We start from the raw sequence: 56,903 nt of genomic DNA, 5'->3' as shown, positions 1-56,903 counted from the left end.
TCGCTGCGCCTTGAAGCGGGTTTGTGCCTGTATGGGCATGACATGGACGCTAACCTCAGCCCGGTTGAAGCGAGCCTGGTATGGGCGATTTCCAAGGTCCGCCGTGAAGGCGGTGAGCGTGCTGGCGGTTTCCCGGGGGCTGCGCAGGTGCAATTGCAGATGCAGCAAGGGGTCGCCAGCAAGCGGGTAGGGCTGTTGCCATTGGAGCGCATACCGGTGCGCGAAGGGGTCGAAATTCATGACCACGACGGTCGTCTGATCGGGCGTGTTACTAGCGGTGGTTTCGGGCCTACCCTGGGTGGCCCGCTGGCGATGGGGTATGTGGCTGCGCCCTTCGCTGCACTGGATGGCGTGGTCTACTGCCAGGTACGGGGCAAGTCGGTGCCGATGCGCATTTGCCGGACACCTTTCGTGCCTCAGCGTTACTACCGCGGTTGAGGGTGGCGTGATGAACCCGACATCTATCGCGCCCGCGCGACCAGCACCGATCGAGACCGGCGTGAAGCTACGCGGTGCCGACAAGGTGGCGCGCATACCGGTGAAGATCCTGCCCACCGATGAGGTTGCGCGCAAACCTGAGTGGATTCGCGTCGAGATTGCCGCATCGCCGGAAGTGGCACGTATCAAGGCATTGCTCAGGAAACACCGGTTACACAGTGTCTGCGAGGAGGCCGCGTGCCCGAACCTTGGCGAGTGTTTCTCGGGCGGGACGGCAACCTTCATGATCATGGGCGACATCTGTACGCGTCGTTGCCCATTCTGCGATGTGGGCCATGGCCGACCCAAGCCGCTGGATCCCGACGAGCCTCGCAACCTGGCGGTAGCGATTGCCGAACTGGGCTTGAAGTATGTGGTGATCACCTCGGTCGATCGCGATGATCTGCGCGATGGAGGCGCTGCGCACTTCGCCGCTTGCTTGCGCGAGATCCGCGCCCGCTCGCCAGGCATCAAGCTGGAAACCCTGGTGCCGGACTACCGTGGGCGCATGGATGTCGCGCTGGCATTGACCGCCGTGGAGCCGCCCGATGTGTTCAACCATAACCTCGAAACCGTTCCGCGCTTGTACCGGGCGGTGCGCCCGGGATCGGATTTCGAGTGGTCGTTGGACTTGCTGGCCGGTTTCAAGGCCCGGGTGCCAGGCGTGCCGACCAAGTCTGGCCTGATGCTGGGTTTGGGCGAAACCGATGACGAGGTGATCGAGGTGATGGCGCGGATGCGTGAGCATGAAGTAGACATGCTCACGCTCGGGCAGTACCTGCAGCCCAGTCGCAGTCATTTGCCGGTGCAGCGTTTCGTGCATCCGGACCAGTTCGCCCGGTTCGCTGAAATCGGTCTGGAAATGGGCTTTGGCAATGTGGCGGCCGGGCCACTGGTGCGCTCGTCCTATCACGCCGACGAACAGGCAAGAGGCGTGTAGGCGTTCGGTGGCCATCTGCAGTGCTCTTTCAATCCCGCCCTCACCGGCGGGATTTTTTTGATTTCTCAGCAATGAAATTGGACCACTCGCAGCGTTGAGAAATGGCCGCTTCAATTCGCCAAATCTTTATAAAAAATCAATAATTTCAATTAGATATAAAATATTCAAAAGCTGGCATCGGTCTTGCTCCTTGTAGTTTGGCCGCCACGGACTCCATGAGAAGAGCGCCGGCGCCACCCGCGTGACGAATAGCTTCAATCCTGCCTATTTCAACAACAACGCCTCAGGATAGGAATGCGCCAATGTCAGCAGATCGCAAAGACCCATCGCGCTTTTCAGATGCGTCACCTTTCAACCCGCACTTGAGTCGACGCATGCTGATGCTCGGTGCAGCCGCCGCCACAGCGGGTGCAACGCTGGGGCGTTGGATACCGCAGGCACAGGCAGCGGTGAGTGGCCAGCTCGACATCATGACCTGGGAAGGCTACACGCTGCAGAGCGAAGCCGCCGACTGGATCAAGCAGCACAACTTGCGCGTGAACGCCAGCATCATGGGCAGCCAGGACGATGTGACGGCCAAGCTGATGGGAGGTGGGGTGCGCCTTGACCTCTCCGAGTACTCGAACGGCTACAACGAGCTGTACAAGGGGCTAAATTTGCTCAAGCCAATCGATGTCAGACAAATCCCCAACTACAACCCGACCGACATCATCACCCGTTTCTACGATGGCGACATGTGGTTCTGGGACGGTCAACGTTTCGGCATTCCCTGGACCTGGGGAATCGACACCATCGTCTACGACCCGCAGTCGGTATCCGCCCCAGTGACCAGCTTCAAAGACTTGCTGCGTCCGGAGTTCAAGGGCCGCCTGACGTTCCTCGATAACCCCCTGACCGTGTGGCCGCTGGCGGCCAAAGTGACCGGTTATGGCGATAGATTCCCCAATGTCACACGCCAGGAACTGGCCGAGATCTGGGACCAGATGCTGCCCTATCGAGAGCAGTGCCGAACCTTCGCCTCGAGCAACGGCGATGTCGCCTCGCTGTTCGTGGCGCGTGAAATCTCGGCGTGCTTCTGCACCTGGACCGCCGCGACGCTACAGACGGCCAAGCAAGGCGTGAAGACCGAGTACGTCTTCCCGTCCGAGGGAGGCGCGGTGTGGGCCGATGCCTGGTTCATCCCGGCGACCTCGGTCAATACCGAGGCCGCCCAGGCCTTCATCAATCAGGCCCTCGATCCGCGTGTTCAAGCCGAGATGAGCCGTTCGGTGAGCTCCGCGGTGGTCAACCGCAAAGCGGTCCAGTACATGGACGAGGCTACCCGGTCGCTGTTCGATTACCCGCGAATCGATGAGGTGTTGCAGAAATCCCCGCTCAAGGGGCAACCGCCTCGCGAGTCGGAGGTGTACGCGACCTACGATGACTGGCTGCAGGCTTGGGCCTCGTTCAGAGCCGGTTTCTGAAACCAACCACAGCCAGTCTCCGACCAGTGGCTGGCTGCCCGACGGAATGCATGAGTCCTGAGCGAGCGACTGATGCCATTCTGCAATCTGCAGTGCGTGTGAGTGAGAATAAAAATGAACGACCTGACTACCCCCGCGGTGCTTGCGCCAAGAAATATTTCACGAGCGTTTCTGGTGTGCTGGATCGCGCTGTTCGCGGCGGGATTCGCGATGATGTTGAAGCTCTCGTTTTCCGGAACCCTGAAAGCGGTATTTTTCGACACGACATCACCCCTTACCTCGGCGGCGCTGGTAGGTGGGATTCTGGGTGTCACCTACCTGGGATTCACCATCTGCAACACGGTGCTGCCGCCCTTTATCGATGCGCTGAAAATCAAGCGCGTACTGTTCGCAGGGCTGGTGATCTTCAACGCAGGTTTCGTCGTGATGATCATGGCTGAGCCTGGCAGTGCCAGCGCCTATGACACTCTTTGGCTTGGGGCCTTGCTTCATGGGATTGGTTGGGGCTGCATCGAGTCGGTGGTCAATCCAGTCGTACCGTCGCTGTATCCGAATAACAAAGCGGCGATGCTCAACCGGCTGCACACTAGCTGGCCATTGGGCTGGATGCTGGCGGGGCTGCTGGCGGTGACGCTTGAGTCATCCAGCTTCGACTGGCGCTACATGTTCTCGTTGTCGTTGCTGCCGGCCTGTGTGGCGCTGATCATGTTGTGCTTCGTGGATTTTCCGCCGACTGAACGGGTTGCCAATGGCGTGAGCTTCAAAGGGATGTGTAAGGAGATTTTCGTCAAACCAGGGATTCTGGTGCTGGTCGGGGTGATGTTCTTCGCGCTGGCCTGTGAAACCGTTCCGCAGAACTGGCTGGACATCGTGGTCGGGCAGATCTCGGGAATCAAAGGCACTTGGTTGCTGATCTATGTGGCGATTGCCTATCTGTTTGCGCGTGGTCTCGCCGAGATCGCGCTCAAGCGGGTACATGCGGTCACGATCCTGATCTTTGCCTGCCTGGCGATCTTCGTATCGGTGCTGGGACTGGCCTATGCCAAGAACCCCTACATCACCATGGGGGCAACTGCGCTACTGGGTATCGGTGCTGCGTTGCTTTGGCCGAACATGCTGGCCATCGCCTCCGAGCGCTATCCAAATACAGGGTCCTTGGGTATTGGCTTGATGTGTGCCGCCGGCATGGCTTCGGGTTATGTGGTGGTACCGTGGATGGGCGGGCTGTATGACGGCTTCAAGGTAGCGGCCGCCGGCGGGGGCCAGGCATTCGAAGCGTTGGCCGCAGAGTCGCCGGCCTGGATCGAAGCCAATGCTTACGCTGCCATGCGCTCCTTCGAGTTGTTCTCTGTACTGCCGTTGGCGTTGGCCGGGTATTTCCTGATCGACTACATGCTCAAGGTCCGCAGGAAAAAGCGTAGCGGTGTCAACTCGACGGTCAGTTACGCCAAGTAAATCGAACGCACAAAAAACCCGGAGTCGCTCCGGGTTTTTTGTGCGCTGCGTCAGCGAACGCCCACCCTCAAACCCAGCAACTTGGGCAAGGCGGCTAGCCCTTGAGCAGCCAGGTTGCCACGGCGCATCTGTTGTTCCGCTTCTTCGCAATTGAGCATGCCCCAGCGAATGCTGTTGGCGCCCAGGTACTTCAATGGTTCCAACGGGAGTAGCGGGAGCTTGCGCCGGCAGAACGGCGATTGGCTCCATACGTCGTTGCTTCCCAGCACCAGTGATGCCAGGCATTGGCCTGCAATCCAAGTGGCCTGGACGCCGTGTCCGGAAAAACCGCTGGCGCAATGGATACCTGGGCGCAGCGTTCTAAAAAACGGCAGACGGTCTACGGACACATCGATAGGCCAGCCCCAGCTGCTGGCCAGACCCGCCGCGTGCATGTGCGGCAGCAGGCGGGCCATGCCAGTGCGAGCGCGATGATGACTGTCCGGGTCGTTTCTCAAGCGTGGATGCTCAGGGGCGCTGGTCAAACCGATCGGCCCTGAGCCTGAGCCCATCAATACACGGTGGTCCTTGGTCTTGCGGAAGTAGTGCAGGAACATCCTGGCATCGTTTACGCCAACTGGCCGATGCCAATGATGTTGGTTCAGGGCCGCTGCACTCGGGTTAGACATGCTCGCAAAGCTTGAAAAAATACTCAGGTGGCGAGCTAGGTTCGCCATTTGTGCAAGGCCGACATTGGTTGCCAGTACCACATCCTTGGCGAGGACGAGACCGTTCTTGACACGCAGGCTATGCCAGGAGCCCGACTCGTCGATGCGCTCTACGGGTGAGTTCTCGAAAACGTTGACCCCGGCTGCAAGAACGGCTTTCCTCAAGGCTAGAACCAGTTTACCCGGGTGAACATTGCCGGCTTCGGGGAAGTACAGCCCGCTTCCGAACAATGGGTTGTCGACGATTTCACGAACCTTCTGCGCGGGCAGTAGCTGGATGTACTGGTCTGCGCCGAGATCCTTGCAGGCTATGTGGAACGCAGCAAGCGTCTTCTCCTGGCGAGGGCAGGTCGCCACACGCAAGTTGCCTGCCTCTTGCCAGTCCACATCACGACCCGGGGCGCTGGCGAAATCGCGGAACGCACTTTGTGCTTTGCTGCCTAGCAGCGCTATATCCAGTGCTGTATCGACTCCCAGTGCCTGAATGTTGGCTGCAAGCGATTGCCAGTAACCATGAACGATACCGCCGTTGCGACTGCTGGCGCCATCGCCCACTCGGTACGCTTCCAGTATCGACACCCGTAAGGATGGATTACGCTGTTTGAGCGTCAGCGCAGTCCACATACCGGTGAACCCTCCACCGATGATGGCCACGTCATACTGACGTCCACCAACAAAGGTTGGCTCAATTTCCGGTAGAAGGGAGGTAATGTCCTGACGCCACCAGGACCATTCTGCTTTGATGTCGGCGGGCACCGCTTTGGGAATATGCATGTTGATCCTTCATTTCGACGAACGACTTTGGTTTACATGGAGTTACAAGCTCGTGCGCGCAGTGCTGATTAGGGCTAGGCTGCAATCCAAATGCCACAAAAGCAGGGCACGTAGTCTGTACGTTCCAGGCTCCAAGTCTCATTCTCGAGATGAGTTAATCTCTTTTCTGCGAATCTCAAAGACGTGATGGCTCAAGTGCGTATCTAGTTGCAAACTGCATAGGTTTACAACCTGATAGTGCATAGCAAGCCCATTCCTCCATAAACTGTTTCCGTTTTTCCAGCAGATCGCCCCTTCGATATGCTGCTTCAGTCGCAGTACTGATCTTATGCGCCAAGGCCATCTCAGGGACGATGTGGCGATGTTATTCGTCTCGGCAGCCCAATCTCTGAGTCTTGATCGAAAACCATGCATGGTGGTGACTTCAACAGCTTTATTGCGCCAGCCGGATCCGTTCTTGACTAAAGACTTTTCATTCGTGGCGCGTAGTTTTTGTAGCATCGCTATGTTCGAGAGGGGTCGATCAATGCTTCGGCCCGGGGGAAATCCATCCGCTTTTGCGTTCTGCCTTCAGGCACTTGAGTGTATGGATGGCGGCTTTAGATAACGGTACTCGATGCTGGCGCCCCGCTTTCATTCGAGGCGCCGGAAAAGTCCAAATCACTTCGGCCAGATCAATTTCTTCCCAGTACCCAAAAAAACATCTGGACAGGCCTCTAGACCGGATGTTTTGGTTCGGGAAATCAAAAATGTACCCCAAAAAATACCCCCTGATACCCTCAGATGGATGCGAACGCGAATCGCGATTTCTGACAGTTGTTGAGGTGGTGCACGCTGGGGTTCAGTGTACTCCATGGCGGGATGGCCGGAAGGCGGTCGGGCCGTGTCGGTATCGGGGCGTTTTTCACGCACGGCAGCTACCAATCCAAATCAGTTGGTCGAACTCCCAGACTGAACGGCCCCCATCACCACGTCATCCTGAGGTGACAGTCTGAAGATGCAAACCCTATCAACAATGAACGGGTGCACACACTTGAATCGCAGGCGCATTGATCCCTGATCACTGCGCGCAATAAATTCCTTGCCATTCCCATAGTCTTTCGCAAAAAATGTAGAGAAGCATTCTCATATGCAGGTCGCCATGTCCGCTCTCGATTCGACCCCTCTTCATCAGCTGTATCAGGCGCACAGCGGCTGGCTGAAAACCTGGTTGCGCACGCGGCTGGGCAATACCGCTGATGCCGCGGACCTCGCTCAGGATACTTTCCTGCGGGTGCTGGCAGCGCGTAATGTCGAGTCGATTCGTGAGCCGCGGACCTACCTTAGCTCCATCGCTCGAGCGCTGATGATCGACCGCTTTCGCCGCCAGGCGGTAGAGCAGGCCTATCTGGATGTGCTGGCGGTGCGCCCGGAGCCGATGGACATTTCGCCGGAAACCCGCCTGTTGATCATTGAAACTCTGACTGAAGTTGACGCTATGCTCGACAATCTCGGCGAACGTACCCGCACGATCTTTCTTGCCGTGCAACTGGAAGGTCTGAGTTACGTAGCGGCGGGCGAGCGCTTCGGCGTGTCGGTGACGACCGTTAAAAAACACATGATTCGCGCCATCACCAACTGCCTGTTGTTGGCTCTGGGTTGACGCTGTGCCAGATCGAAAAATTCTTGAAGCGGCGGCCACTTGGTATGTGCAACTCAGCGCCGCGCCGGGTGATCAGCACGAATGGGGGGCCTGGCAGGCTTGGTTGGCGAAGGATGCCCGGCATGCCGAGGCATGGAGTCAAGTGGAAAAGCTGCAGCGCCAGTTCGCAATACTTTCACCAGAGATGGCCTTGCCTGCATTGGCTGGTGTTCGCGCCCGGCGCCGGGCGGTTTCGAAGATGCTCGCCGTACTTCTCACCGCCGGGGGGGCGGGCGTCGGTTTTTATGCGGTGGAGCCCTTTAATTCGCGTATGGCGCAGTATCGCACCGGCAAGGGCGAGCGCCGCGATGTACGGTTGAGTGACGGCACCCGGATGTTGGTCAACACCGACAGTGCAATTGATGCGTACTTCAACCACAGACTGAGGGAAATCTGCGTCTACCGGGGTGAAGTGTTGTTAGAGAGCGCCAAAGACGCTTCTCGACGCCCGTTGGTAGTCCACACCCCTGAAGGTAGCGTGCGCGCCCTCGGTACTCGGTTCAGTGTATACAGCCACGATGGTCGCAGCGACGTGCGGGTGTTCGAGCATGCCGTGGAGTTACGCCCGGCGCAGGCGCTCAGCGCCATGCTGCGCCTGGAGGCCGAGCAGCAATCGGGCTTCGATCAATCTCGATTCGACCCCGTCAGCCCGTTGCCCCCGGCCAGCGATTCCTGGACGCAAGGCATGCTCATGGCGCTGGACTGGCGTTTGGGGGACGTGGTGCGTGAAATCAGTCGCTACCGCCCTGGTTATCTGACCTGTAGCGATGCGGTCTTCGGTTTGCGAGTGACGGGATCGTTCCGCCTGGATGACATCGATACCGTGCTGGAAAACCTCGCACACGCCTTGCCAATCCGCGTGCGTTATCTGACCCGTTACTGGGTGCGTATCGACGGCGTTTAAAAAAATCCGCCCCAGGGGTTACCGATTTGCATTCTCATACGGCCAAGCATTGAAGCGGCGATCACTGCCGCGCTTTTGCCACGCCAACCGAAGGAAATCTGTATGTCCCGTCGTCTGCTGCAAGCGGCGAGCCCCCTGGCTCGCGCAATCCACTTGGCTTTGGGGTTCGCCGCCATCCCTTGTGTGGTCCTGCCAGGGGTCGCTATTGCCCAGCAACAGGTCGTGCGCTTCGACATCGCACCGGGACCACTGGGGTTGGTGCTGGGGCAATTCGCCAATCGCGCCGGTATCACGCTGTCGTTCGCCAGCGAACAGACCGAGGGTTTGACTTCACCAGGTCTGCGCGGTGAGTACACCCTGGAGGAAGGCCTGTCACGCTTGCTGGCAGATAGCGACTTGCAGGTGCGCCGCGAAAGCAACGGCGGCTACCTGCTGATGCCCAAGGCCGCAGTAGGAGACACCGCGGTAGAACTGACCGCACTGAGCATTTCCGGTAAGGCGCCTGGGTCCACCACCGAAGGTTCGGGGTCCTACACCACTGAGTCATCCAGTAGCTCGACGCGGCTGAACCTGTCGCTGAAGGAAACCCCCCAGTCGATCACCGTGTTGACGCGTCAGCGACTGGAAGACCAAAAGCTCGATAACCTCACCGACGCCCTCGATGCCACTCCGGGTGTGACGGTGATTCGTGAGAGCCTGGGTGCCGACAGCACAACCTACATGTCCCGAGGTTTCGCCATCCGCAACTTCGAGATCGACGGGGTACCAACCTCGGCAAACATGGACAACTACACCCAGAACACTGCCATGTATGACCGGGTGGAAGTGGTGCGCGGCGCCACAGGTCTGATCAGCGGACTGGGCAACCCGTCGGCGACCATCAACCTTATCCGCAAGCGGCCGACCACTGAACCGCAGGTGCTGCTGTCGGCCGAGGCAGGCAATTGGGATCGCTATGGCTTGAGTGTGGATGTGGGCGGTGCGTTGAACGATGCAGGCAATATCCGCGGGCGCTTCGTCGCAGACCACAAGGACCAGCATGCCTGGATCGACCGATTCAGCCAGGAACTGTCCACGCTCTACGGTATTACCGAACTGGACCTGAGTGATTCGACCTTGCTCACCGTGGGCTTCAGCCACCAGGTAACCCACAGCAATGCTCCGATGCGCACGGGTTTTCCGCTGTTCACCACGACGGGTGAAAGGACTGACTTCAAGCGCTCGTTCAATACCTCCCCGGACTGGAGCTACTATGATCGCGAACAGAGCACCCTGTTCGCCTCTATCGAGCAACACTTTGCCAATGGCTGGAGCGGCAAGGTCGAGTACAGTCTTTCGCGCAACGACTATGACTCAGTGATCGCTTACGTGGATGGCGAGATCGACCCCGTGACAGGTGGTGGCGCTACCATCATGCCGACACGTTGGCAGGCCGCGCCGACTCAAGACAACCTCGATGCTTACGCCACCGGCTCGTTCTCGTTGCTGGGCAGGGAGCATGAGTTGATCACCGGCGCCACTCTGTCTCGCATCGAAGAGCGCGGTACGCCAAACTACGGTGGCTGGCAGGGTTCGTGGACAGGGTACGACGATGCCATCGACAACATATTCACGTGGAACGGTCATTCACCCAAACCGGTGTTCAACAAGGTAGGCGCTAGCGACATGACCGAAACTCAGTACGGCGCTTACCTCACATCACGCTGGCACCTTACCGATGCAGCCAGCTTGATCCTGGGGACGCGGGTGGTGGACTGGAAGCGTGAGAACAAAAGCTGGTTGTACAGCACTGACGCGACCACGAAGGTCGAGCGCACGGAGAGCGGTATTGTCATTCCCTACGCTGGTTTCGTTTACGACCTGGATGACACCTGGACCGCTTACGCCAGTTACACCCAGATATTCAACCCGCAAGGTGATCGAATCCGCGACGTCAACGGCTCGCCGCTTGATCCATTGGAAGGTACCGGTTATGAAGTCGGCCTTAAAGCGGCCTTTCTCGACAGCCGCTTGAACGCCAGCTTGGCGCTGTTCCGCGTCGAGCAGGACAACCTGGCCGTGGCCGACGGTAACCGCCTGCAGCCCAACGGTTTTCAGGCTTACCGGGCCGAGAGCGGCACCACCAGTGAAGGCGTCGAGTTGGAAGTCAATGGCGAGCTTGCCGAAGGCTGGCAGGTCACAGGTGGATACTCCTACAACGTAAGTTTCAATGACGACGACCAGCGCATCGTCACTGAAATCCCACGTAACAGTGTCAAACTTTTCACCACCTACCGCCTGCCAGGCGAACTGGACAAGTGGACCGTGGGTGGCGGAGTAAACTGGCAGAGCGAGTCGGGTTATGCCTTGAGCTACGCCACCACCCAGAGCAGCTATGCCGTGACCAGCCTGATGGCGCGCTATCAGATTTTGCCAACGCTGTCGGCGACAGTGAACGTCAACAACCTGTTCGACAAGGAATACCTGACGACCACTGCGGGAGGGTTGTACGGGGCGCCACGTAACTTCATGACAACATTGCGTTACGCGTATTGATCTATCTGGCTGCGTACTGCTCGGGCTCGTTTCCACCACTCGATCATGTTGAGCATGGTCTGCGTCGCGTTGGGGAAGTCGGCGAGGATCTGTATTGGCAGCCAGAACCAGGCCCGAGCTTGCGCCACAGTTACGTACCCTGGATCACAAAGGGGGCGAGCAGCGGGTCCTTGGTGTCATGTGGCCCTCCTCGGTGACCGTGATGGTCGGCCGTCCGAGGTAGTGCGCATCGTCGGCGCCGCCGGCGAGGGGGCCCTATAGTGGCCCCTGTATGCAAGTGTTCGGCGTGCTCGCTGTGGAGACGCTCAGTACGTGTACTGGGCATGGAATCGCACTGGGATATCACCAAGTACGTGTCCACCCACAACGTCGGTGGCGCAATCATGGGTGACTCGCCGGAAACCAGCGCACTCAACCGCTACTTGCAGTGCTGGAAGGTGCACAGCGGGCGGTAAGTGCGGCGATGAATGGCGGTGATGCCCAGATCAGCCGTAGTACTTATCTTGTGCAAGACTTGGGGTACTGCGGCTCGAGCCAGAGCCCACCGGCCCAGCCCCATGAAAAAGCGCAACGCTATCGCTGGGCTTTTTCATAAGGCTTCTGCTAGCTTTTCAGCTATTGCTCTCGGTGAATTTCTCCAAGTACAACCGGCAGTGTTCGAGGCCTTGTGTTTGGCGCCAGGTTTTGATCGACTCAACCATCGGCGGCGGGCCGCATAGGTAGAGGTCGAAGGGCACTTCCATGAGGCTTGCCACTTCCAGATGCTCGGCGATGAAGCCGGTCTTGCCCGACCACGCGGTGACGGGTTCACTGACTACCGGGGTGAAACGGAACTCTGGTATCCGCAAGGCGTAGGCCTGGATCCGCTCGATCTCGCACAGATCCGCTGCATCGCGTACGCCGTAGTACAGGTGCACGGGATGACCGCATCCACCCTGTTCGGCAATTAGGTCGAGCATGCCCAAGAAAGCCGACAGGCCTGTGCCCCCTGCAACCATAACCAACGGCCGCTCTACATGGCGCAGGTAAAATGCACCCAGCGGTGCTTCCATGTGGATCACATCGCCTACCTGGCAGCGGTCACGCACGTAATCGGTCATCACGCCGCTCGGCAACAGGCGGATCAGGAACTGCAGGGTGCTGCTACCCGGTGCGCAGGCGAACGAGTAAGAGCGGCGTTCCTCGGTACCGGGTACCAACAGGCGTGCGTATTGGCCGGGCAGATAGTCCAGCGCCTTGCCGGCATCGCCGACAGCTACATGCAAGATGGCGGTGCTTGGTGACACCAGCTGCACTCGGCTCACAACGCCTTGTACATTACTCGGGCCGCTGGCGCCGCACAGGCTGGAGTCGAAGTCAAAATAGAATGCGGCATCCGACTGCACCCGGGTCTGGCAGGTCAGCACCTTGCGCTCGGCCAGGTCGCTAGCAGAGAGTGCTTCGTCGTCGACATAATCTTGGGTGTATTGCCCTGATTCGCAGCGCCCTTGGCATGTCGCGCAAACACCTTCACGGCAGTCCAGGGGGATCTTGATGCCACTGCGCAACGCCCCATCGAGCAGGATTTCATTCGCCTGCACAGCGCAGAATAACGTTTTGCCATCGGCGAAACTGAAAGCAACCTTGTACGTCATGAGACTTTTTCCGCCGTATCAGAGATGGTAGAAATCGAGTACCGAATTGATCTGGTCGTTGAGCAGCACCACGTGCTTGCGAGCGATCTTCCAGCTCTGGCCGTCGGGGCGTAGACGATACGTGGCACGACCGAAGAACTGTTCGGCAGTCTGCATGCGGTAGTACAAGGTGTGCCAGTTGACTTGAACCTCTAGTTCGTCCCTATCCCGCGATGAGATGCGCACATTGCTGATCAGGTGCAGCGTGCGCGGCATCGGAATGGTTGAGGCGGCCTTGCCGGTGCGGATGCGGAAGACTCGGTCTTCAAGGCCACCACGGGTGCGGTAGTAGATCAGTGACATGCCTTTAGTCGGGTCGGTGGTGTAGACGTGTTCCGAGTCCCATTGAGGCAAGTGGAATTCGCTGTCCTCGGTGAACATGTCGAGATACGAGTCCCAGTCCTGGGCGTCGCAGGCCTCGGCGTTGCGGTAGAAAAACTGTTCGACCCGGTATTGCAGTTGCGAATCCATAGTCACACCTCACGCAGTTTCAGCGATTGTTGTTCTGCACTCTTGCGCGCCAGGCCTTCTAGCAAAAAGCGCTGCCAATTGGCGTGTTGGTTGACGTACAGCCCTTCGTGGGTGAACTCGGTGCCGGTTATGGCAGGACTGATACCGATGGTTACGCTGTTGGGAGTCGCGCCTTCGACCCACTTGCCTTCGCCACGGGAGATGTCGCTCCAGCGCTCCAAGCGTGCCTGGAAGCCTCTCTGCGCCTCGCGAAATTCCACCAGGTCATCGGGTGTGCCCATGCCGGAGACGTTGAAGAAATCTTCGAACTGACGAATGCGGTTTTCGCGGTCGGCATCCGACTCGCCGACGACGCCCAGGCAAAAACTGTTGATCTCTGTCTTGTTCCACGCCACAGGGCGGATAATGCGCAGCTGCGAGCTGATCTGGTCGAGGAAGAACATGCTTGGGTAGATGTTGAGGTTGCGCAGCCGGTGCATCATCCACTCGGCCTTGCCTTGGCTGTACTCTTGCACCAGACGAGGCATGATGGTTGCGTAGCCGGGGCGCACGGCCGGGTTGGGCATGTCGCTGAACAACAGGCTATGGCCGTTATGGAAGGCAAACCAGCCGTCGTCTGTTTCCTTGTCGCCCGCGCCCAGCTTGCTGTAGTCCAGTGTACTGCCGCCGGCGAGGCCCTTTTCGGCATTGACCTGCTGGCGGTGCTGAACGGTAGCCACATAATTGTAATGCACCGTACTGACGTGATAACCGTCAAGGCCGTTCTCGTTCTGCAGCTTCCAGTTGCCGTCATAGGTGTAGGACGACTTGCCGGGAAGCACCTCAAGTTGCCCCGTTGCAGACTGGGCAACCATCATGTCGAAGAACACCTTGGCATCGCCGAGGAAGTCCTCAAGCGAATCCCTGCCGTGCACGTCCAAGCTGATGAAGACAAAGCCCTTGTAGCTGTCGATACGGGCCTTCTTCAGGCCGCGGGTGGCCTTGTCGAAGCCTTCCGAATACTCACCAGGGGCCTTGACCTTGACCAGGCGGCCGTCGCTTTTGTAGCACCATGCATGGAACGGGCAGGTGAAAGTTGACTGGTTGCCCTTGCCCACCCGCGTCAGCGTGGTGCCGCGGTGCTGACAGGCATTGATCAAGGCGTTGAGCCGACCTTCGCCATCGCGGGTAATGATCATCGGCTGGCGCCCGGCGCGCATGGTCATGAAATCGTGATTGTTGGCGATTTCGCTTTCATGGCAGGCGTAAATCCAGTTCTTTTCGAAGATCAGCTCCATTTCCAGATCGAACAGGTCGGGTTCGGTGAACATGGCGCGATCAATACGGAAAACGCCCTCGGCGGGGCGAAAATCCAGGCAGCTTTCAATGAAGCTTTTCCACTGCTCAACACTTCTGGTGCTTGTCATTATCAGTCCTCGGCAATCGGGCTCATTTATGCCTCCATTAAATGAGTTGGCACACTGCCAAGTCTATCCAGTTAATAATGGATACTGGTCCAGTAAATGCAAAATGCGTGGCATCTCGTCGTTGGGCTTTATGCACCTTGATCGGGCGGGTGCCGCCCGCGTATGTGTTACCGGGTGCGCAGGTTGGGAAAATAAGTAGCGCACGGCGCGTCCAGCCGTTGCACGGCGTAAGTGGGCCACCATGATCCAGAATACCTCCCACATGATCCAGGTAATGCGCTATGTCTTGCCTGGTATGAAACATGCTATATATTGTCTTTGCGCTGTAAGGCGCAAGCCTGATGAGTGGCTGGAGTATAGGTATGCGTCCCCTTAATCGTACGAGCTTTCAGGATATACGGGTCTGTCGAAATGATTTGGATGGCGCACGTGCTTGGATGTCGCAAGTCTGCGGCCCCCATCATCTCGAGGCGCGATCGCCAAACAAAATTCGCTTCAACCATACTGGTAATATGTTTCATGCTATGCACACGATGGTCGGAAGAATCGCATATGGCACTGATGTCAGTATTCATGTCGAGGATGTAGACAGGTTCAATAGCTACAGCATCAGCCTACCCCTCAGTGGCGAGCAGGAGCTGAAGAAAGGTGGTAGGCGTATCGCCTCCAACCCCCATCAAGGACTGATAATTGCCCCCAATGAACTACAAGTTCTTGATATTTCTGGAGATTGTCAGAAAATCCAAATCGCGATCACTTGTTTTGCCATGCGGCAGACGCTTGAGTCGATGCTCGGTCGGCCGATCACCACCCAGCTGGCATTCGAACCTGCGATCAATGCCGAGTCCGGCGCAACCGGGTCGTGGTGGCGGTTAGCCAGGTACTACCTGATGGAGATTGAAACGAGCAAAGACCTGTTTGGGCAAAGTATGTTTGCGCAGGATATCGAAGGCTCGCTGATCAAGGGCCTCATCCTTGCGCAGGAAAATAATTACAGTAATGAATTACACTCGGTCGCTACAGTGCAATGGCCACAATACCTCATCAAGGCCAAGGCGTTCATAAATGAACATGCGCGCGAGGATATCTGCCTTGAGGATGTCGAGCGTGCCTGTGGCGTGGCGCGGGTTAAGTTGTTCGAGGTGTTTCGAAAGTATGTTGGGGTTCCTCCCATGGCCTATTTGAAACGGCTCAGGTTTGACGGTGCGCGGCAAGAGTTGATGCGCGAACGTTCAGGTGGCAACGTGTCGGTAATTGCAATGGCTTGGGGGTTTAAGCACGTGGGGCGATTTTCTATCGAATACAAAAAAATCTTCGGCGAATCGCCAAGTGCGACTCTGTCACGTCAATGAGTGTTCGCAGTTTAAAGCAGACTTTTCGATAACGCTTGTTCCAGCTGATAGAAGCGTGGGGGATGGTAGCCTTCATCCCCACGGCCACGCAGATCACATTCATAAATTTTGGCCCCGTTGGGAGGTATGAGTTCCCACCGGGGCCAGTAACGTTTAAGGGCTGGCGAACAGGGTGCATGCCAGACAGTGCGCTCGGGATCAAAGCGTGGAGCGAAGGCTCCACAACTCCGGGAAGAGTTCGGTATCGAGCATTTTTCGCAAGTAGCCAACGCCTTCGGTACCACCGGAACCCTTTTTGAATCCAATGATTCGCTCAACCGTCGTGACATGGCGGAATCGCCACTGTCGGAACGAGTCTTCAAGGTCGATGAATTTTTCGGCTAACTGGTACAGGTCCCAAAAACGCTTTGGATCCTGATAGACCGCTTTCCAAGCCGCTTCAACAGAGGCGTTGTGAATCGTACGGGAGTGCGACACCTCCTTCAGCCGTTCTGGATCGATCGCCAGTCCTGCTGCTGCCAGCAAGCGGATAGACTCATCATACAGCGAGGGGGTCGCAAGCGCTTCTTCCAGCTCCGCGAGCAGTTCTGGACGATGAGCATGCGGCTGCAACAGTGGCAAGCTCTTGTTGCCCAGAATGAATTCGATTTCACGGTACTGGAACGACTGGAATCCGGACGACGCGCCAAGCGATGGGCGAAACGCGATGTACTCACTTGGCGTCATGGTTCCCAGTACTGTCCAGGCGTGCACCAGTTGATCGAAGATTCGAGACACTCGGGCCAGCATCTTGAACGCCGGTGGCAGTTCGCCGCATTTTACGTGCTCACGGGCAGCCTTGAGTTCGTGAAGCATCAGCTTCATCCACAACTCGGACGTCTGGTGCTGAATAATGAACAGCATCTCATTGTGATCGGTTGACAGCGGATGTTGCGCGCTGAGCGTGCGCTTGAGATCCAGGTAGTCGCCATAACTCATTGAGTCGGAGAAGTTCAGCTGTGCGTCATGCCACTGTTCAGGGCTCTGGTTTTGCGAAAAAGGACATTGGCTCATAGTGTGCTCCTCAGGTCACGGCGCGACGGGTTTGGTACTGCGGATTACGCCAGGTTTCGTTGTCGAGCACGTCGAGAAGAGCCTTCACGGCAGTGCCTACATCTTGGAATGAGGTGTACAGCGGCGTAAATCCGAAGCGCATGATCATCGGTTCCCGGTAATCACCGATGACGCCCTTGGCAATCAGTGCCTGCACAATCGCGTAGCCATGCGGGTGCTCGAAGCTTACGTGGCTGCCACGCTCGGCGTGGTTGCGCGGCGTGACAAGGGTGAGCGGATGATGGGCGCACTGCGACTCGACCAGTTCGATGAAAAGGTCCGTCAGCGCCAGTGATTTGCGGCGCAGTGCCGGAATATCGGTTTTTGCGAAGATATCCAGCCCGCACTCGACCATGCCCAAGGACACTAGGGGTTGAGTGCCGCACAGGTAACGGGCGATGCCTGATGCCGGCTCATAATTGGGAGCCATTGCAAATTGACGGGCATGCCCCCACCAACCCGACAGCGGCTGCCAGGTGGCATCGCAAAGTTCTGGTGACACCCACACGAATGCCGGGGCCCCAGGGCCGCCGTTGAGGTACTTGTAGGTGCACCCAATGGCGTAGTCAGCCTTAGCAGCTTTCAGCTCGACGGGTACTGCACCGGCAGAGTGCGCCAGATCCCACAAGGCCAAGGCCCCGTTCTGGTGTATTAGCTCAGTGGTCGCAGCCATGTCGTACATATGGCCGGACTTGTAGTTGACGTGGGTCAACAGTACCAACGCGACCTGATCGTTCAGCTTGGCGTTCAGATCCTCTGGTTTTTCGATCAGTTGCAATTCATAGCCTTGCTGCAGCAAGTCCGTCAGCCCTTCGATGATGTACAGGTCCGCCGGGAAATTATGCAGCTCCGACAGAATCACTTTGCGTTGTGGCGCGCGCTTGGCCTGAACGCGCAGCCCTGCCGCGAGAGTCTTGAACAGGTTGACCGTCGTGGTATCGGTGACTGCCACTTCGCCTTGATCGGCACCAATCAGCTTGGCGAGCTTGTCGCCCAGGCGAGTTGACAAGGTGCTCCACTGTGCAGTGTTCCAGCTGCAAATCAGGCCCTCCCCCCATTCTTGCTCGATCATCTGGGTCGCCCTGGCCAACGAAGCGCGCGGGCGGGCGCCCAGTGAATTACCGTCCAGGTAAACAATGCCTTCCGGCAGTGCGAATTCTTCGCGCAAAGCGGCCAACGGATCAGCCAGATCCAGTTCGCGTAGTTTTTCTTCAAGTTGCATGCTCATTTTCCTGTCAGGGGTCGTAACACAGCACGTACCGGACTCGCGTCCAGGTGAGAAAAGCGGAGGGGCAAGGCGATTAATTCGTAGTCACCCTCTGGAATCTGGTCCAGGACGATCCCTTCAAGAATTGCCATTTGAAACTTCGCGATGGTGCCGTGGGCGTCCATCGTTTTAGATCTCTGAGGGTCAAGCGAGGGTGTATCGATGCCCAGCAGCCGAACGCCTCGACTGGCCAGCAAGGCCACGGTCGCCGGTGCAACAGCTGTGAAGTCAGGGTCCCAGTTGGCCAGAGGCGCGGCTTGATAGGTTCGCAACAGGACGCGCGGTGGGATGTCCTCAAGGTGCTTTTCAATATCTTCGGGCTCCACCAGCGAGCCGCTCTGCAGGCAGTGAATGACTCGGCACGGCCCCATGTAGATGTCCAGTGAGACTTGGCCAATGGGCAGGCCGTCGGCGCTGTAGTGCAGCGGCGCATCGACGTGAGCGCCGGTATGTGGTGAAAGCGTGATTCGCCCCACATTAACCGGACATTGCGGGCCTATCTGCCAGACACGTTCCTCCTGGAAAGGCGTATCCCCGGGCCATGTCGGTGTCGCGGGGCTCAAGGGTGGGCTGAGATCCCACCAGGCCGGATCGCTGGATTTCATTGTTGTTATCACTCTCAAGTTGACCTGGGAGAATGATAGAAGCGTTCCATCAGAATTAAATTGCGAAATCAATTGCAGAACGACTGAGTATTCGCAGATTATTCGAATAATACAAATTTACGAGGCATATTCTTCAATGGTCAAACTCGATAGCATTGATCTGCGCATTCTCGCCTGCCTGAACCTCGACGGGCGCATGAGCAACCAAGACCTGGCGGAAAAGGTTTCCCTATCGCCGTCAGCCTGTCTGAGGCGCCTGCGAACCCTGGAAAGCGAGGGAATCATCGCAGGCTATGGCGTGCGTTTTGATGCAGAGCGCCTGGGCATCGAAGTTCACGCAATGGTCAGTATCAATGTTCGCCAGGACGTCGAGGGTTGGCACGAACGCTTCATCGAGGTGTTGCAAGGCTGGCCGGAAGTGGCGGATGCCTACATTGTCACCGGCGCCAGCAGCTATTTGTTGCGCGTGCGCGCCCGCAGCCTGAAGCACTACACCGATTTCATCGTCAATCATTTGCACCGCACTCCCGGTGTAACAGACATCCGCTCGGACATCATTTTGCAAAGCATCAAGTCCCGGGACAACATACTTGATCTGGTGCGCCCGCAGACCGTCAGTGAAGGCTGACGCATCCGCACTTGCGGAGCGCAGGTCACACAGGCAGCTGCCGGGGGGCGTTGACTGATGAATCGCACCTTTTATGGGCGCTTTTCCACTCTCGAGCTGCCATTTCCTTTGCGCCTGGGGCAAGGATATGTTCTGAAATGCATAATTGTGTAAAGGGTAGGGTGGCCATACCATCGATTGGCCTTGTCGGCACTTTCCTACAAAAAAGAGTGTAGGCAATTCCTACTACGCGGTGGAGCCTAATAAAAATGACGATAGCGCCTACTATGACCGGGGCTGTGCCACGGCCAATGTCTAACCGGAAACTCTATAAACTGGTGATTGCCTCTTCCATAGGCAATGCACTGGAATGGTTTGACCTGATCGTCTACGGCTTCTTTGCCATGACTATCTCCAAGTTGTTTTTCCCCAACACGGACGAAACAGTTTCGCTGCTGCTCGCGCTGGGTACGTTTGCGGTTTCCTACCTTATTCGTCCGCTGGGTGCCATGGTACTTGGCTCCTACGCCGACCGAGTGGGCCGCAAGGCCGCTATGCTGGCGTCGATCTGGCTGATGATGCTGGGGACCTTTCTGATTGCAGTGATGCCCACCTACGCTGCCATTGGCATTTTCGCGCCGATGGGGATCTTCTTAGCGCGCTTGATCCAGGGCTTTTCGGCCGGAGGCGAGTTCGGTAGCGCAACAGCCTTGCTGGTTGAGCATGCGCCAGAGCGCAAAGGGTTGATTTCCAGCTTCATGTTCGCCAGCCAGGGGGTGAGCGGCTTGCTGGGCTCAGGGTTCGGCCTGCTGCTGACTACTACGTTGACCACGGCTGAACTTGAGAGCTGGGGCTGGCGTATTCCATTTTTCTTCGGCCTGCTGATTGGCCCGATCGGCCTTTATATCCGTCGGCACATCGAGGAGGCGGGTGAGTTCAAGGCCAGTGAACGCAGCCATGCACCGGTCAGCACATTGTTTGTTTCGCACAAGCTGCCGATGCTGTTGGCGGTGGGCGCCCTAGTATTGTCCACGTCGGTAAGTTACCTGATTATTTTCATGCCCACCTACGCGGTCAAACAACTGGGTCTCACAGCGTCGATCGGCTACACCGGCACGTTGGTCAGCGGGTTGATATTAACCGTAATGACGCCGTTCATCGGGCATCTTTCCGATGTCTTCGGACGTACGCGCATTATGTTGGGGGCCTCTGCCGTCTTTGTATTGACTATCTGGCCAGCTTTCTCCTGGCTCGCGGCCAATCCGACATTGTTCGCGTTGTTAGCAGTGCTGTTCTGGATGAGCTTCTTGAAGGCATTATATTTCGGTGGTTTGCCCGCCCTGATGTCGGAACTATTTCCCACCCAAGTCCGTGCCACCGGCATGGCACTGAGCTACAACATTGGCACTACGGTTTTTGGCAGCTTTACACCCTTTGTCGTGGCCTGGCTGATCAGTGCCAGTGGCGACAATCTGGCGCCGAGTTATTACCTGTTCATCACCGGCGTCCTGAGCGTGATTGCACTGCTGGGTATCCGTCGTCATATCAAGCTGAACTGATGCGCTATCCGGTCGGCGATATCCCTCGCCGGCCATTCTACTTGCCTAACAAGGATTACCCGACCTGTTTGGGTGGCGTAAGTGTGCGCCCATGTCTGTATTGCAGGTCCATTTGCCGCCAATTCAAAGCCCTTCAGGGCTGCCAACAAAAACAATCAAGAGTATGGCGATGTCAAACTTCAATTTTAAACGCAGAAAAATGGTGCTGGTGATCGCACTGGCGAGCGGTTCGGTGCGTGCCGACCTGATCGATGACAGCCACCTGTCGCTGGGGATACGTAACGTCTGGATCGATCGCGATTACAGGCATGAGAACGCGCCCAAGTCTCGCATCGGCAGTTGGTCCCAAGGTTTCGACCTGCAATTCAGATCCGGTTACACCGATGGGCCGCTGCAGTTCGGTCTCGACATAGGTGGGCAGCTTGCTTATCGCCTCGATGGCACCCAGGCGCGTTCTCCCGACGGTATTCTGCCGCTGCAAAGTGACGGCAGCCCGGTGCTTGACTATGGCAGAGCCAGCGCCACCGCCAAGATTCTCTACTCGAAGACCGAGCTGCGCATCGGTGAACAACGTCCTTTCCTTCCCGTGGCGTCCTATGACCCGTCGCGCCAGTTGGCCACTACTTACCAAGGGCTGTTGCTGGAGTCCAAGGAGGTCAAGGATCTGACCCTTACCGCCGGACGTTTCTGGAGCATCGCTGGACGTGAGTCGTCGAATACAGAAAATATCTATCTGTGGGGTGATAAAACTTCACAGAGTAGTGATGGTTTGAGCTTCGTGGGTGCCAGTTACAATGTTACCCCTAATTTCTCGGGTACTTATTTCTACGCGCAATTGGAAGATATTTACCGCCAGCATTATCTGGGCATCAGTTATAGAAGGCCACTGGGTGGCGGCTACTCTCTGAAGAGTGACGTGCGTTACTACAACAATAAGGAAGAAGGCCAGGCGTTGTCGGGCCGCGTCGACAACCGCACCTACGGTAGTATGTTGAGCGTCTCCAAAAGTGGACATACGCTGGGTGCGGGGTATCAGCGTATGCTGGGCCAGGATATTTTCCCAACCTTCAACAGCTACGCGCCGGCGCCATACCTGATCAACTGGTCGTCCCTGGCTTTCGTCAAACCGGGTGAGCGGTCCTGGCAGGTGCGTTATGACTATGACTTTGCTGCGATGGGTGTGCCGGGGCTGACATGGATGGCGCGCTGGATGGAAGGTAACGACATTCACCTTGGCAATCAAAGTCATGAAACCGAGCGTACCTCGATCCTCTCCTATGTGGTGCAGGACGGCTTCTTCAAGGGTGTGGGGGCAAGCTGGATGAATATTGGCGTGAACACTCGCAACAGCAACAAATACGAAGAAAACCGTCTGATCATTACCTACAACTATAACTTTTGGTGATGGCTGAGCAGTAATTGGTTCTCGAGAAAAGTGAGGAAATGGCGAACCAGCATCGGCAGTTTGCGCCCCGCCATGATTTGTACTTGGAGGCTGCGCTGGCTGAGTTGCTGGTCGCTCATGGGTACTAATACCAAGTTGTCACGGGCAGTGACCCCGCGCACCGTGATTGCGCCACACAGTGCGATGATATCCTGGGAATGGCACACCACCGTGTAGATCACCCCGAGTGACTGGCTGGTATACGTAGGCACAACTTTGATGCCCTTGAGGTGGCAGGCGATGTCGAACAGATAGCGAATGGTCGAGCCGGCATACGGCAGCGCCAGGCGTGTGTCACGCAGGTCCTCGACACTGAGTACCGACCGCGTGGCCAAGGGGTGTTGGGCGGACATCAGCGCGCTGATCGGTGCTTCATGGCTCAGCGCCACTTCCACACCCTGACTTGGAGTCAGGTTGTAGGTTAGGGCAATATCGGCCAAGCCATCCTTGACCAGTTGCGAGGCGCGGGCTGCATCCACTACCTGAAGGTCATAGCTGGCACCCGGATGGATAGTGCGAAACTCGCTGGTGACCCGTGGCAGGAAATCCCATGCCATGCCTTCCGGGCAGGCGATGGTGATCTTGTGTTGCTGGACCGCACTGAGCCCGTGCATTTCAGCGAGCACGTTTTTCATGTCCAAGGCATTGCGGTTGGCGTATGTCAGCAGAAGCTCGCCGGGCTCGGTGAGCTTCATGCCGCGCGGCCTGCGTTCGAACAGCTGCAAGCCCAGCGATTCCTCCAGGTTACTGATTTGCCGGCTAACCGCCGACACGGCGACGTGCAGTTCTTCGGCAGCGGCGGATAACGAGCCGGTCTGGGCAACGCTGTGGAAATAACGCAGGGGAAGGTCTTGCATGACGGTGCCTCAGGACTGGGCAGCAGACACTTGCCATAAAGGCAAGGTTGCATTGATTACATTGTAATTGTTGCAAGTCAGATAGCAATTTAACCTTTGTTCCCATAACCAGCAAGTGTGTAACGCTTGCGTTCAAGGTGCTTTCCATTCAGATATTTTATGGACGATAACTTCATGCTTTCCCCAGAACGCGTCACCGATTCAGAACGCCGCCAGCAGGCCTTGAACCTGGCTCGCCAACATTTCACGAGCGGTGGCTACTTACGTACGCTGGAGCGTCGGGTAGCCCAGCGCACTGAAAGCCAGAACCCTGATTGTGCGCCGTACCTACGTATTTACCTGAGTGAAGACATAGCACCGCAACTGGAGGAGATGGGCTTTGAGCACCGTATCATCGAAAATCCCCAGCCGGGCAAGCCATCGTTGTTGCTGGCCGAGCGTATAGAGTCCGCTGAGCTGCTGACCTTGCTCACCTACGGGCACGGCGATGTCACCAGCGGTCAGGACGAACTGTGGCAGGAAGGCACCGGCCCCTGGCAGGTCAGCATTAAGGAAGGGCGCCTCTATGGTCGAGGCACCGCCGATAACAAAGGCCAGCACTGTATAAATTTAGGTGCGTTGCAGGCCGTTCTGCAGGCGCGCCAAGGGCGGCTTGGCTATAACCTCAAGGTCATCTTCGAGATGAGCGAGGAGGTGGGTTCGCCGGGCCTGGAGCAGGCATGCCGTGACCACGCCGACGTGCTCAAGGCCGACCTATTTCTGGCATCCGATGGGCCTCGCGTACGGCATGATCTGCCGACATTGTTTCTGGGCTCGCGGGGTGTTTGTCAGTTTCGCCTGGCCTTGGACACAGGTAATGGCGCGCGACATTCCGGTAACTGGGGCGGGATCATCACCAACCCTGCGGTCGTGCTCAGCCATGCCGTGAGTAGTCTGGTCAGTGCCGAAGGTCGATTATTGCAAGACTTCCTGCGCCCTCCTAGCATGCCTGAACATGTGGCCAAGCTGGTGCGCGACTTGCCCGTAGGTGGTGAAAGCTTCGACCCGCAGTTGAACCCCGGGTGGGGCGAGCCAGGCTTGAGCACTGGCGAGAAATTGTTCGGTTACAACACTTTGGAAATTGTTGGCCTGTCAGCCGGTAGCACTGTCAAGCCGGTCGGTGCGATTCCGGGGCGCGCCGAAGCCATCTGCCAGTTGCGCTTTGTCGAAGGCACAGACTGGCAAGCGCTGGAAGGCAACCTGCGTGCGCATCTGGATCGCCTGGGTCTTGCAGACGTGCAGGTGCAGATCGATGGTGGATACGCGGCCACTCGACTGGATCCCCGCCACCCCTGGGTTGGTTTCGTACAAAAGTCGGTCAGCCAGAGCCTTGGGCAGGCCGTCAGCATCCTGCCGAACCTGGGTGGCACGATCCCCAATCACTGCTTTGCCGATGTACTGGGACTACCCACCGTCTGGTTGCCGCACTCCTACCCGTCCTGCAAACAGCATGCGCCAGATGAACACTTGCTGGCAGAGGTGGTCGAACAGGGCCTGATCGCAGCCGCTGGAGTGTTCTGGGACCTTGGCGATCAGGCAGAAGACCTACGCCTGCAATTGCAAGGGGGCTGAGCTTCAGCCGAGCAAACCGGCGCATCGAAGTGATCTCGTACCACGTTTCTTCCATCGCCGGATCGCTCAGCGAAAACCAGTTCTGTAGCAAGTGAATGCGCAGCATCGTTTCCAAGGGATACGCCTTACGACCGCCACCGGCATTTGGATAGTGCGGTTTGATCAACGCGACCAATCCGCTCCACGGCCTGAGACAACATGCGGGCCTTACGAACAGGAAACGGATAGAACCGGCACAGCGGGGTAAGAAGGCCTTAATCTTCAAAGCCACATACTTGCACGGAACGCTGTGACGTAAATCTGACAGGCATTAGCAGGAAGGTCATGCGAACTACCCTAGGAGAGCTGTACGCTTGCCTTTGTGCTACCGAGCGGCGGGTGCCGATGGCATGAGGGTCGCTGACTTAGCGGGCTACATGAAACGCGGTAGCCGGTCCACAAGGCCCAGGTGCACCAGAGCAATGCGAGCACCGGCACCGATTAGCTCGACCGGGTCCGCTGGCTGCGCGAGCGAGGGCGATAGAAGTTTGCGGATGCCTTGAGGCACACTTTCGAGGTCCGCAGCTAACTTCAGGTGGTCAGAGCGATAGCGTGATCCCGCAGCATCGCGTGAGCCGCTTCGCGCAGTCCGTTAAGTAGGTGCAGGCTGTTTCTCTGAGTTATTTCTTGTCAACCCGGACGGGTCATGAGCGAGCGTCGATACACTTGCAATCGAAAGCATGCCAGCCGGGTAAAGTGATGCGATTTGGGATGGTGGATTGTGTGTGACAATGGTGGTTGTATAAACCCTGTATGGAAGATAATAATGAGAAGAAATATCATTAGCGCGGTGTCGTCGTGGCAGATTACCAACCCGTCAAAGATGCGTTCTCCGAGTTCTACGGCACCAACCATCGCTGGCTAAGGGCTTGGCTCTTTCGTCGGCTGCAATGTCCACACGACGCCGCCGATCTGGCCCAAGACACCTTCCTGAGGGTTATGCGAGCGCCGCAGCCGGTCGCCATTGAGGAGCCGCGCGCCTTTCTTGCCACTGTCGCACGGCGCCTGATCAGCAACCTGTTTCGTCGTCGATCGCTGGAAAGGGCGTATCTGGAAGAATTGGCCAACTTCATGGAGGCCTATGCGCCCTCCGAGGAAGAGCTCGCGCTGGTGCACGAGGCGCTGATTCAGATCGACCAAATGCTGCACGGTCTGCCACTTCGGGTGCGCCATGTGTTCATTCTCAGTCGCCTGGATGGCCTGCCGCAGCCGCAGATCGCCCGGCAACTGGACATTTCCATCGCCACTGTTGAGCGCGACCTGCGCCAGGCATTCCTGCACTGCCTGAGCGTCGCTGACGCATGACCTTCCAACCCCTTGAGCAAGCCCTGCACGAGGCCATCGACTGGATGCTGCGCTTGGAGCACCTACCCGCCAGCGACCCCGCGCATCTGGCGTTCGAGCATTGGCACGCTCACTGCGCGGAAAATCGGCTGGCGTGGCAGCGGGTGAACGGTGTGCTGGATAGCGCGCTTGCCAACCTTCAGGGGTTGCCCGGCCAGGCGCAGGTAGCCAGTCGCGCCTTGCGCGCGCTGGCCAACCCTCCGCGACGCCAGCTACTGGGCAAGGGCTTGGCACTGTTACTGCTGGGGGCCGGTAGCGTCAGCGTGCTCAACCGGCTGGCCCCGGTGGCCGACCTGCTGGCCGACGCCCGTACCGCCACTGGCGAGCGCAAGACCCTGCAGCTCGCCGATGGTAGCCGTCTGAGTCTAAACGCGCGGAGTGCGGCCGATATCCGGTTCGACACGCAGCAACGCCGGGTAGTGCTGCGCGCGGGTGATCTTCAGGTGCAGGTGGAGCCTGATCTCGCGCGGCCGCTGATCGTTGCCACGGCCCATGGCGAGGTGCGTGCGTTGGGTACCCGTTTCATGGTGCGCCAGGAGTCTGAGCGCTGCCTGGTATCGGTTCAGCAGCACAGCGTGCTGCTCAGCACCGCCGATGGTAGCGCCCGGCGGGTGGAGGCGGGCCAGGCGTTCGCCTTCGACCGGCGTGGCAGCATGGCAGTGGCGCCGTCGATGCGTACTCGCGATGACTGGGTACACGGACGGATCGAAGCCCGGGACGAACCCTTGGGCGAGTTGGTGGAGGCCTTGCGCCCGTATTACGGAGGCCTGCTGCGCATCAGCCCGCAAGCTGCTCAGGTCCGGGTGTTCGGCACCTTCCTGGTGGACGACATCGAGCGCACCCTGGCGTCGCTGGGTGAGACGCTGCCGATCCGGGTCGACACCCTGGGCTTCTGGCTGACGCGGATAGATGTGAAATAACATTTTTTTGCAAGGCGATGAGGGGGTTCCAGATCTCGGGTGTCCTGACTATGAACGATCACTCATACGAGCCGACACCCCATGCCCCATCCTTCGCTCCGCCCCCATGCCCTGGCTGCTGCCATTGCCCTTGCCTGCCTGTCCTGGCAAGCCGTCGCCCAGAACGAACAGGTCAGCCACACCTTCGACCTGCCCGCAGCGCCATTGGGCAGCACCCTGACCCGTATCGCCCGAGAGACCGGCAACGTGCTCTCGGTATCGCCCGCGCTTATCGAGGGCAAGACTGCCCAGCCGGTACGCGGCCAGATGACCACGCAGCAGGCGATGGATCAGGCGCTGCTGGGGAGTGGGCTGCGTTTGGAGGTCACGCCGAGCGGTAGTTGGAACCTGCTGCCGGTGGCGCAAGACGGCGCGCAGCTCGAGCTGCCAGCGATGTCGATCGTCGGCATGCAGACCAGCGCGCCGACCTTTTCAGTGGGTACCAAGGTTGCGCTGCACCTGCGGGAAGTACCGCAGACGATCAATGTGATCGGCCAGGAGCGGATCCAGAAACAGAACCTCTATACCCTCGAGGATGCGCTGGGTGAAGTGGGCGGGGTGACTGTGCAACGGATCGATGCCAGTCGCCTGAGCTTCTTCTCACGCGGCTTCGAGGTCACCTCGCTGCAGCTGGATGGCACACCGACCACCATGGACAACCGGATCTTCCTGTCGCCGGACCTGACCATGTACGACCGCGTCGAGGTGCTCAAGGGGCCATCCGGCAGCCTGACCGGTGCCGGCGGTGCGGGCGGTAGCATCAACCTGATACGCAAACGTCCGTTGGCCGACGCGGCGGTATCGGCCGAAGTCAGTGCCGGCTCCTGGGACAACTACCGCGGCATGCTCGATGTCACCGGTCCGCTGACCGAGGCCGGCAACATCCATGGCCGCTTGGTGCTCAGCCAGCACAACCAGGCCTTCCCCTACGATGGCAGCGGCAAGCGTGAGTCGAACCAGGCCTATGGCATCGTCGACATCGACCTGACCCCGGACACCGTCTGGACCATTGGTGCCAGCAACCAAAACACCGACATCCGCGGCGCCCAGCGCTCGCTGCCGGCGTTTCGCTACACCAACGCCGCCGGCGAGGCGGCCATGTCGCTGCCGGACGTCTCGCGCAAGAACTTCTACGGCGCCAACTGGAACCGCGACTACTTCTGGAGCACTTCGGTGTTCACCGAGCTCGAGCATCAGCTCGGTGGCGGCTGGAAGACCAAGCTGGCGGTGCGCCACGCCGACAACAACTACGACCTGACCCAGGCCTACGCCCGTAATGGCGGTGGCATCGACCCGGCCGACAACCAGGTGTCGATGAACTCGATTATGTTCGACTACCGCGAGAAACAGGACGAAGTCGATCTTTACGCCGACGGCCCGTTCAGCCTGTTCGGTCGTGAACACAAGCTGCTGGTGGGGACCAATTACTCGCGTTCGGAGTTCTCCTCCAACGGAGGCTACTTCTCGAGCTTCCTTGGTGATGTGGACCTTTACGATCCGCAGCCGAACTTTGGCTACCCGGCGTTCCCCGATGAGGACCGCCTGCCGACCAACGTCGCCAACACCCGCTCCAAGGCGGTCTACGGCAACATGCGCATCAGCCTGGCCGACCCGTTGACCCTGGTCCTGGGCGGCCGTGTCACCTGGCTCGATATGCACCGCAGCCAGCACCAGCCAGAGGCCGGCTCGCCGTCGGAAAAGGCCAGCCAGAGCGAGTCGCAGAAGTTCACCCCGTTCTATGGGCTGATCTACGAGCTGAACGAACACTATTCGCTGTACGCCAACTACGCCGAGGTGTTCAACCCGCAGCCGGTCAGCAACCTGGACATTAACAACAACATCATCGAGCCGATCGAAGGCAAGCAGCATGAGCTCGGCATCAAGGGTGAGTTCCTCGACGGCGCGGTGAACGCCTCGCTGGCGGCCTTCCAGATAGAGGAAGAGAACCGCGCCATCCCCGACATGAACGACCCGAACTCGCGGGCCGTGGTGGCCGGTGGCAAGGCGCGTACCCGTGGCTACGAGGTGGAAGTGAGCGGGCAGATGACGCCTGACTGGTTCATCACCGCTAACTTCACCCACACCTACAAGCGTTACGACAGCCCCAACGAGCAGTTGCAGACCTACCTGCCGAAAAACATGCTGCGGGTCTGGTCCCTGTACAAGCTGCCCGGCGAGCTTGAGAGGTGGAGTGTGCAGGGCGGTGTGAGCGTTGTCAGCGAAACCTACAACAAACTGTACGTTCCCGGCATCGACATGGACGGCACCAAGCTGCAGCAGAGCGGCTACGCGTTGTACGACGCAGGTATCGGCTACCAGATCAACGAGAACCTGTCGGCGGACCTGCTCGGCACCAACCTGACCAACAAGAAATACTACCAGCGCATCAATACCTTCCAGGACGGGAACATCTTCGGTGATCCTCGCGCGGTATCGCTGACCTTGCGCGCCAGGTTCTGACCCGCGACAGCAGCGGCGCCGTGTTTGTTGGAGCGTCGAAACACCGTGAAGCAACGAGGACAACAGGGTGAAACGACCGGCGTCACACAAGGCAAGCGTCCGGCGCCGACGGCGCGGGTTGTGGCTGCTGCTGGCCTTGCTGCTGGCCTACCTGTTCATCTGGCCACTCAGTGCCCTGGCCGCGTTGACCCTGGCCTGGCTTGGGCAAGCGCCCAGCGAGGCGGTGCTGAGTAGCTCTATCGCCGCCTTCGTGCTCTATCCGCCACTGATGCTTTGGTTGTTGTGCGCGCGACGGCTCGTGCGCAACTGCCTGTGCCTGACCGCTGTGTCGCTGGTGATGCTGGCGACGCTGCGCGCGCTGGCGGGGGCGAGCTGATGTTTGACAATGTCCGCCAGGCCATGCTGTGGGCGCACCGGGTACTGGGCCTGGGGTTTTCCGCGCTGCTGCTGGTTGCGTTTTTCATGGGCAGCCTGGCGTTGTATGACCGCGAGTTGGACTGCTGGATGCTGCCGGCGCTGCGGGTGGCACCTGCGCCGCTGTCGCTGGACGAGCAGGTGCTGCCACGGGTGGCTGCCCTGAGCGAGGGCAAGGCGCTGCTGCAGTGGTACGTCGAATTGCCCGACGCGCGCCGCCCGCTGCTGCGCTTCCAGGCCTGGAGCGTCGAGCGGGAAGGCTTCAGCCGCTTCCTGCTGCCTGGCAGCGACGGCGTTCTGGCCGCCCCCGGTAGCCGTGGCGGCGACTTTTTCTACCGTCTTCATTACACCTTGAACATCCATGCCTGGAACCTCGGTGCCCGGCTGTTGGGCTTGGCCGCGATGGTCGGGCTGATCGCCCTGATCGCTGGCGTGTGCATCCATGCGCGGCTGTTCCAGGACTTGTTCACCTTGCGTGTCGACAAGACCCCTCGCCGGTTGCTCGACCTGCACAACCTGTCCGGTGTGTTCGCGTTGCCGTTTCATGCGCTGATCCTGCTAAGCGGCCTGCTGATCCTGTTCCCGCTGTGCCTGCCGGCGGCCATCGATGCGCTGTATCCAGGCCAGGCCGGGCAGTTCGCTGTGCAGGCCAACTCCGCCTACAGCCGCCCGGCGGCGGGCACCCCAGGGGCAATGGCCTCGCTTGACGGCATGCTGGCCCAGGCCCGTCAGTATTGGGGCAGCGGTGTGCCAGCGTTCCTCAGGGTATGGCATCCCGGTGACGCCAATGCCTATGTCGAGGTCAGCCGCAGTCTGGCTGACCGCCTGAGCCTGGATGGCCAGACCCTGTACTTCGACGGCGCCAACGCACGGCTACTGCATGAATCGCGGCTGCCGCCAGCGGCCGCAACCCTGGATGTGCTGGCCGGGCTGCACGTAGCACACTTCCATCAGCCCGTCTTGCGCGCCCTGTACTTCTTTGCAGGCCTTAGCGGTTGCGTGATGCTCGCCAGCGGCCTGCTTTACTGGCTGGCCAAGCGCCGCCTGCAGCAGCCTGCCCGGGAGCAGGGCGGGATGTCGGTGACGCTGTTGTGCAGTGTGCTGATAACTGGTATGCCCCTGGCCACCTTGGCCATGCTGGTGGCCAACCGCTGGCTGCCGTCGGCCTTGAGCGGACGTGCCGAGTGGGAGGTGCGGGTGTTCTTTGCTGCCTGGCTGCTGGCCGGGCTGCACGCGCTGTGGGTGATTAGCCGTTGTACGCAGGCCCGTGCGCCGTGGGCGGCGCAGTGCATGGCGATCAGCGTGCTGGCGCTGCTGGCCGTGCTGTCGAACGCCTGGAGTACGGGCGATCATCTGTGGAGAGCGCTTAGCCAGGGCTTGTGGGCGGTGGCCGGTGTCGATCTGGCACTGCTGGCCTGCACCCTGGTTGCCGGCGGAGTGGGCTGGCGCCTGCGCAGGCGCGCCGCAGCTGTGCGCAAGGTGGAGGTCAAGGATGCCTGAGTGGTTGGCGAGCGGGGTGGGGCTGAGCCTGCAGGTGCTGGGCCTGGCGTTGCTGGCCCTGAGTCAGGCCGGCCATTGGCGGCAGGTGATGCAGCCGCATGCGTTCCCCGGTACACGGGCGCTTCGCCTGTCAGCGCTGATGGCATCGGGCCTGGCATGGCTGGTGGGACAGGCCGGCCTGGGGCTGGCGATGGGGACGTTGTTCTGGGTGCTGGCCCTGGCTCCTTGTGGCTTGGGCGTGAGCCTGTTGCTGTGCTGGCGCATATCTTGGTTGCAGCGGCTGGGGCGGTGTTTTTGAAGCTGAGCCTGCCCGTAGACCTTGATATGGCCAGATCCACAAGCAGAACCGATGGCGTTTAGCTGTTCAATGACTGAGTGCGGCTTGAAAACAGTGCCCATGCATGGCCACCGATAGTTACTTGAGCAAGGCAGAAGGTGAGCAAGGATCCGGAAACAGGACAGTTCTTGCGCAATAGGTACACGATCCTGCTCCATTGGCGGTGAGGAGGTTTACTCTCACCTCAAGCGAACCCAAAGTCACCGCACCTCTTACATCAACAACAAGAAGTGGGGATGCGGTTTATGAACGGAAAACTCGCCGTACAGCTCGTTGAAAGTCTGGCACACCAGCGCGTTACGTTGCCTTACCCAAAATTCGAAAATCTTGAGCATAGGCCTTGGAGGCCTTGGGTCATGGAGGGTGTCGAGTACAAGCTGCTCAGCGTCAACAATCGTAGTGGGGGCTTCACCTGCCTGTTGCGTGTGGCACCGGGCACAGTGGCACCTGTCCACCATCACCTGGGCGCGATCGAGCTCATCGTCCTCTCAGGCGACATCTACTACGACAAGTCGAATGTCGGCACCACCGGCGACTACATGTTCGAGCCAGCAGGTGACATCCATCAGCCCAAAACCGAAGTCGGTTGTGTGCTCCTCTGCGTGTTTGAAGGCCCAATTGCTGGTCTTGGGGAAGACGGTTCAGTTGCCGGTATCGTGGACGGGCGCAGTATGCTGTCGCTCGCTGAAGCCCATGGCGTAGCTGAATACGTTCACTGCTGAGGGGACAAGCATGCACAGATATGCTGACAAAGTAGTCTTGGTGACAGGGGCCGCTGGTGGCCTGGGTAAAGCCATCACGTTGCGACTGGCGAGCGAAGGTGCCCTGGTGGTGGCGACGGACCTCGATGATGAAAGGCTTGCGGCGGCGTTTCCGGCAACAGCCGATAGCAATTTGAAGATTCATTGCCTCCCGCTTGATGTCGGGGATCGCCTGGCGTTTGCACAGTTGGTAGCAGAGGTGGCTGAACAGTTCGGCCGACTTGATGTGGCTGTGAATAACGCCGGTGTGGGCGGGGAAATGGCGCCGCTGGCCACCTGTTCCCTGCAGAGCTGGGAGCAGGTACAGCGATTGAACGTCGACAGCGTGTTTTATGGCATGCAGGCGCAAATCACTCAGATGCTGCGCCAAGGCGGCGGGTCGATCATCAATATCGCGTCGATCATGGGCGCGGTCGCGATGCCCGGTATCGCACCTTATGTCGCGAGCAAGCACGCCGTCGTCGGGCTGACCAAGGGCGCAGCTCTGGACTACGGTAGCCAAGGCATCCGGGTCAATGCCATTGGTCCGTCGTTCGTGCGGACCGGCTTCACCGCTGCTGCCATTCCCGATGATGACAGTTGGAGTCACCTCGCCAGTCGTCACGCCCTGGCTGGTACCGCATCTCCAGAGGATATTGCTGCCAATGTTGCATTCCTGGGCAGCGACGATGCGCGATTTATTACCGGGTCACTGCACCTGGTCGACGGCGGCTACACCATCGCCTGAACGCTACTTTCCTCACCCCGCCGTCTGTATCGTTTGCTAAACGGACAGCGGCTGCCTGAAAAACCGTTCTGGAGAGCCATTCCCTATGGACAGTACGACCCAAAACCCACCGCCTGATGCGACTGCGTCGTTGCGCGGCCCGACCTACTGGATGAATAGCCCCGGCAATACTCCCAAGGAGGGTAGGCGCGAGTTCCACGCGCCCGCTGACATCCCTTGGACCGACTGGCTGATGCCGGGTACCCGCTTCAAGTTGCTCTACTGCAATTTGGCGACTGGCAGCTTCACCCTGCTGCTTCAGGTCGACCCGAATGTCATGGCGACCTCACACTGGCACATCGGCAACTTGCAGGTTTACATCCTGGAGGGTGGCTTCTACTACGGCGACGGCCATGTAGTTATCAATGGTGAGCGCCTGCCGGATTTTGGCCTACCCAATACCTTCACCGTGGAAACCGCGGGGACGGTGCACCAACCCTTCACCACAGATACCGGCTGCCTGATGTTAGCAATGTTCGACGGACCGATCGGGGGCTACATGCCGGACGGGCAACTTGCAGTAGTCGCTGACGCTCGCCTGCATTACTACCTGGCACGAGACAACAATGCCGCTAGGGATGTGCAACTAATCGATTACGCCCACGGCTCGACTGACCTACAACTGCCTGCGGGCGAACGAGGAGTGCAGCATGGATAAAAATCTGAATCCTGGCCAAGACGTTGCCATTGTCACCGGTGCGGCCCAGGGTATCGGCGCCGCCACCGTTCGCAAGCTGGCCTCTCGGGGAATCTTGGTGGTGGCCGTGGATGTTGATGCGGATAAAGTGCACGCCCTGGCGGAGGAGATCGGGGATGGGTGCGTGGCTGTGCATGCCGATGTTGCAAACCCTGAGGGTGTCGAGAGTTACGTTCAAGCGGCCTTGAACGCCTTTGGGCGCATTGACTATTTGCACAACAATGCCGGGATCGAGGGCCGTGCAGAACTGTTGAATGAGAGTGACCCGGAAGTCTTCCGACGGGTCATGGAGATCAACGTCAACAGCGTCTACCTCGGAACCCGAGCAGTGCTTCCCCACATGTACCGGCAAGGACGAGGGGCCATCGTCAATACCGCCAGCGAAGCTGGCATCCGTGGTGTTGCTCGATTGGGCCCGTATGTGGCCAGCAAGCACGCGGTGGTGGGACTAACCAAGACTAGCGCTATTGAGGCTGCGCCTCATGGTATTCGAGTCAATGCTATTGCGCCTGGCCAGATCGCTACCCGCATGATCGAGAGCCTGCAGGTACAGTGGAGCGGATCGACAGACAGGGAGGCGATTCGAAGCCAGCTGTTGTCGCGCATTCCGCTAGGGCGTTTCGGTACACCTGAAGAGATCGCTAATGTCGTCGCCTGGCTGCTCTCGGACGAAGCGTCTTTCGTCAACGGTGCGATTTACAGCATCGACGGTGGCACCAGCACCTGATCGATGGTGATCATCAGCTGTTCCGCTGCCACTGACGCTATGTTAGCGTCGGTGGTGACCGGGCAGGCTAACACTCTTTCAAGGTTCTCCCAGCCGTTTAATCAATTCAAATATAGCGCTGCCCAGCACGATCAAGGATGTGAAGTATTGCTGGCGAGGTTGAACGACGATGAACGCAAACCGCCTTCGCCCTTGTCCTGAGCTGATCTCGCAAGCCAACCGTGAGCAGCCGCTGAACCTGTTCCACAACGAGCGACAAGATATTCTTGCTGCGCGCTGGCGTCACAAGGACTGCTGGCTTCCCGTCCATAACGCCGCACAGCAGATCTTGTGTTTTCACGAAAGTGGTTCAACGCAAGTAAATAAATTTGAACGAGGGCAGCGGGTTGCGGGACACTCAGATCCGAAGACGCTGACCTTCATTCCCTGCGACGGCACCGAGTGGGAAATTACCGGTGAATGCCGGGTCGTTCATATCTATCTCGACCGCAATGTCATGACTGAACTAGTCAAACAATCGGCCTCTCGCGATGTGAGCGTTGAGCCATTCTTCTCGGTTCGCGACGCTTGGCTAGAAAGCTACTTCAACATGCTCTTGGCCGAATGTGAATTGTATGGGAAGCAGATCGATTCCTTGTTGCTGGGGCAGTCCCAAGCGGCGCTGGCTAACCACCTTTTTAAGTTTTATGGCTGCGAGGAAGCGGATAGGAAGACTTTTGAGCGAGATGAGCGACAAACGATTTCTCCTGCTCGCCTGCGCGCAGTGCTTGACTATATCGAAGCCAACTATGTCCAAGAAATAGGTCTCAAAGAGTTGGCGAAGGAAGCTTGTCTATCGGAGTTTCACTTTGCCCGATGCTTCAAAAATGCGCTAGGCACTTCTCCCTATCGCTTCGTCATCCAGCGCAGGCTGCTGGCCGCTGCGGCGTTGCTCACCAATAGTCGCCTGCCAATTCAGGTGATTGCCCAGACAGTGGGTTTTCCAAACTCGCGGCATTTTTCCACGTCCTTCAAGAGTTGGTCGGGCAAAAATCCGAAAGACTACCGCCGTCAGTGAGGTGCTGTACCCCATCCTCTAGAGCTTGAAAACACAGCAAGATTGTCGAACCTGTTGAGCAATTTATCGGGCCTTCGACCAGTCCCCGTGGGATAACCTGTTAGCACAGCCGAACGCACTCACCCCGATAAAACTCCCTCTTATCGGCGCTCCACCGAGTGCGTGATTGGCTTGAAATAGCCCCTAGGGCCGCCAACAAAAATAATAAGGCAGACTCTGATGCATCCATTGAAGATTGCTGTTGCACCCACTTTGTTAATGGTTTCTTGCGCCGCACATGCGCTGGATAGTTCGCCCGGTGACTACGCGTGGCTTGGCGATAACACGAATGTTACCGTGCTCTATGGACAGTATCAGCATTCCCGAACCTTCTCGGCCGATGGCGCCGGAGAAGTGCGCAATTCAGAGTTTGAGTCAGCGTTGGGAATTTTCAGGAGCGTTTACTACAAGTCAATCGGTGGCATGAGAGTATCTTTCCAGTTCTTCGTCCCATTTGGTGGTTTTCCCACCGCCAAGGTGGGCGGGATACACCAGGCCACTGCGGAGGGCTTAGGGGACCTGACTCTTGGCTCGACCTTTTACCCCCTTGCATCTGCCGAGCTGACCGGCACGACACTCGGGCTTTCACTGTTCATAACTACACCGACCGGCAACCACGATTCCAGTAAGGTTAGCTTGGGTGATGGTGGCTGGGCCATCACACCACAGATTGGCTTGATACAGGGACTGGGCGGTAATTTCTACCTGAACGCGATCGTCGATGTGGTATGGCGTGAAAGCGCGAACGAAGGCGTTATGAAGGATTCGAGCGAGCCTGCTGCCCAGATTCAAACGTACCTTACCTACAAACCCTCGCCAGGCACGTCTTTCAGTGTGGGGTACTCCGGGCGGTTTGGTGGCGAACGCTCGCTAGGGAATATCTATACCGGCACCAAGACTCGCAATGATCAGCTGCGACTTTTTGCCGACACATTCATAACCCCCACACTCCAGGCACAGGGGATGATTGGGCGCGACATCTATACCGAGGGTGGTTTCAAGACTGACGCCATCATTCAGGTTCGATTGGCGAAACTGTTCTAGACCAGCACGGAATGCTGCGGCCCATGCTGCTCAGCACCTTGGTTCGTCACTACGATGAGCTGGTGGATCACGTGCGTCGCCGCTTCGGTGACCGCATCTTTGCCCGTGAGGTGGTGCACGATGTGTGTGCAACTGCTGGAAAAGCGCGAGAAGGAGCAGGTGCGCACGCCCCTGGCGCTGTTGCGTAAAATCTCCCACGACCAGGCGGTAAGCTGTTACCGCAGCGAGCGGCGGCGCCGGGCTTGGGTCGGTGAAATGCCCGAGCTGCTGGATGCCGTATGCCCAGCGCCGGCACCCGCCCAGCAGTACGAGGCGGCACGGGAGTTCGAATTGCTCGCCGACGCCATCAGCCGCTTGCCCGAGCGTTGCCAGATGGTATTCGTCATGCACAAGATCCACGAAATGCCCCAGGCCGAAGTTTCCGCACGCATGGGGATTTCCCTGAAAACCGTGGAGAAGCACCTGCGGCTTGGCTTGGCGGCCTGCCGCGTGCATCTGGACCGTCAACAGGTAGGCCAATGAGCAGTCAACCCCACCCCAGCCGCCAACGTCCGCCGAAGAGCAAGCCCTGGCGCGCCACCGCGAGGCGCTGCGCGAGCGTTTCCCGATGCCCGAGCCCAAGCCGCGCAAACCGCGCAAGGCGTTGCTGGCCAGCGGGCTGGTGGTGCTGCTTGGCGCAGGCCTGGCCTGGCTCGACCCCAGCTATCACAGCGAGCATTACGCCAGTGCCGTGGGCGAGCGACGGCTGCTGGCGCTGGCCGATGGCAGCCAGGTCGAGATGGACAGTGGCACCCGGCTAAGCGTGAGCTGGCACTTGCGTTCGCGCCGCGTCGAGTTGCAACAGGGGCAGGCACTGTTCGACGTCAGCAAGGCCGTGTTCCGGCCATTCCAGGTGCACTCCGGAGTTGCGAAGATAAGCGTGCTCGGCACCCGCTTCAATGTGCTGCGTGGTGCTGACATGCTAGAGGTGGCGTTGCTGCGCGGCAAAGTGGCGGTGCAAGCCACGGCCAACCCGGCGCAACAGCTGCACCTGGCGCCTGGGCAGCAGGTGAGGGTAGAGCAGGGCCGGCTGCAACCGCTGGCAGCCGCCGACCTGGAACGGATCACGGCCTGGCAACGCCAGCGCCTGGTGTTCGCCCGCACGCCGCTGTCGCAAGCCCTGGCGCAGATCCAGCGCTACCGCGTTGCTGTGATCGAGCTGGAAGGCCAAGGCCTGGCTGACCTTTCGATCACCGGCACGTTCGACACTCGCAATGTCGAAACCCTGCTCGATCTGCTGCCGCGTATCCTGCCGGTGAGCCTGAGCCGCGGCCCCGATGGCAGCGTGCACATCGGGCTGCGGGTGCCAGGTAGCTGATGCCGAACAGCCGGGCATTGCAGCAGGCAAAAAAATACACGGGCAGGTAGTGTTGCGTCGAGTTCGAAGCGGCATGGATGACAGACACTGACGCCAAGGACCTGCTCGCCATGAAGTACCCTGCCCGTAACGACCGCCCGTACCTGCCCCTTTCCCTGCTTGCCGCGAGCCTTCTGCGTGATGGCGCCGCAGGCCTTGAGCCACAAGGCAGCGCCCGTTCCCGCCGAGCCGCTGGCCGTGGATGCCACCGTCATCAGCGGCGATGTGCTGGGCAGCGGCACGGACGAGGATGTGCGCACCTACGCCGGCAACCGCAGCGTGGTCGCCAGCCAGGCATTGCACAAGGCCAGCGTGCGTGGTGTCGACGAGGCGCTGCAGCGAGTGCCGGGGGTGAAGATTTTCGATGAGACCGGCACCGGGGCCTTGCCGCAGATTGCCGTGCGTGGCCTGTACGAAAGCCGCAGTGGCCGCTTGCAGGCGTTGTCCGATGGCATCCCGTTGGCGCCGGCACCTTATGGCCAGACCGGCCTATCGTTGTTCCCGGTGACCATGGCGGCGGTCGACCGCATCGATGTGGTGAAGGGCGGCGCCGCCGTGCAGTACGGCCCGAACAACGTGGGCGGGGTGGTCAACTTCATCAGTAAGCCCATCCCCCGCACTTGGCAAACCACCTTGCAGGAGCGTGCCACGTTCTACCCAGGTGGCCGCCAGCTGTGGGACACCTACCTGGGCACCGGCGGCTTTCTCACCGACAACTTCGGCCTGCAACTGGACCTCAATACCCTTGGCGGCCAAGCCGGGCGCGAGCATTCGGACAGCGATATCCAGAACTACCGCCTGCGCGGCCAGTGGAACATCGACGACGACCGCGACCTGAGCTTCGGCTTCCAGCACTACAAGGCCGAGATGGACCTTGCCGGCGCGCTGAGCGTTGCCGACTACAAGCACGACCCGCGCCAGTCGACCCGCCCCCTGGACCGCTTCGAGGGTGATACCGACCGCGTGTGGGACACCTATACCCAGCAGTTCGGGTCCATTGGCCCGTTCGATTCGGTGCAGTTCAGCTGGACCAACTTTGCCCACTACAGCTACCGCAACTTCGTCGTCGGCATGCCGTTCACCCCCGACGGCGCGGCGGTCACCCAGCAGGATGGCCCGCGGGACTTCAAGGTTTGGGGCACCGAGCCGCGCCTGAGCCTGGGCATCGACGGCGACCAGGTCAGCCAGACCTGGCTGCTGGGGGCGCGCTACGTGAAGGAAGACATCGACTACAAGGTCAATCGGCGAAGCCTGGCCACTGGCGCGAGCACGCCGTTTCGTGACTGGCAGTTTGACGACGAGGCCAAGGCGTTCTACATCAGCAACGCCATCGGCCTGCTTGACCAGCGCCTCACCATCACGCCGGGTGTGCGCTACGAGAACGCCCGCATGCAGTACGACGATGGTATCAGCGGGGCCGGCAACGAGAACCGCTCGATGGAGTGGCTGCCCGGTATCACCGTGGGCTTGCAGGCCAGTGATGAGTGGTTCGTCTACGCCAACGCGCAGAAGTCGCTGCGCCCACCGCAGGTGACGCAGATCGTAAAGGAAGGCCAAGTGGGTGCGGAGCTGGCGTGGAACTACGAAACCGGAGTGCGCTTTGCACCATGGGAGGGCCTGCGCATCGACGCTGGGGTGTACCGCATTGACTTCGATGACCAGATTGCCTACGACGCAACCAGCGACCGCTTCGTCAACCTTGGCAGTACCCGCCACCAGGGTATCGAGGCCGAGGTGTTCTGGACCCCATCGGCCATGCCCGACCTCGACCTGCACGCCAGCTACGCCTACCTCGACGCCAAGCAACGCAACGGCGAGTTCAAGGGTAACGAAGTACCCTATGCATCGCGCAACCAGTACAGTGTCGATGGCCGCTACCGCTTCGCGGAACACTGGACCTACAGCCTCGACGGCCTCTATGTGAGCAGCGCCTACACCGATGCCGCCAACTCGGGTCTCGAAAATGCCAGTGCCTCGGTGGGCAAGCTGCCGGCGTACTGGTTGTGGAATACCACCATCGAACGCCGCTTCAACGTGCATGATGGTGTGCTGACCGCTTCGGCAGGCATCAGCAACCTGTTCAACCGCGACTACTACTTCCGTGGTGTCGACACCAGTCCATGGGGCCGCCAGCCAGCGCCGCAGCGCTCAATGACACTTGGGCTCAACTACCAGTATTAAGTTTAGTTCTGGATTGTATTGTGGAATGAGCGCGCTGTGGGGTTGCAGCGGAGTTTATTAGCTGGCGACTGCGCATCGCCAGTTTACTTTAAGTGAAAGCCTCACTTTGAATGTCCATCGATCGTGCTCGAGGTTGGCGCGTCATTTTCACCAATAGACAATGCGCTGCGTTTGGGGCTCTCTATTTGATTGTCTAGTGTTGCGATCTTGTCGGCCATTCTTAGAATGGTGCGAGCCATTCCACGCGCCAGGTTTAGTAGCATCAGACCAAAGGTTTCAGGCTCCTGCTCATGTAGCATATAGAATTGCTCGATGCTGATCTCAAGGATGATGGCATTTTCTTTTGCAACGGCTGTCGCTGTACGGTTGCTCAAGCTGATCATATGCACGAATCCTAAATCATCACCAGGTCCATGATGGCGTGAAACCACCATTGAGCCATCTTTCCTTGGAATATAGTTGTCAACGCTGCCCCGGATAACGATGTAAAAAACTCCTGTGCGATCTCCGAGGGAGTATAACGTTTCGCCACTATTGAGCTGTAGTATGCGACCCGATTTGAGTATATGGATTAAAGCAGTATTCTGAATGGCGCCGAAAGTCGACAGCTCATTAAAGTATGCAGGGCCTAATTTTCGCCATAGTATGAGGGGGTCGATTTTTTTCATTTTAGGATTTCTCTGCATGTTCCTCGAAGTGTCACCTAGAGTATAGTGCTGGGTTGCAAGTTTGACGTGGGCGATGGAAGATTTGCGATGTTCGGAGAAATCGTGCCACCGTCGCGCTGAAACAGGCATCCGGGATGGGTTGGAAGCTGTCTACAGGAGCGCAGGGAAAGTGAATCGTAATGGCTGGCTTTATCATAAAAGCATAAATGACTAATGAGTCTATTGCTTATTCGTATAACAAGGTTTGGCGTCTGCCCAACTCACTGTACGAAAGTCAGGTCGGCAGCAAGTGATGGGGTAGCAGTTGTGAGGCTCTCGGCATCACTTTATCCCCAGTCGGGTGAGCACTATCGGTTCACCCGGACGACCGCCAGACGTTCATCGACGCGGTGATTCCGGAGATGCTGGCTGCCCGGAGACTGCTGCATCTACTATGCATTTGCCCAAGACCTTAGCAATCCAGATAACTTCCATCTGCCCGAAGGTTGGGCGAATGAAGAGGCTTATCAACGCCATGAGCATTCCGAATCCTTCCTCAAAGCGTTGGCCACTGTTGTGAAAAACGTCCGTATCTGGACGGGGAGGGCATTCGTTACGATGTGACCAAACAGTACATTGACGATCCTTGAGGGAAGGTATCCGAATAGTTCAGGCAAGGGTTGCGAGAGGGCCGAAGTCATGGGCTGCAGCCTCGAGTGTTGGAAATGGTGTGAAGCTGTAAGTCCGGACCTAGGCTGCGCAGGGGTTGTCCTCGCCTGGCGCAAGACGCTACGGGCAGTCATGGCGAAGTTTGTAAGCCTGGTGTGCTCAAAAAAGGGGCCTAAATTACAGGCCCCAAAATGTGCGACATAACAAGACAGTGATAATAAGGTAGGTGGTTTTTTCTAGCCGAGTGATTATTTGCCTTTCGAAAGCTTATCGATATATTCTTTGCCAAGCTCGTCAACTTCGCCAGTAGCAAGCTTGTTCTGCACAAAGATATCTAGAACCTGCATGTCAGAAAGCGTTGCATTACGCCGTACAGCAAAAGCGATGCCCTGTTTGGCAATCGGAGGATTCGGCAGCAGTACTGACCAGCGCTCTTTGTTCGTCGCGGCCAAGATCGCGTTCGTGTCAGCATCCTCAATCAGGGCGTCAGCTCGACGAGAGGAAATTGCCAAACGCGCTGCATCTACATCCGGGAGGCGCATGATCTGGGCTTGCTTGAGTTTGGGCGATGCAGCAGCATCGATTGCAGTGCCTGAGACGACTGCTACAGTCACGTCTGCTTTGTCCATGTCCTGAAGCGATTGTGGGGCGTTGGCGAATTTCGGGTTTGCTCGGTCATAGACAGCCGAAATTTGGAAGCTCCAGACTGGATCGCTGTAGGTCACTGCCAAGGCGCGCTTGGGGGTGCGGTTGAGCGCCATTGACATGTCCCATCTACCGGATTGCAGGCCTGCGACCATGTTGTCCCAGTTCGTATCTACGATCTCGACTTTTACCCCAAGCTCCGCACCGAACTGGCGGCACAGGTCCACAAAAATTCCTGAATATTCAGATGTCTTGGGGTCACGCAGGATGTACGGTGGGGCTGATGCAGCACCGCATTTTAGAACGCCTTTCTTCTGAACTTCCTGCCAGTAACCGGAGCCCTCGTCGGAGTGCGCGGAGGAGAACATCAGCGCACCGACCAAGGCGACGGCGACTTTCAGAGCTGGAGCAAATTTCATCACGTATCCTCTCAGTAGCTTTTTTGTTATGAACGGAGGCAGTAATACATCTAAGCGTAATTATTATTGAATTAGCGTGATCTACACCTTAGCGTTGAGGATCGCTTTGGAGCATTCCGCCAGTAGCCCAGTTTTCCTTGCTCACTTCACTCAGGACAACCTGAACGTCTGAGACATCGCATTTAGCAATTCGAGCAAGCTCCCGAGATAGTACCTCGGCTATTTCTCGCTTCTGTCCGCGATCTCTACCTTCAAGCATTTCTACCCGGATGAAAGGCATCGTTTACCCCTTGCTATCTATCTGAATCGTTGCTTTCGGGGGGCTCAGAGCCTCCGATAGCCCTAGGTGGCGATCTGGAGCACGCAAGCCGAGATTTTCTCAACATTGTGCGGGTGACCGCCTCCTGGTGTCATGGTATGACTTGATCATATCACTGTCTAGAAAAAACTGATTCTATTTGAGGTGTCTCAAATGAGATCGTATCTCAAGCGTTTACACCTCATAACCCACTGTTTAATCAGATAAAAAAGCTCTATTCAGCGTAACTCACGCGTGTCTATGTGCTTATAAAAAGCAGTCCATAGGACTTTTTATGAGAAAATGCTATACAGGCGTCCCGTGTTTCGCAAACCGAGATAGGATCAGTGCGATCCTTTTAGGTTGAAAAACCTGCTCAATGTGCGTACTCTGCGCTACGTGATCTGCACACCGTGCGAAAAGAGTTGACATGTCGACAACTTGTTCGCATCTTAGGAGCTAAACGAGCAACAGACCCGTACGATCTCCTTTCACTGCCTTCATCCGCCTACACAAGAACGTACAATGAGGATTCACAGGTGAAGAGTCTCAAGCTGTCAGCGGTCGCCCTAGGGGTGGCCATGACCTGTGGTATGGAGCTGCCCCCGGCATACGGCCAGGATGAAAGCGGCTACTGGGAAAAAATCCAAGAAAGAGGAGTGCTCAGGTGTGGCGCAGCTTCGGCACCTCCGTACATCCTCAGAGATCCGAAGACAGCCGCGTACTCTGGAATTTTCGTTGACCTGTGCCGGCAATTTGGAGAGCAGCTAGGTGTACGCGTTGAGATCGTGGACACGACCTGGGACAACATGGTTGCTGGGCTGCAGGCTGGACGCTGGGATGTTTCTATGGCGCTCAACCGCACGCCTCGTCGCGCGCTAGCGGTAAATTACAGCGATACCGTATGGGATTTCAGAATCTCGGGTTTGTATGATCATTCCAATCCGAAATTCAAGGCGCAGCCAGTTTCGGTGTCTGACATCGATAAGCCTGGTGTCACTGTCGCGATGGTGGCTGGCACAGCTATCGATGCGGCCGTAAGCAAGAAAATACACAACGCCCAAATTCTCCGCCTGCCTGATATAGATAGCTCAAGGCTGTCGCTGGTGTCGAGGCGTGCCGATATTTTATTCGAAGATGCCGACTCAAATGCCATTTTCGCGGCAACAAATCCACACAAATGGCAGGCAGTTCTACCTAACCCATCAATTGCTAAGCAAGGAATTGCTTTCGCCGTCCGCCTGGAAGCGGAGCCGGCTGATCTGCAAGTGCTGAATATCATGATTCAGAACGAAATCGCTTCTGGTCAAGTCGCGGCCCTGGGTAAACATTATATCGAACGGCTCGGAACTGAGATGCGGCGTTAATGCACAAGCGCCGGTTGTCATCTGATTAAGCTTAGCGAGAAGAGGTTGGGTGTGCCATGAACGATAATAATTTCATTACAATCAAAAATCTCAAGAAAACCTTCTGCAGTGGAAGTGTAAAAGTACTGGATGGTATGGATCTTACAATGGGGCGGTCAGATCGCCTCGTTGTGTTGGGCCCGAGCGGTAGTGGTAAAAGTACGCTGCTTCGCTGTGTAATGGGGCTTGAAGAAATCGATGCGGGCTCCATCGCCATCGATGGTAAAGAGTATGTGTCTCGTGGAAGCAAGGGCACGCGGATTGACCAGGCAACGCAGAAACAAGTGGGCATGGTATTCCAAAGTTACACTCTGTTTCCGCACTTGACGATTCTCGGAAATTTGACACTGGCAGCCACCAAGTCGCGAGGGATGCCTAAAAAGGAGGCCGAAACTCGAGGGCTCGCGCTTTTGCGCCGATTCGGTCTGGAAGCCAAAGCAAAATCGTACCCTCAGGAGCTGTCCGGAGGGCAGAAGCAACGGGTTGCTATTGCTCGCGCTCTAATGCTTGATCCCAAGCTGATGTTGTTTGATGAAGTGACCTCGGCCCTTGACCCGGAACTGGTAAATGAGGTCGCCTCGATGATCTCCGAATTGGCCCAGTCTGGCATGCCCATGATGATGGTGACACACGATATGTGGTTCGCTAGGCGGATCGCCAGTCGGATTATTTTCTGCGCAGATGGTAAGATAATTGAGGACAGCCACCCAGAGGTTTTCTTCACGAACCCTAAGACCCAGCGGGCCAGGGATTTTCTTCAAAATGTTCTGCATGAAATGCCGCCACAGGTAGAGTACTCATGAATAACATTGACTTTTTCTTTGTCCTGGGTGCATGGCCTAAGCTGCTGGAAGGTCTTGTTATCACGATTAAGCTCACTCTCTGGGCGAACGTGATCGGGCTAGTCGGAGGCTTCATTCTGTCCTTATTGAGGACATCTCACCTGCAAGTGGCTGTAGTGGCTGCGAAGCTCTACATCGAAGTTTTTCGATGTACTCCTGCAATGGTGCAGATTGTTTGGTTCTTCTTCTGCGTGCCGATGCTATTTAACGTGTTTTGGCCCCCAGTCTTGACTGGTGCAATAATTTTGGGTCTCAACTTGATGGCATTCAATGCGGAAGCATTCCGGGCATCAATTCAAGGTATTCCCCTCGCTCAGCGAGACGCAGGAGTTGCGCTCGGGCTGTCCAGGTGGGTGTGGGTCACAAGTATTGTATTGCCTCAGGCGTTGCGGTCTGCGACGCCGGTCTTAATTACCAATGCTATTGGAACATTCCAACAAAGTTCGTTGGTCGCGCTGGTAGGTGTGCAGGATCTTATGTACCAGGGGAAAATGCTTTCGGTCGAGTCTTATAGGCCTATCGAGACGTTTACGTTCCTAGTTTTGTTCTATCTTGCAGTTTCGATTCCACTTGGGCGTTTTGCTGCCTACTTGGAGTTCCGGACCGCGAAAGCATTAAGGCAGTGAGGTGATCATGGACAACTTTGATTTTTCCGTGGTTCTAGAGTACCGCGATGCGTTGTTGGCTGGCCTCTGGGTTAGCATCCAGATCACCATTCTGGCTGGAATCCTAGGAACCATTGGTGGTTTTCTGATTAGCTTGGGTCGTAGCTCGAACCTGGCTCCTTTGCGTTGGGCATGTATCGGATTCGTGGAGATCATTCGAGGAACGCCGGTGCTTATCCTGCTGTTCTGGGTGTTTTTCTGCTTGCCTATCATCCTCGGCATGGAGGTTGGAACCTTCACATCATCATTGATTGCATTGACTGCTTACATGGCCGCGAGCACAAGTGAAGCATTTCGCTCAGCACTCAAGTCTATACCCAATGAGCACTATGATGCATGTGTTGCATTGGGGCTGTCACGACTGACTAGGTCTGTCTACGTGGTCGCGCCCCAGGCCTTCATTCGCGCGATTCCAAACTTGCTTTCCAGTAACTTGAGTTTGTTCAAAGAGGGAGCTTTGGTATCGGCTGTGGGTATGGCAGATCTGATGTTCGCTGCGCAAAACATATCTAATGTTACGGCTCGGCCGATTGAAATTCTTACCATCGCTGCGCTTATTTATTTGATCTTGGGCTCAGCATTAGCTCAGTTCGTAACTTTTATTGAGCGACGTATAAATTTGAAAATTGCTGCTTAAAGATGCTCGGCGCGGGCAATCTTAACTGACCGATATAGGCTGAGGCTGCCTTCCTTCAGTTTCTAGGGAGCCTCCGATTTCAAGAGCTATGGCCATGACTGACAAGACTCTACGCAGTGCAAATTGGTTTCAACGAATTGACAATACCGGTTTTGAGCATCGTACCCACCTGAAAGCCAGGGGAGCGCTGCCTGAGATGTTTGAAGGTCGACCAGTCATCGGTATCGCCAACTCCGCTTCAGATTTGGTGCCCTGCAATGCACACTTGACCGAGCTGGCTGAATGGGTGTCGAGAGGGATTTTGGAGGCGGGCGGGTACCCCTTAGTCTTCCCCACGATGTCAATTGGCGACTCTATCATGCGTCCTACTGGGATGATGTTCCGAAACATGATGAGTATGGAACTCGAGACAACGCTGCGCGCTAATCCGCTGGATGGTGTCGTGTTGCTGACTGGGTGTGATAACACTGCCCCGGCCTACCTGATGGGCGCAGCAAGTGTGGATCTCCCAACCATTCTTGTGCACGGTGGCGCGATGATCAGCGGCCGTGTCGGCAGCCAAAAGGTTGGGTCAGGTACTGACATCTTCCGGATGCATGCCGAGTACAAGGCTGGCACGCTGTCGAAAGAGGGTTTCCTTGACGCCGAGTATGGTATGTCCCGTAGTAACGGGCACTGCAACACCATGGGGACCGCATCGACCATGGGATGCCTGGCTGAGGCACTGGGCTTGACTCTTCCAGGATCTGCAGCAATACCCGCAGTGGATGGCCGGCGCAAGGGGGATGCCCAACTGTCTGGCCGCAGGATCGTGGAGATGGTGAGAGAAGACCTTACTTTCAAGAAAGTAGTTGATAAGCGGTCATTTGAGAATGCTATCCGCATCAATGCGGCGCTGGGCGGTAGCACCAACGCTATCATTCACCTGATTGCCCTCGCTGGGCGTGTTGGCATCGAGCTCACGCTTGAAGACTTCGAGCGCAACTGCAGCAAGATACCGCTGTTGGTCAACGTCTTGCCTAACGGCAAGTACCTTGCAGAAGAGTTCTACGGCGCGGGTGGTCTGCCGGCGTTGATGGGCGAGATGAGATCGCATCTGCACGTCGAGGCGATGTCGGTCACTGGTAGGACGATCGGCGAGATTACCGATAAAGCCCAGAGCTTGGACTTGGATGTAATTGCGAAATTCGACTCGCCGGTGAAAGAGCAGAATGCGCTGAAGGTGCTGAAAGGCAACTTGGCACCTAATGGTGCGGTCATTAAGCCATCCGCCGCGTCACCTCATTTGCTTCACCACACAGGGAAGGCGGTTGTCTTTGATAACGTTGAGGACTTGGATAAGCGCATCGATCTGCCCGAACTGGAAGTGGACGAGAACTCAGTGCTCGTGCTCCGCAACATCGGCCCTAAGGGTTATCCAGGGATGCCTGAGCTAGGCAACATTCGCTTGCCGGCGAAGCTGCTTGCAAAAGGCATCAAGGATATGGTGCGCATCTCTGACGGTCGTATGAGTGGTACAGCGTACGGCACGGTTGTGCTGCATGTGGCGCCGGAGGCATCAGCCGGTGGCCCGCTGTCTCTCGTGAAAACAGGCGATGAGATCACGTTGGACGTGGCGAACGGGATCCTCACCCTGAATGTGAGCGATGAAGAGCTCGCGACTCGTAAAGCTGATGCTGTGCTTCCGCTCATTTACCACGAGCGTGGTTATGAAAAGCTTTTCGTCGAGCATATTTTGCAGGCTGATAAAGGGCTCGACTTCGACTTCCTTGTAGGTGGGAGTGGGAGTGCTGCTCCTCAGCGGCGGCCATTCTAGTAATGAAGTGCCTGGCCCCTCCTGCTTGCGTCGAGGGGCTTTGGATATGTCTAAGCGTTCGCGCGTAAGGGGATGTAATGGACATACGCTCTGATAATTATCGGCGCGAACGTGAAACAGGAAGCGCTAGAGTTTACAAGGATCTCAAGTGCCGCATTTTACGTCTGGAATTAGAGCCTGGCCATCGACTCGATGAAAGTGCCCTAAGTATAGAGTATAGTTTGTCTCGATCTCCTATTAGGGAGGCATTGGGGCGGCTGTCCGGCGAAGGCCTTGTCATGATTTCGCCAAATAGAACAACGACCGTCGCTTCTATGGATTTAGCGCGGATGGCTGAGTACTTGGACGCCCTGGAACTTTTGCAGCGCACGGTAACCCGTATGGCTGCCATTAATCGCTCAAATGTCGACATGGAGCGTATTTATCAAGCTCAGTTGCATTGCAAACGCTCAATTCTGCTCATGCGGAAAAGCTGCAATCCTATCGGTTTTATCGAGGCCGACTCCGAGTTTCATCTGGCTATAGCTGCGGCTTGTAAGAATAACTATTTCGCTGAGCCATACGGAAAGCTTCTAATGGAAGGCCAGCGTATGCTGCATTTGCATCACGCTTGGGCGGCTCAGGAAGGTGACGAGCGCGATGATAGCCATGTAGCCGAGCATGACGACATCATCAAAGCCATAGAGCGGCGTGATGCAGATGGTGCGGAACTTCACGCACTGAGGCACGCGGAAGGGTTCAGAGTTCGACTCACAAGGTATCTGGATAGGAACCTGTCTCGATCAATTTCATTGTGTGGCGAGGTTGCGGCCAGCAGCCGCTGATGCTTCGTCTCCCGGAATATTATTTTGGAGGATGATATGAGTAAACGAGTTGCGATTATTACAGGCGCGTCGTCTGGGATCGGGGCAGCCACGGCAAGGAAGTTGTTTGAGAGCTTTGACGGCCTGGTCATCCATGCACGCAAGTCAGCCGCTGGTCTAGAGCGTGTCGCTGAGGAGGCTCGAGGTGCAGGTGTTGAAGTACTGACTGTTCTGGGTGACCTGACGGATTCGAATTTCGGTGATCAGTTGGTCAAGCAGGCTGTTGAAAGGTTTGGCAGGCTCGACTGTGTAGTAGCGAATGCGGGATTTCCAATCATCAAAACCTTCGAGGAAGGCACGCGTGCTGACCTGGAATATGCTTTCCAAGGAAATGCCATCAGTTTCTATAGCTTGGCTAAAGCCGCTGCTCCATTCATTCGCCAGTCGGAGAATGGGCGGGTGGTTGCAGTGGGCAGCTTTACCAGTCACGTTTTCCGCACCGATATTCGGAATTACCCGTTATCAGCAGCCTCAAAGGGTGCGTTGGAAGTGACTGTTAAAAGTCTAGCCTTGGAGCTGGCCAAGTCCGGTGTAACGGTAAACTGTGTGATCCCTGGATGCATCCAGAAGGACCACATGGAGGATAGTGTCTCTGACGAAGAACTTACGGAGCAGACCAGGCGAATTCCGTTGGGGAGGGCCGGCCAGCCGAGTGACGTTGCATCGGCTATTAGTTTCTTGCTCAGCCCCGATGCTGGCTATATCACTGGCCAATGCATTCATGTGAATGGCGGCCTCCACATTTAAGTGGCAAAAGGGGACAGCTGCTGAGTTGTAGCTGTCCTGGATCGCCTTCGGATGAGTGGAGATGTCAAGCTACGCTTGGCTCACGATCCCTAATCGACTCGGGTGTGGTGCGGTATCTACGGTGGCCACGCTCCAGGTGGTTGCGCATTTCACGTTGCGCACGCTCTGCATCGCCGGCGCTAATCGCTTCACATATTGCACGGTGTTCTGTCACCGTCTGTTGAATGTACTCGGGTGTCACGAGGTTAGGATCTGAAGCGCGAGTGAAGGCGGGGCGCGGTGTAATTCGAGAGCTGACGACGTTGAAAAACTCCATAAAAGCGGAGTTGTTCGTTGCTTCAGCAATAGCCCTGTGAAATGCGGCGTCGCATTCATCGAGTGCTGCTTCGTCCCCGATTGCTGCCTCCAGCTGATGCGCTGCGTCCCAGATCGCAGTTTCCTGCGCCCACGATCTTCTGTTCGCGGCTAGGCCTGCAGCATGCACTTCAAACGCCATCCGAAGCTCAAGAATATCGATGAAGGAAGACTTCGCGAGCGATAGAGGCGAAAGGATAGCATCGACGAGGCCAGTGTCCGGGGCGCTCTGGTCTACGGTTCGGATGAAAACCCCAACACCGTGCCGGGACTCCAATACACCATCTGAGCTCAGCGAAATCACAGCCTCCCGGATGACCGTTCGGCTGACGCCAAATTTTGCGGCGAGTTGGTTGAGTGTAGGGAGCTTGTCTCCAGGCCGGAGGCTTTCCTGGTGAATCATTTCTTTGATCTGCTCGATCGTCCGGCTCATCAATGTATTCAAGTCGCACCTATTCCGTGTCTTTGTGGTAGCCCGCCTATTCGAGACTTCCTCTTGTCGCAAGATCCTATCACAGATTCTGTGATAGGACGACCTTCGGACCCTACTGCTTTTCATAGCCAAATTCAAAATACTGATCAGATTCAATCGTGTTTGCTCAGTTCTCTGGAAAAAGTCGATCAAAACTCTTGGCTCCTCTTGGGCGTCGCAGTACGCCTCTACATCTAGGCCATTATTCCTCCGGTCGGCGTTCAATCTGTTGTGGTATGACCTCATTGCGACGTGTTGACTCGTGATCGGATTTCTGAGATAACACCTCAACGGCATCGTGTGCCAAGAGATCTACCCGCGTCGAACGGGTCGTCGAACAACAAATGGGAGCTGGTGATGACGAAAGAAGGTAAGCCAATCAAGGTAGGTGTCGACATCGGTGGTACGTTCACTGACGTCGCCATGGAAGTCGGTGAGGCGCTGCACTCCACTAAGGTGCTGACGGACTACAGCTTCCCAGAGGCTGCGATCGTGAAAGGCATCCGTCAGGTTGCCGAGAGCGCTGGTGTTGAGCTTTCCGAAATCGACACCGTCATCCACGGTACCACTCTCGCCACCAACGCCCTTATCGAACGGCGCGGTGCAAAAACCGCGTTCATTACGACCCAAGGGTTCCGTGATGTTATCGAGATGCGTACCGAGAGCCGTTTTGAACAGTACGACTTGAATATCACCCTGCCGGCGCCGCTGGTTCCAAGGAACGAGCGTTTTGTACTGAACGAGCGAATTGCGGCTGACGGTAGTGTGCTGCAGCCTCTGGATTTGGCGGAGGTCGATGAGCTTTGTGATCGGATCATTTCGGCCGGGTACGACAGTGTTGCGGTCGGTTTTATCCACTCCTACATCAACGCCGATCACGAAAAGCAAGTTCGTGACCGTCTTCTGGCTAAAAAGCCTGATCTGAGCGTCTCGATCTCTGCTGAGGTTTCGCCTCAGATGCGTGAGTTCCAGCGCTTCAACACTGTGTGCGCAAACGCATTTGTCAAGCCAATTATTGCCTCTTACCTCAACCGGCTGGTCGGTCGTCTGGAAACAGAGGGTCTGACCTGTCCGGTCTTTATGATCCACTCTGGCGGTGGGATCATCAGCGTCCAGACCGCCATCGAGTACCCAGTGCGGTTGTTGGAGTCGGGCCCAGCTGGCGGCGCTATCTTTGCTGCGCATGTAGCTACGCGTTATGGTATTGACCAGGTGCTCTCCTACGACATGGGTGGCACCACAGCGAAGATCTGTTTGATCGAAGGTCAAGTTCCGAAGACCTCGAAGACTTTCGAAGTTGCTCGCACCTATCGCTTCAAAAAGGGCAGCGGCATGCCTATCTCGATCCCTGTGATCGAGATGGTTGAAATCGGTGCAGGCGGTGGCTCCATTGCAAGCGTCGACGCAATGCGTCAGATCCGTGTAGGGCCTCACAGTGCCGGGTCGGAGCCAGGCCCTGCCTGCTACGGGCGCGGTGGCGAGCATCCTACCGTTACAGATGCCGACCTGCTGCTTGGCCGTCTCGATCCGAATGAATTTGCTGGTGGCTCCTTCAAGCTGATCACTGAGGCATCTGCATCCGCAATGCAGCGTGACCTCTGTGATCGTCTGGATATCGACGGCCCTACTGCAGCTTTCGGTATCAGCGAGATGGTTGACGAGAATATGAGCAACGCAGCGCGTATGCACGCTGTGGAAAATGGTAAAGAGCTCGCTGACTTCACCATGATCGCATTTGGTGGTGCTGCACCACTGCATGCCTCGCGACTGTGTGAAAAGCTTGGTATTGATGAGCTTCTGATTCCACCAGGAGCCGGGGTCGGTTCGGCTATCGGCTTCTTGCGTGCTCCGTTTGGCTTCGAAAGTGTTCGCAGTGCCTACACCAAGTTCAGTAGTTTTGAGGCTGAGCAAATCAACAAGATCATCCGCGAGCTGGTAAACGAAGCTACATCATTTGTTCACCAGCTCACCGATGTCCAACCTGAAGTTGAATGTACAGCCTTTATGCGCTACGTCGGGCAGGGTTGGGAAGTGCCTGTCACTGTCGACGTCCGCGAGTATTCGCAAGCTGATGGCGAAGTCCTCAAGAAAGCGTTTGACGCTGCATATGAAAACTTCTTTGGTCGGATTATCGATGGCCTGGATGTAGAGATCGTGAGCTGGTCGCTGCGCGCGTCTTCTACAATGCTGCCGCCGCCACCCACCACCGTCACCGCCAAAAACAAAGCGGCTGAGGTACAGAGCGAGCGTCGTATGTTCGACTCCCAAGACGGCGTCTTCCACCAAGCCTCCATCGTTGCTCGCTCGAGCATGCAGCCCGGGGATTGGGTCGCAGGCCCAGCAGTGATCACCGAGCGCGAAACATCGACCATTATCACCGCAAGTCGCGAAGTCATCATGCAGGCGGATGGCTGCTTGCTGGTTCGTGCGAAGAAGGCTTAAGGGAGCGTTATCATGACTAATATTGCCAATCTCTCTGAAGTACATCAGCAGATCATGTGGAACCGCCTGATTTCCGTCGTGGAAGAACAGGCGCTCACGCTCATCCGTACTGCCTTCAGTACCAGCGTTCGTGAATCCGGCGACCTTTCTGCAGGCGTGTTCAATCGCGCAGGTGAAATGATCGCCCAGGCGGTCACTGGCACTCCAGGGCACGTTAATGCCATGGCTGAATCGGTAGGCCACTTCATTCGTGACATCGGCGTCGAGAATATTCACGAGGGTGACGTCTACATCACCAACGACCCTTGGAAAGGTACTGGTCATCTGCACGACTTCACGGTCGTTTCGCCAAGCTTCCGTGGTGGGGATCTCGTGGGTTACCTCGCCTGTACCGCGCACGTAGTAGACGTGGGTGGTCGTGGTTTTGGCCCTGACGCGAATGAGCTCTACGAAGAGGGCATTTTCATCCCGATCATGAAGTTTGCCGATCGTGGTGTTGTGAATCGTGACCTCATCAATATCATCCGCAACAACGTTCGTGAAAACGACCAGGTTGTGGGCGACATCTACTCACTCGCTGCCTGTAACGAAATTGGCCATCGCCGCTTGATGGAGATGATGGACGAGTTCGCTCTGTCTGATCTTGAGTCTCTCGCGGACTTCATTTTCAAGCGCAGTTATGATGCAACCGTGGAATGCTTGGCGAAGCTGCCCAAGGGTAGCTACGATAACCTGATGCGTGTCGACGGCTACGATGCTCCGATCGATATCGCTGTCCGCTTGGAAGTAGATGGCGATCATATCACTGCTGATTTTGCCGGTACCTCAGGCCCAAGCCCCAAAGGTATCAACTGCCCGCTGATCTATTCGGCAGCCTATGCCTGCTATGCCATCAAGTGTGCAATTGCCCCTGAGATCCCGAACAACCATGCTTCTCTGAAGCCTTTCCGTATCGTAGCTCCGACTGACTGCATTCTGAATGCGCAGCGTCCAGCTCCTGTATCGGTACGCCACGTTCTGGGTCACTTGGTGCCGGATGCTGTGCTTGGCGCAATCCACAAAATGCTGCCAGGCGTAGTACCTGCAGAGGGCGCGGGCGCTCTATGGAACCTGCACATCAGTGCTCGACCTCTGCTGGGCGCTCAGGCACCGGCAGATGGCGGTCAACGTGCCGAAGTACTGCTCTTCAATAGCGGCGGTATGGGGGCTCGGCCTCAACTGGATGGCCCTAGCGCTACCGCTTTCCCCAGTGGCGTTCAATCGATGTCGATCGAGGCAACTGAGCACGTCGGCCCTGTCATCTTCTGGCGCAAGGAGCTGAGGAACGGTTCCGGCGGCGCGGGGCAATACCGCGGCGGTCTTGGTCAAGTCGTAGAAATTTCTCCTAAAGCTGGCCACGAGCTCTATTTCAACGCGATGTTCGATCGCGTCAAGAATGCTCCCCGTGGTCGTGAAGGCGGTGAAGACGGTGCTCCTGGTTCGGTACGGCTCGATGACGGTACCCAGCTGGCCGCTAAAGGCCGCCAATACGTACCGGCTGGCCGACGTCTGATTTTGGAACTTCCGGGTGGCGGTGGCTACGGCCCAGCGTCCAAGCGCAACCCAGAGTTGGCTCAAATGGACGCTGATTTCGACTACCTTGGCTGATTGTGCCCGAAGGTGCCGGGGGCCTGAGTAATCAAGGCCTCCGGTATTGGTTGAACGTGGAGTGATTTTTGATGAATTACGAGAACCGTAAGGCCGCCGGTATTAAGGCATCCCCTAGCATGGCAATCGCGATGGCGGCAAAAGCTCTTCGAGCGCAAGGGCGCGACATTATCGACCTTTCCCTGGGCGAACCTGACTTTGAGCCCCCTCAACATGTCGGTGAGGCAGCATCCGCCGCTGTTCGTGAAGGTCGAATTCGTTACGGTGCTTCAGCTGGGACGGAGGAAATCCGTAAGGCCATAGCCGAGAAGTTCAAGCGCGACAACAATCTTATCTATGGGCTGGACGAAATTACGATTGCTAACGGTGCCAAACAAATTTTGTTTGATGCTTTCTTGGCAACGCTTGAGCCAGGGGATGAAGTCATCATTCCTGCCCCGTGCTGGGTCTCTTACGGGGACATTGTAGCGCTCAATGGTGGCAAGCCCATTTACATCCAGTGCAGCTCCGAGGCCGGATTCAAAATCACCCCTGAAATTTTGAGTGGTGCACTGACATCGCGTACGCGCTGGGTGATGTTCAATTCGCCATCCAATCCAACGGGCGCAATTTATTCACGTGAAGAGTACCAAGCCCTGGGGGATGTGCTCGTCGACCACCCTAATGTGCTTGTACTTTCTGATGAGATCTACGAGCACATCATTCTAGGTGCGCAGCCGTTCGTCTCGTTTGGTGAGGCTTGTCCAGGTTTGCGTGATCGTACGCTCATCGTTAACGGGGTGTCTAAAGCCTATGCAATGACCGGGTGGCGCGTAGGTTATGCTGCAGGGCCAAAGGGACTTATCTCGAGCCTCAACAAGATGCAATCCCAGAGCGTTACCTCTGTTTGCGGAGTCGCGCAGGCGGCAGCGGTAGCGGCACTCAATGGTGATCAATCATTTGTTGACGCTGCTGCTGCAAAGTTCAAGCACAGGTCTCAAATTGTCACCAAGGGTCTGGCTAATATTCCTGAATTGGAATTTGTTGCGCCTGCGGGAGCTTTCTACGCGTTTATTGGTGTTTCAAAATTGATTGGCCGTCGAACCCCGGCGGGCGATCTTCTTAACACTGATAGCGCAGTTGCAGGTTACTTGCTGGAGAGCTTTGGTCTTTCCAGCGTTCCTGGCGAAGCATTTGCCTCTCCCGGCTTTATTCGTCTCTCCATCGCGGCTTCCGATGAGGAGCTGACCGGCGCTTGCGACCGTCTGGCGAAAATGGTTGCGTCCCTGGTTTGAATCACCGGCAAGGGCACTAGGTAGTGATCTGAAGAAGGACTTTCTAAGAACAGCGACTACAGGCAGGTAGTCCTATGTTCTGATGATCCCGGCCGCTGATTGTTTGGCAGCACCCTCGGGTGCTGCCTTTTTTATTTAGCGACGGCAACCTGGGCGGTCTGAGCGATCTGCAGCAGCCACCCGGCATCGACAGGTAGCATCACTCCTGTAATGGTCATGGCTTTTTCAGAGCATAAGAAAAAAGCTGCTTCTGCAACATGTTCAGGTTTTACCACTGCGCGCAATGGGGGTGACATCAAGTGGCATTTGGGACTCATCCAGGCCTGCTCTAGCTGGCTTTTTAGCATTTCGGGCAGTGCGCATCCTGGAGCGATACTGTTCACCCTGATGCCAAACTGTCCAAAATCGATAGCTAGCATCTGACTAAGTGAAAAAATGCTTTGGCTTTTGTCATTGGCA

51 protein-coding genes and 4 pseudogenes (2 of these 55 cut by a window edge) are annotated in these 56,903 nt (G+C 57.2%); 39 read left to right on the top strand and 16 right to left on the bottom strand.

Features of this window, described 5'->3' with window-relative positions; genetic code table 11:
* From gcvT to ACFY9W_RS09705, 4 genes are all read left to right on the top strand, one after another.
* Window positions 1-438 carry the final stretch of a glycine cleavage system aminomethyltransferase GcvT gene (gcvT, locus tag ACFY9W_RS09720; protein ID WP_391129002.1) on the top strand. Its footprint begins 684 nt before the window's first position, so the window shows 438 of its 1,122 coding nt (coding positions 685-1,122); its start codon lies off the left edge, out of view; it ends in the stop codon at window positions 436-438.
* Window positions 439-448: 10 nt separating this feature from the next.
* A complete protein-coding gene (gene lipA, locus ACFY9W_RS09715; protein ID WP_391128999.1) occupies window positions 449-1,417 on the top strand; it encodes a lipoyl synthase in 969 nt (322 codons plus the stop codon).
* A gap of 302 nt (window positions 1,418-1,719) precedes the next feature.
* A complete protein-coding gene (locus ACFY9W_RS09710) occupies window positions 1,720-2,880 on the top strand; it encodes an extracellular solute-binding protein (RefSeq protein WP_391128996.1) in 1,161 nt (386 codons plus the stop codon).
* A 114-nt stretch (window positions 2,881-2,994) separates the two neighbouring features.
* A complete protein-coding gene (locus tag ACFY9W_RS09705) occupies window positions 2,995-4,335 on the top strand; it encodes an MFS transporter (protein ID WP_391128993.1) in 1,341 nt (446 codons plus the stop codon).
* 50 nt (window positions 4,336-4,385) lie between these two features.
* Here the strand turns inward: ACFY9W_RS09705 and ACFY9W_RS09700 are convergent, their stop codons facing one another.
* The gene (locus tag ACFY9W_RS09700; RefSeq protein WP_391128990.1) at window positions 4,386-5,816 is read right to left on the bottom strand and encodes an FAD-dependent oxidoreductase; all 1,431 of its coding nucleotides are present in this window, start codon (window positions 5,814-5,816) and stop codon (window positions 4,386-4,388) included.
* A 1,141-nt stretch (window positions 5,817-6,957) separates the two neighbouring features.
* Between ACFY9W_RS09700 and ACFY9W_RS09695 the strand changes: the two genes are divergently transcribed.
* From ACFY9W_RS09695 to ACFY9W_RS09685, 3 genes are all read left to right on the top strand, one after another.
* A complete protein-coding gene (locus ACFY9W_RS09695) occupies window positions 6,958-7,458 on the top strand; it encodes a sigma-70 family RNA polymerase sigma factor (protein WP_391128987.1) in 501 nt (166 codons plus the stop codon).
* Between the two features lie 4 nt (window positions 7,459-7,462).
* A complete protein-coding gene (locus ACFY9W_RS09690; protein WP_391128984.1) occupies window positions 7,463-8,401 on the top strand; it encodes a FecR domain-containing protein in 939 nt (312 codons plus the stop codon).
* A gap of 102 nt (window positions 8,402-8,503) precedes the next feature.
* Window positions 8,504-10,936 (top strand): TonB-dependent siderophore receptor, encoded by a 2,433-nt coding sequence (locus ACFY9W_RS09685; RefSeq protein ID WP_391128981.1) that lies wholly within the window; start codon window positions 8,504-8,506, stop codon window positions 10,934-10,936.
* Here the strand turns inward: ACFY9W_RS09685 and ACFY9W_RS09680 are convergent.
* A pseudogene (locus tag ACFY9W_RS09680) lies at window positions 10,927-11,173 on the bottom strand (hypothetical protein); the annotation flags it as partial. The gene ACFY9W_RS09685 and the pseudogene ACFY9W_RS09680 overlap by 10 nt on opposite strands.
* An 86-nt stretch (window positions 11,174-11,259) precedes the next feature.
* On the opposite strand from ACFY9W_RS09680, the gene ACFY9W_RS09675 reads away from it, so the two are divergent.
* Entirely contained in the window at window positions 11,260-11,391 is a 132-nt protein-coding gene (locus tag ACFY9W_RS09675; RefSeq protein ID WP_391128978.1) for a hypothetical protein, read from the top strand.
* Window positions 11,392-11,547: 156 nt separating this feature from the next.
* Here the strand turns inward: ACFY9W_RS09675 and antC are convergent, their stop codons facing one another.
* The 3 genes from antC to antA are packed head-to-tail and all read right to left on the bottom strand — an operon-like array spanning window position 11,548 to window position 14,486.
* The gene (gene antC / locus ACFY9W_RS09670; RefSeq protein ID WP_391128975.1) at window positions 11,548-12,570 is read right to left on the bottom strand and encodes an anthranilate 1,2-dioxygenase electron transfer component AntC; all 1,023 of its coding nucleotides are present in this window, start codon (window positions 12,568-12,570) and stop codon (window positions 11,548-11,550) included.
* An 18-nt stretch (window positions 12,571-12,588) separates the two neighbouring features.
* On the bottom strand, window positions 12,589-13,080 hold the full coding sequence (antB, locus tag ACFY9W_RS09665; RefSeq protein ID WP_391128972.1) for an anthranilate 1,2-dioxygenase small subunit: 492 nt from the start codon (window positions 13,078-13,080) through the stop codon (window positions 12,589-12,591).
* Window positions 13,081-13,082: 2 nt separating this feature from the next.
* Window positions 13,083-14,486: an anthranilate 1,2-dioxygenase large subunit gene (gene antA, locus ACFY9W_RS09660; protein ID WP_391128969.1), complete on the bottom strand. Its 1,404-nt coding sequence runs from the start codon at window positions 14,484-14,486 to the stop codon at window positions 13,083-13,085.
* 362 nt (window positions 14,487-14,848) lie between these two features.
* Between antA and ACFY9W_RS09655 the strand changes: the two genes are divergently transcribed.
* Window positions 14,849-15,838 (top strand): helix-turn-helix domain-containing protein, encoded by a 990-nt coding sequence (locus tag ACFY9W_RS09655; protein ID WP_391128966.1) that lies wholly within the window; start codon window positions 14,849-14,851, stop codon window positions 15,836-15,838.
* Window positions 15,839-16,036: 198 nt separating this feature from the next.
* Here the strand turns inward: ACFY9W_RS09655 and kynA are convergent, their stop codons facing one another.
* From kynA to kynB, 3 genes are read right to left on the bottom strand one after another with little or no spacing between them, the layout of a single operon-like run.
* A complete protein-coding gene (kynA, locus tag ACFY9W_RS09650; RefSeq protein WP_391128963.1) occupies window positions 16,037-16,891 on the bottom strand; it encodes a tryptophan 2,3-dioxygenase in 855 nt (284 codons plus the stop codon).
* Window positions 16,892-16,901: 10 nt separating this feature from the next.
* Complete coding sequence (gene kynU / locus ACFY9W_RS09645; RefSeq protein WP_391128960.1) at window positions 16,902-18,152, bottom strand: kynureninase; 1,251 nt, start codon at window positions 18,150-18,152, stop codon at window positions 16,902-16,904.
* Window positions 18,153-18,154: 2 nt separating this feature from the next.
* Complete coding sequence (kynB, locus tag ACFY9W_RS09640) at window positions 18,155-18,802, bottom strand: arylformamidase (RefSeq protein ID WP_391128957.1); 648 nt, start codon at window positions 18,800-18,802, stop codon at window positions 18,155-18,157.
* A 136-nt stretch (window positions 18,803-18,938) separates the two neighbouring features.
* Between kynB and ACFY9W_RS09635 the strand changes: the two genes are divergently transcribed.
* The 3 genes from ACFY9W_RS09635 to ACFY9W_RS09625 all read left to right on the top strand — a co-directional run bounded on the left by ACFY9W_RS09635 (window position 18,939) and on the right by ACFY9W_RS09625 (window position 22,373).
* The gene (locus ACFY9W_RS09635; RefSeq protein ID WP_391128954.1) at window positions 18,939-19,430 is read left to right on the top strand and encodes an Lrp/AsnC ligand binding domain-containing protein; all 492 of its coding nucleotides are present in this window, start codon (window positions 18,939-18,941) and stop codon (window positions 19,428-19,430) included.
* A 290-nt stretch (window positions 19,431-19,720) separates the two neighbouring features.
* Entirely contained in the window at window positions 19,721-20,968 is a 1,248-nt protein-coding gene (locus ACFY9W_RS09630; RefSeq protein WP_391128951.1) for an MFS transporter, read from the top strand.
* A 91-nt stretch (window positions 20,969-21,059) separates the two neighbouring features.
* Window positions 21,060-22,373, top strand: coding sequence for an OprD family outer membrane porin (locus ACFY9W_RS09625; protein WP_391128948.1), 1,314 nt, complete (start codon window positions 21,060-21,062; stop codon window positions 22,371-22,373).
* Here the strand turns inward: ACFY9W_RS09625 and ACFY9W_RS09620 are convergent.
* The gene (locus ACFY9W_RS09620; RefSeq protein ID WP_391128945.1) at window positions 22,358-23,269 is read right to left on the bottom strand and encodes a LysR substrate-binding domain-containing protein; all 912 of its coding nucleotides are present in this window, start codon (window positions 23,267-23,269) and stop codon (window positions 22,358-22,360) included. The genes ACFY9W_RS09625 and ACFY9W_RS09620 overlap by 16 nt on opposite strands.
* A 174-nt stretch (window positions 23,270-23,443) precedes the next feature.
* Here ACFY9W_RS09620 and ACFY9W_RS09615 point away from each other — a divergent pair, with 174 nt between their 5' ends.
* Complete coding sequence (locus tag ACFY9W_RS09615) at window positions 23,444-24,880, top strand: M20/M25/M40 family metallo-hydrolase (RefSeq protein WP_391128942.1); 1,437 nt, start codon at window positions 23,444-23,446, stop codon at window positions 24,878-24,880.
* Here the strand turns inward: ACFY9W_RS09615 and ACFY9W_RS09610 are convergent.
* Together ACFY9W_RS09610 and ACFY9W_RS09605 are read right to left on the bottom strand one after the other, a co-directional pair.
* Window positions 24,879-25,067 (bottom strand): annotated as a pseudogene (locus ACFY9W_RS09610) (transposase); the annotation flags it as partial. The gene ACFY9W_RS09615 and the pseudogene ACFY9W_RS09610 sit on opposite strands and share 2 nt — an antisense overlap.
* Before the next feature lie 225 nt (window positions 25,068-25,292).
* A pseudogene (locus tag ACFY9W_RS09605) lies at window positions 25,293-25,487 on the bottom strand (RAQPRD family integrative conjugative element protein); the annotation flags it as partial.
* A 230-nt stretch (window positions 25,488-25,717) separates the two neighbouring features.
* On the opposite strand from ACFY9W_RS09605, the gene ACFY9W_RS09600 reads away from it, so the two are divergent.
* The 15 genes and pseudogenes from ACFY9W_RS09600 (at window position 25,718) to ACFY9W_RS09530 (ending at window position 40,601) form a co-directional block, all read left to right on the top strand.
* Window positions 25,718-26,224 (top strand): sigma-70 family RNA polymerase sigma factor, encoded by a 507-nt coding sequence (locus ACFY9W_RS09600; protein WP_391128939.1) that lies wholly within the window; start codon window positions 25,718-25,720, stop codon window positions 26,222-26,224.
* Window positions 26,221-27,183 (top strand): FecR domain-containing protein, encoded by a 963-nt coding sequence (locus ACFY9W_RS09595; protein ID WP_391128936.1) that lies wholly within the window; start codon window positions 26,221-26,223, stop codon window positions 27,181-27,183. The genes ACFY9W_RS09600 and ACFY9W_RS09595 overlap by 4 nt, the downstream gene beginning before the upstream one ends.
* Window positions 27,184-27,264: 81 nt before the next feature.
* Window positions 27,265-29,682 (top strand): TonB-dependent siderophore receptor, encoded by a 2,418-nt coding sequence (locus ACFY9W_RS09590; RefSeq protein ID WP_391128933.1) that lies wholly within the window; start codon window positions 27,265-27,267, stop codon window positions 29,680-29,682.
* Between the two features lie 67 nt (window positions 29,683-29,749).
* On the top strand, window positions 29,750-30,058 hold the full coding sequence (locus tag ACFY9W_RS09585; protein ID WP_391128931.1) for a hypothetical protein: 309 nt from the start codon (window positions 29,750-29,752) through the stop codon (window positions 30,056-30,058).
* Entirely contained in the window at window positions 30,058-31,596 is a 1,539-nt protein-coding gene (locus ACFY9W_RS09580) for a PepSY domain-containing protein (protein WP_391128929.1), read from the top strand. Before ACFY9W_RS09585 ends, ACFY9W_RS09580 begins: the two co-directional genes overlap by 1 nt.
* Entirely contained in the window at window positions 31,589-31,894 is a 306-nt protein-coding gene (locus tag ACFY9W_RS09575) for a DUF3325 family protein (RefSeq protein ID WP_391128927.1), read from the top strand. Before ACFY9W_RS09580 ends, ACFY9W_RS09575 begins: the two co-directional genes overlap by 8 nt.
* Window positions 31,895-32,178: 284 nt before the next feature.
* Window positions 32,179-32,655 (top strand): cupin domain-containing protein, encoded by a 477-nt coding sequence (locus tag ACFY9W_RS09570; protein ID WP_391128924.1) that lies wholly within the window; start codon window positions 32,179-32,181, stop codon window positions 32,653-32,655.
* A 10-nt stretch (window positions 32,656-32,665) separates the two neighbouring features.
* Window positions 32,666-33,421 (top strand): SDR family oxidoreductase, encoded by a 756-nt coding sequence (locus ACFY9W_RS09565; protein ID WP_391128921.1) that lies wholly within the window; start codon window positions 32,666-32,668, stop codon window positions 33,419-33,421.
* An 85-nt stretch (window positions 33,422-33,506) separates the two neighbouring features.
* Complete coding sequence (locus ACFY9W_RS09560; protein WP_391128918.1) at window positions 33,507-34,118, top strand: cupin domain-containing protein; 612 nt, start codon at window positions 33,507-33,509, stop codon at window positions 34,116-34,118.
* On the top strand, window positions 34,111-34,884 hold the full coding sequence (locus ACFY9W_RS09555) for a glucose 1-dehydrogenase (protein ID WP_391128915.1): 774 nt from the start codon (window positions 34,111-34,113) through the stop codon (window positions 34,882-34,884). The genes ACFY9W_RS09560 and ACFY9W_RS09555 overlap by 8 nt, the downstream gene beginning before the upstream one ends.
* A gap of 169 nt (window positions 34,885-35,053) precedes the next feature.
* Complete coding sequence (locus ACFY9W_RS09550) at window positions 35,054-35,941, top strand: helix-turn-helix domain-containing protein (RefSeq protein ID WP_391128911.1); 888 nt, start codon at window positions 35,054-35,056, stop codon at window positions 35,939-35,941.
* Between the two features lie 219 nt (window positions 35,942-36,160).
* Window positions 36,161-37,024, top strand: a complete 864-nt coding sequence (locus tag ACFY9W_RS09545) for a transporter (RefSeq protein WP_391128908.1) — start codon at window positions 36,161-36,163, stop codon at window positions 37,022-37,024.
* Between the two features lie 11 nt (window positions 37,025-37,035).
* Window positions 37,036-37,546: pseudogene (locus ACFY9W_RS09540) on the top strand (RNA polymerase sigma factor).
* An 85-nt stretch (window positions 37,547-37,631) separates the two neighbouring features.
* Window positions 37,632-38,381: a FecR domain-containing protein gene (locus tag ACFY9W_RS09535; RefSeq protein ID WP_391128906.1), complete on the top strand. Its 750-nt coding sequence runs from the start codon at window positions 37,632-37,634 to the stop codon at window positions 38,379-38,381.
* 195 nt (window positions 38,382-38,576) lie between these two features.
* Window positions 38,577-40,601 carry a TonB-dependent siderophore receptor gene (locus ACFY9W_RS09530; RefSeq protein WP_391128903.1) on the top strand — a complete coding sequence of 675 codons (2,025 nt, stop codon included), beginning with the start codon at window positions 38,577-38,579 and terminating at the stop codon, window positions 40,599-40,601.
* A gap of 101 nt (window positions 40,602-40,702) precedes the next feature.
* Here ACFY9W_RS09530 and ACFY9W_RS09525 read toward each other — a convergent pair whose 3' ends face one another.
* A complete protein-coding gene (locus ACFY9W_RS09525; protein ID WP_391128900.1) occupies window positions 40,703-41,269 on the bottom strand; it encodes a cyclic nucleotide-binding domain-containing protein in 567 nt (188 codons plus the stop codon).
* A 408-nt stretch (window positions 41,270-41,677) separates the two neighbouring features.
* Between ACFY9W_RS09525 and ACFY9W_RS09520 the strand changes: the two genes are divergently transcribed.
* The gene (locus tag ACFY9W_RS09520) at window positions 41,678-41,872 is read left to right on the top strand and encodes an antibiotic biosynthesis monooxygenase (RefSeq protein ID WP_391129200.1); all 195 of its coding nucleotides are present in this window, start codon (window positions 41,678-41,680) and stop codon (window positions 41,870-41,872) included.
* Window positions 41,873-42,165: 293 nt separating this feature from the next.
* Here the strand turns inward: ACFY9W_RS09520 and ACFY9W_RS09515 are convergent, their stop codons facing one another.
* Window positions 42,166-42,981 (bottom strand): transporter substrate-binding domain-containing protein, encoded by an 816-nt coding sequence (locus ACFY9W_RS09515; protein ID WP_391128897.1) that lies wholly within the window; start codon window positions 42,979-42,981, stop codon window positions 42,166-42,168.
* An 88-nt stretch (window positions 42,982-43,069) separates the two neighbouring features.
* Entirely contained in the window at window positions 43,070-43,261 is a 192-nt protein-coding gene (locus tag ACFY9W_RS09510) for a tautomerase family protein (RefSeq protein ID WP_391128894.1), read from the bottom strand.
* Window positions 43,262-43,818: 557 nt separating this feature from the next.
* Here ACFY9W_RS09510 and ACFY9W_RS09505 point away from each other — a divergent pair.
* The 7 genes from ACFY9W_RS09505 to ACFY9W_RS09475 all read left to right on the top strand — a co-directional run bounded on the left by ACFY9W_RS09505 (window position 43,819) and on the right by ACFY9W_RS09475 (window position 50,255).
* Complete coding sequence (locus tag ACFY9W_RS09505) at window positions 43,819-44,646, top strand: transporter substrate-binding domain-containing protein (RefSeq protein WP_391128891.1); 828 nt, start codon at window positions 43,819-43,821, stop codon at window positions 44,644-44,646.
* 56 nt (window positions 44,647-44,702) lie between these two features.
* Window positions 44,703-45,488, top strand: coding sequence for an ATP-binding cassette domain-containing protein (locus ACFY9W_RS09500; protein ID WP_391128888.1), 786 nt, complete (start codon window positions 44,703-44,705; stop codon window positions 45,486-45,488).
* Window positions 45,485-46,153, top strand: coding sequence for an ABC transporter permease subunit (locus tag ACFY9W_RS09495; RefSeq protein ID WP_391128885.1), 669 nt, complete (start codon window positions 45,485-45,487; stop codon window positions 46,151-46,153). The genes ACFY9W_RS09500 and ACFY9W_RS09495 overlap by 4 nt, the downstream gene beginning before the upstream one ends.
* 7 nt (window positions 46,154-46,160) lie before the next feature.
* Window positions 46,161-46,829, top strand: coding sequence for an ABC transporter permease subunit (locus tag ACFY9W_RS09490; RefSeq protein WP_391128882.1), 669 nt, complete (start codon window positions 46,161-46,163; stop codon window positions 46,827-46,829).
* Window positions 46,830-46,917: 88 nt separating this feature from the next.
* On the top strand, window positions 46,918-48,645 hold the full coding sequence (locus ACFY9W_RS09485; protein WP_391128878.1) for a dihydroxy-acid dehydratase: 1,728 nt from the start codon (window positions 46,918-46,920) through the stop codon (window positions 48,643-48,645).
* A 77-nt stretch (window positions 48,646-48,722) separates the two neighbouring features.
* Window positions 48,723-49,469, top strand: a complete 747-nt coding sequence (locus ACFY9W_RS09480; protein WP_391128875.1) for an FCD domain-containing protein — start codon at window positions 48,723-48,725, stop codon at window positions 49,467-49,469.
* A 36-nt stretch (window positions 49,470-49,505) separates the two neighbouring features.
* Window positions 49,506-50,255 (top strand): SDR family oxidoreductase, encoded by a 750-nt coding sequence (locus tag ACFY9W_RS09475; RefSeq protein ID WP_391128872.1) that lies wholly within the window; start codon window positions 49,506-49,508, stop codon window positions 50,253-50,255.
* A 64-nt stretch (window positions 50,256-50,319) separates the two neighbouring features.
* Here the strand turns inward: ACFY9W_RS09475 and ACFY9W_RS09470 are convergent, their stop codons facing one another.
* Window positions 50,320-51,042, bottom strand: a complete 723-nt coding sequence (locus ACFY9W_RS09470) for an FCD domain-containing protein (protein WP_391128869.1) — start codon at window positions 51,040-51,042, stop codon at window positions 50,320-50,322.
* Between the two features lie 396 nt (window positions 51,043-51,438).
* On the opposite strand from ACFY9W_RS09470, the gene ACFY9W_RS09465 reads away from it, so the two are divergent.
* The 3 genes from ACFY9W_RS09465 to ACFY9W_RS09455 all read left to right on the top strand — a co-directional run bounded on the left by ACFY9W_RS09465 (window position 51,439) and on the right by ACFY9W_RS09455 (window position 56,444).
* The gene (locus ACFY9W_RS09465) at window positions 51,439-53,523 is read left to right on the top strand and encodes a hydantoinase/oxoprolinase family protein (RefSeq protein ID WP_391128866.1); all 2,085 of its coding nucleotides are present in this window, start codon (window positions 51,439-51,441) and stop codon (window positions 53,521-53,523) included.
* 12 nt (window positions 53,524-53,535) lie between these two features.
* Window positions 53,536-55,170: a hydantoinase B/oxoprolinase family protein gene (locus ACFY9W_RS09460; RefSeq protein ID WP_391128863.1), complete on the top strand. Its 1,635-nt coding sequence runs from the start codon at window positions 53,536-53,538 to the stop codon at window positions 55,168-55,170.
* A gap of 71 nt (window positions 55,171-55,241) precedes the next feature.
* Window positions 55,242-56,444, top strand: coding sequence for an aminotransferase class I/II-fold pyridoxal phosphate-dependent enzyme (locus ACFY9W_RS09455; protein ID WP_391128860.1), 1,203 nt, complete (start codon window positions 55,242-55,244; stop codon window positions 56,442-56,444).
* A 131-nt stretch (window positions 56,445-56,575) separates the two neighbouring features.
* Here the strand turns inward: ACFY9W_RS09455 and ACFY9W_RS09450 are convergent, their stop codons facing one another.
* Window positions 56,576-56,903 carry the end of an SDR family oxidoreductase gene (locus ACFY9W_RS09450; protein ID WP_391128857.1) on the bottom strand. The gene runs 440 nt beyond the window's last position, so only the last 328 of its 768 coding nucleotides appear in the window; its start codon lies off the right edge, out of view — the gene reads right to left on this strand; it ends in the stop codon at window positions 56,576-56,578.

The sequence above is a fragment of the Pseudomonas sp. NPDC008258 genome (assembly GCF_042956345.1).
In the GTDB taxonomy this organism is placed as follows: domain Bacteria; phylum Pseudomonadota; class Gammaproteobacteria; order Pseudomonadales; family Pseudomonadaceae; genus Aquipseudomonas.
Note: the sequence above shows the minus strand (reverse complement) of the source record. Positions and strands in the feature narration are given on the sequence as shown.

Coding starts and splice junctions, on each gene's coding strand:
- ACFY9W_RS09615 (WP_391128942.1), top strand. CDS start 23,444: ATGCTTTCCCCAGAACGCGTCACCGATTCAGAACGCCGCCAGCAGGCC.
- ACFY9W_RS09575 (WP_391128927.1), top strand. CDS start 31,589: ATGCCTGAGTGGTTGGCGAGCGGGGTGGGGCTGAGCCTGCAGGTGCTG.
- ACFY9W_RS09635 (WP_391128954.1), top strand. CDS start 18,939: ATGGTCAAACTCGATAGCATTGATCTGCGCATTCTCGCCTGCCTGAAC.
- ACFY9W_RS09480 (WP_391128875.1), top strand. CDS start 48,723: ATGGACATACGCTCTGATAATTATCGGCGCGAACGTGAAACAGGAAGC.
- ACFY9W_RS09710 (WP_391128996.1), top strand. CDS start 1,720: ATGTCAGCAGATCGCAAAGACCCATCGCGCTTTTCAGATGCGTCACCT.
- ACFY9W_RS09470 (WP_391128869.1), bottom strand. CDS start 51,042: ATGAGCCGGACGATCGAGCAGATCAAAGAAATGATTCACCAGGAAAGC.
- ACFY9W_RS09565 (WP_391128921.1), top strand. CDS start 32,666: ATGCACAGATATGCTGACAAAGTAGTCTTGGTGACAGGGGCCGCTGGT.
- kynA (WP_391128963.1), bottom strand. CDS start 16,891: ATGAGCCAATGTCCTTTTTCGCAAAACCAGAGCCCTGAACAGTGGCAT.
- ACFY9W_RS09590 (WP_391128933.1), top strand. CDS start 27,265: ATGCCCCATCCTTCGCTCCGCCCCCATGCCCTGGCTGCTGCCATTGCC.
- kynB (WP_391128957.1), bottom strand. CDS start 18,802: ATGAAATCCAGCGATCCGGCCTGGTGGGATCTCAGCCCACCCTTGAGC.
- ACFY9W_RS09500 (WP_391128888.1), top strand. CDS start 44,703: ATGAACGATAATAATTTCATTACAATCAAAAATCTCAAGAAAACCTTC.
- ACFY9W_RS09555 (WP_391128915.1), top strand. CDS start 34,111: ATGGATAAAAATCTGAATCCTGGCCAAGACGTTGCCATTGTCACCGGT.
- ACFY9W_RS09700 (WP_391128990.1), bottom strand. CDS start 5,816: ATGCATATTCCCAAAGCGGTGCCCGCCGACATCAAAGCAGAATGGTCC.
- kynU (WP_391128960.1), bottom strand. CDS start 18,152: ATGCAACTTGAAGAAAAACTACGCGAACTGGATCTGGCTGATCCGTTG.
- ACFY9W_RS09685 (WP_391128981.1), top strand. CDS start 8,504: ATGTCCCGTCGTCTGCTGCAAGCGGCGAGCCCCCTGGCTCGCGCAATC.
- ACFY9W_RS09595 (WP_391128936.1), top strand. CDS start 26,221: ATGACCTTCCAACCCCTTGAGCAAGCCCTGCACGAGGCCATCGACTGG.
- antA (WP_391128969.1), bottom strand. CDS start 14,486: ATGACAAGCACCAGAAGTGTTGAGCAGTGGAAAAGCTTCATTGAAAGC.
- ACFY9W_RS09570 (WP_391128924.1), top strand. CDS start 32,179: ATGAACGGAAAACTCGCCGTACAGCTCGTTGAAAGTCTGGCACACCAG.
- ACFY9W_RS09490 (WP_391128882.1), top strand. CDS start 46,161: ATGGACAACTTTGATTTTTCCGTGGTTCTAGAGTACCGCGATGCGTTG.
- ACFY9W_RS09465 (WP_391128866.1), top strand. CDS start 51,439: ATGACGAAAGAAGGTAAGCCAATCAAGGTAGGTGTCGACATCGGTGGT.
- ACFY9W_RS09675 (WP_391128978.1), top strand. CDS start 11,260: ATGGAATCGCACTGGGATATCACCAAGTACGTGTCCACCCACAACGTC.
- ACFY9W_RS09580 (WP_391128929.1), top strand. CDS start 30,058: ATGTTTGACAATGTCCGCCAGGCCATGCTGTGGGCGCACCGGGTACTG.
- ACFY9W_RS09620 (WP_391128945.1), bottom strand. CDS start 23,269: ATGCAAGACCTTCCCCTGCGTTATTTCCACAGCGTTGCCCAGACCGGC.
- ACFY9W_RS09495 (WP_391128885.1), top strand. CDS start 45,485: ATGAATAACATTGACTTTTTCTTTGTCCTGGGTGCATGGCCTAAGCTG.
- ACFY9W_RS09525 (WP_391128900.1), bottom strand. CDS start 41,269: ATGAAAAAAATCGACCCCCTCATACTATGGCGAAAATTAGGCCCTGCA.
- ACFY9W_RS09545 (WP_391128908.1), top strand. CDS start 36,161: ATGCATCCATTGAAGATTGCTGTTGCACCCACTTTGTTAATGGTTTCT.
- ACFY9W_RS09560 (WP_391128918.1), top strand. CDS start 33,507: ATGGACAGTACGACCCAAAACCCACCGCCTGATGCGACTGCGTCGTTG.
- ACFY9W_RS09630 (WP_391128951.1), top strand. CDS start 19,721: ATGTCTAACCGGAAACTCTATAAACTGGTGATTGCCTCTTCCATAGGC.
- ACFY9W_RS09460 (WP_391128863.1), top strand. CDS start 53,536: ATGACTAATATTGCCAATCTCTCTGAAGTACATCAGCAGATCATGTGG.
- ACFY9W_RS09705 (WP_391128993.1), top strand. CDS start 2,995: ATGAACGACCTGACTACCCCCGCGGTGCTTGCGCCAAGAAATATTTCA.
- ACFY9W_RS09655 (WP_391128966.1), top strand. CDS start 14,849: ATGCGTCCCCTTAATCGTACGAGCTTTCAGGATATACGGGTCTGTCGA.
- ACFY9W_RS09695 (WP_391128987.1), top strand. CDS start 6,958: ATGTCCGCTCTCGATTCGACCCCTCTTCATCAGCTGTATCAGGCGCAC.
- ACFY9W_RS09510 (WP_391128894.1), bottom strand. CDS start 43,261: ATGCCTTTCATCCGGGTAGAAATGCTTGAAGGTAGAGATCGCGGACAG.
- lipA (WP_391128999.1), top strand. CDS start 449: ATGAACCCGACATCTATCGCGCCCGCGCGACCAGCACCGATCGAGACC.
- antB (WP_391128972.1), bottom strand. CDS start 13,080: ATGGATTCGCAACTGCAATACCGGGTCGAACAGTTTTTCTACCGCAAC.
- antC (WP_391128975.1), bottom strand. CDS start 12,570: ATGACGTACAAGGTTGCTTTCAGTTTCGCCGATGGCAAAACGTTATTC.
- ACFY9W_RS09485 (WP_391128878.1), top strand. CDS start 46,918: ATGGCCATGACTGACAAGACTCTACGCAGTGCAAATTGGTTTCAACGA.
- ACFY9W_RS09475 (WP_391128872.1), top strand. CDS start 49,506: ATGAGTAAACGAGTTGCGATTATTACAGGCGCGTCGTCTGGGATCGGG.
- ACFY9W_RS09515 (WP_391128897.1), bottom strand. CDS start 42,981: ATGAAATTTGCTCCAGCTCTGAAAGTCGCCGTCGCCTTGGTCGGTGCG.
- ACFY9W_RS09550 (WP_391128911.1), top strand. CDS start 35,054: ATGAACGCAAACCGCCTTCGCCCTTGTCCTGAGCTGATCTCGCAAGCC.
- ACFY9W_RS09455 (WP_391128860.1), top strand. CDS start 55,242: ATGAATTACGAGAACCGTAAGGCCGCCGGTATTAAGGCATCCCCTAGC.
- ACFY9W_RS09625 (WP_391128948.1), top strand. CDS start 21,060: ATGTCTGTATTGCAGGTCCATTTGCCGCCAATTCAAAGCCCTTCAGGG.
- ACFY9W_RS09535 (WP_391128906.1), top strand. CDS start 37,632: ATGCCCGAGCCCAAGCCGCGCAAACCGCGCAAGGCGTTGCTGGCCAGC.